The organism is Psychrobacter cibarius (assembly GCF_016107535.1).
Lineage (GTDB): Bacteria > Pseudomonadota > Gammaproteobacteria > Pseudomonadales > Moraxellaceae > Psychrobacter > Psychrobacter cibarius.
This window is the reverse complement of record NZ_JABASQ010000023.1, coordinates 1-47,789: the sequence shown is the minus strand read 5'-3', so window position 1 is coordinate 47,789 and position 47,789 is coordinate 1. Positions and strand designations below refer to the sequence as shown.

The 47,789-nt window shown below is 42.6% G+C and carries 36 protein-coding genes; 20 read left to right on the top strand and 16 right to left on the bottom strand.

Annotated features, from left to right (window positions below):
* The first annotated feature begins 163 nt into the window (after nucleotides 1-163).
* The 4 genes from JFC08_RS11565 (at nucleotide 164) to JFC08_RS11550 (ending at nucleotide 9,140) form a co-directional block, all read left to right on the top strand.
* Nucleotides 164-628 carry a hypothetical protein gene (locus tag JFC08_RS11565; protein ID WP_198330797.1) on the top strand — a complete coding sequence of 155 codons (465 nt, stop codon included), beginning with the start codon at nucleotides 164-166 and terminating at the stop codon, nucleotides 626-628.
* 24 nt (nucleotides 629-652) lie between these two features.
* The gene (locus tag JFC08_RS11560) at nucleotides 653-2,716 is read left to right on the top strand and encodes a DUF11 domain-containing protein (protein ID WP_198330796.1); all 2,064 of its coding nucleotides are present in this window, start codon (nucleotides 653-655) and stop codon (nucleotides 2,714-2,716) included.
* Nucleotides 2,717-2,866: 150 nt separating this feature from the next.
* On the top strand, nucleotides 2,867-8,200 hold the full coding sequence (locus JFC08_RS11555) for an SdrD B-like domain-containing protein (protein ID WP_198330795.1): 5,334 nt from the start codon (nucleotides 2,867-2,869) through the stop codon (nucleotides 8,198-8,200).
* Between the two features lie 166 nt (nucleotides 8,201-8,366).
* Entirely contained in the window at nucleotides 8,367-9,140 is a 774-nt protein-coding gene (locus JFC08_RS11550; RefSeq protein WP_198330794.1) for a hypothetical protein, read from the top strand.
* Nucleotides 9,141-9,282: 142 nt separating this feature from the next.
* On the opposite strand, the gene JFC08_RS11545 is transcribed toward JFC08_RS11550, so the two are convergent.
* From JFC08_RS11545 to glpK, 4 genes are all read right to left on the bottom strand, one after another.
* Entirely contained in the window at nucleotides 9,283-9,975 is a 693-nt protein-coding gene (locus JFC08_RS11545) for a TetR/AcrR family transcriptional regulator (RefSeq protein WP_055124242.1), read from the bottom strand.
* Between the two features lie 238 nt (nucleotides 9,976-10,213).
* On the bottom strand, nucleotides 10,214-11,242 hold the full coding sequence (locus JFC08_RS11540) for an endonuclease/exonuclease/phosphatase family protein (RefSeq protein WP_198330793.1): 1,029 nt from the start codon (nucleotides 11,240-11,242) through the stop codon (nucleotides 10,214-10,216).
* Between the two features lie 248 nt (nucleotides 11,243-11,490).
* Nucleotides 11,491-12,003 carry a hypothetical protein gene (locus JFC08_RS11535; protein WP_045446919.1) on the bottom strand — a complete coding sequence of 171 codons (513 nt, stop codon included), beginning with the start codon at nucleotides 12,001-12,003 and terminating at the stop codon, nucleotides 11,491-11,493.
* 266 nt (nucleotides 12,004-12,269) lie between these two features.
* On the bottom strand, nucleotides 12,270-13,862 hold the full coding sequence (gene glpK, locus JFC08_RS11530) for a glycerol kinase GlpK (RefSeq protein ID WP_198330792.1): 1,593 nt from the start codon (nucleotides 13,860-13,862) through the stop codon (nucleotides 12,270-12,272).
* A 613-nt stretch (nucleotides 13,863-14,475) separates the two neighbouring features.
* Here glpK and JFC08_RS11525 point away from each other — a divergent pair.
* From JFC08_RS11525 to JFC08_RS11505, 5 genes are all read left to right on the top strand, one after another.
* Complete coding sequence (locus tag JFC08_RS11525; protein ID WP_198330791.1) at nucleotides 14,476-16,185, top strand: TolC family protein; 1,710 nt, start codon at nucleotides 14,476-14,478, stop codon at nucleotides 16,183-16,185.
* 210 nt (nucleotides 16,186-16,395) lie between these two features.
* Nucleotides 16,396-17,262, top strand: a complete 867-nt coding sequence (locus JFC08_RS11520) for a YihY/virulence factor BrkB family protein (protein ID WP_198330790.1) — start codon at nucleotides 16,396-16,398, stop codon at nucleotides 17,260-17,262.
* Between the two features lie 48 nt (nucleotides 17,263-17,310).
* On the top strand, nucleotides 17,311-18,495 hold the full coding sequence (locus JFC08_RS11515; RefSeq protein ID WP_198330789.1) for an HlyD family secretion protein: 1,185 nt from the start codon (nucleotides 17,311-17,313) through the stop codon (nucleotides 18,493-18,495).
* 3 nt (nucleotides 18,496-18,498) lie between these two features.
* Nucleotides 18,499-19,836 (top strand): ABC transporter permease, encoded by a 1,338-nt coding sequence (locus JFC08_RS11510; protein WP_198330788.1) that lies wholly within the window; start codon nucleotides 18,499-18,501, stop codon nucleotides 19,834-19,836.
* Complete coding sequence (locus JFC08_RS11505; protein ID WP_198330787.1) at nucleotides 19,836-21,038, top strand: ABC transporter permease; 1,203 nt, start codon at nucleotides 19,836-19,838, stop codon at nucleotides 21,036-21,038. The genes JFC08_RS11510 and JFC08_RS11505 overlap by 1 nt, the downstream gene beginning before the upstream one ends.
* A gap of 129 nt (nucleotides 21,039-21,167) precedes the next feature.
* On the opposite strand, the gene sthA is transcribed toward JFC08_RS11505, so the two are convergent.
* The 5 genes from sthA to JFC08_RS11480 form a co-directional block, all read right to left on the bottom strand.
* Nucleotides 21,168-22,817: a Si-specific NAD(P)(+) transhydrogenase gene (gene sthA, locus JFC08_RS11500; protein ID WP_045452107.1), complete on the bottom strand. Its 1,650-nt coding sequence runs from the start codon at nucleotides 22,815-22,817 to the stop codon at nucleotides 21,168-21,170.
* 81 nt (nucleotides 22,818-22,898) lie between these two features.
* On the bottom strand, nucleotides 22,899-23,303 hold the full coding sequence (locus JFC08_RS11495) for a DUF4377 domain-containing protein (protein ID WP_045446913.1): 405 nt from the start codon (nucleotides 23,301-23,303) through the stop codon (nucleotides 22,899-22,901).
* Between the two features lie 139 nt (nucleotides 23,304-23,442).
* Nucleotides 23,443-24,339 carry a posphoenolpyruvate synthetase regulatory kinase/phosphorylase PpsR gene (gene ppsR / locus JFC08_RS11490; RefSeq protein ID WP_045446910.1) on the bottom strand — a complete coding sequence of 299 codons (897 nt, stop codon included), beginning with the start codon at nucleotides 24,337-24,339 and terminating at the stop codon, nucleotides 23,443-23,445.
* A gap of 306 nt (nucleotides 24,340-24,645) precedes the next feature.
* Entirely contained in the window at nucleotides 24,646-25,191 is a 546-nt protein-coding gene (locus JFC08_RS11485; RefSeq protein ID WP_198330786.1) for a transposase, read from the bottom strand.
* Nucleotides 25,192-25,204: 13 nt separating this feature from the next.
* Nucleotides 25,205-25,543 (bottom strand): IS630 transposase-related protein, encoded by a 339-nt coding sequence (locus JFC08_RS11480; RefSeq protein ID WP_198330785.1) that lies wholly within the window; start codon nucleotides 25,541-25,543, stop codon nucleotides 25,205-25,207.
* A gap of 354 nt (nucleotides 25,544-25,897) precedes the next feature.
* Between JFC08_RS11480 and ppsA the strand changes: the two genes are divergently transcribed.
* The 6 genes from ppsA to JFC08_RS11450 all read left to right on the top strand — a co-directional run bounded on the left by ppsA (nucleotide 25,898) and on the right by JFC08_RS11450 (nucleotide 31,392).
* Nucleotides 25,898-28,282, top strand: a complete 2,385-nt coding sequence (ppsA, locus tag JFC08_RS11475; RefSeq protein WP_109590182.1) for a phosphoenolpyruvate synthase — start codon at nucleotides 25,898-25,900, stop codon at nucleotides 28,280-28,282.
* 129 nt (nucleotides 28,283-28,411) lie between these two features.
* Nucleotides 28,412-29,407, top strand: a complete 996-nt coding sequence (locus tag JFC08_RS11470; protein WP_198330784.1) for an RDD family protein — start codon at nucleotides 28,412-28,414, stop codon at nucleotides 29,405-29,407.
* 278 nt (nucleotides 29,408-29,685) lie between these two features.
* The gene (rpsF, locus tag JFC08_RS11465) at nucleotides 29,686-30,090 is read left to right on the top strand and encodes a 30S ribosomal protein S6 (RefSeq protein WP_045446907.1); all 405 of its coding nucleotides are present in this window, start codon (nucleotides 29,686-29,688) and stop codon (nucleotides 30,088-30,090) included.
* Nucleotides 30,091-30,106: 16 nt separating this feature from the next.
* A complete protein-coding gene (gene rpsR / locus JFC08_RS11460; protein ID WP_010198808.1) occupies nucleotides 30,107-30,337 on the top strand; it encodes a 30S ribosomal protein S18 in 231 nt (76 codons plus the stop codon).
* Nucleotides 30,338-30,363: 26 nt separating this feature from the next.
* On the top strand, nucleotides 30,364-30,873 hold the full coding sequence (rplI, locus tag JFC08_RS11455) for a 50S ribosomal protein L9 (protein WP_045446903.1): 510 nt from the start codon (nucleotides 30,364-30,366) through the stop codon (nucleotides 30,871-30,873).
* Nucleotides 30,874-31,143: 270 nt separating this feature from the next.
* Nucleotides 31,144-31,392 (top strand): hypothetical protein, encoded by a 249-nt coding sequence (locus JFC08_RS11450; RefSeq protein WP_198330783.1) that lies wholly within the window; start codon nucleotides 31,144-31,146, stop codon nucleotides 31,390-31,392.
* A 77-nt stretch (nucleotides 31,393-31,469) separates the two neighbouring features.
* Here JFC08_RS11450 and JFC08_RS11445 read toward each other — a convergent pair whose 3' ends face one another.
* From JFC08_RS11445 to cobT, 3 genes are read right to left on the bottom strand one after another with little or no spacing between them, the layout of a single operon-like run.
* Nucleotides 31,470-32,021, bottom strand: coding sequence for a histidine phosphatase family protein (locus JFC08_RS11445; RefSeq protein WP_198330782.1), 552 nt, complete (start codon nucleotides 32,019-32,021; stop codon nucleotides 31,470-31,472).
* A 31-nt stretch (nucleotides 32,022-32,052) separates the two neighbouring features.
* A complete protein-coding gene (gene cobS / locus JFC08_RS11440) occupies nucleotides 32,053-32,925 on the bottom strand; it encodes an adenosylcobinamide-GDP ribazoletransferase (RefSeq protein WP_198330781.1) in 873 nt (290 codons plus the stop codon).
* Nucleotides 32,925-33,977 carry a nicotinate-nucleotide--dimethylbenzimidazole phosphoribosyltransferase gene (gene cobT / locus JFC08_RS11435; RefSeq protein ID WP_227697749.1) on the bottom strand — a complete coding sequence of 351 codons (1,053 nt, stop codon included), beginning with the start codon at nucleotides 33,975-33,977 and terminating at the stop codon, nucleotides 32,925-32,927. Before cobT ends, cobS begins: the two co-directional genes overlap by 1 nt.
* Before the next feature lie 226 nt (nucleotides 33,978-34,203).
* Between cobT and JFC08_RS11430 the strand changes: the two genes are divergently transcribed.
* Both JFC08_RS11430 and JFC08_RS11425 read left to right on the top strand, forming a co-directional pair.
* Nucleotides 34,204-35,562 carry a GntP family permease gene (locus tag JFC08_RS11430; RefSeq protein WP_198330779.1) on the top strand — a complete coding sequence of 453 codons (1,359 nt, stop codon included), beginning with the start codon at nucleotides 34,204-34,206 and terminating at the stop codon, nucleotides 35,560-35,562.
* Between the two features lie 20 nt (nucleotides 35,563-35,582).
* Nucleotides 35,583-36,719, top strand: coding sequence for a glycerate kinase (locus JFC08_RS11425; RefSeq protein WP_198330778.1), 1,137 nt, complete (start codon nucleotides 35,583-35,585; stop codon nucleotides 36,717-36,719).
* Between the two features lie 39 nt (nucleotides 36,720-36,758).
* Here the strand turns inward: JFC08_RS11425 and JFC08_RS11420 are convergent, their stop codons facing one another.
* Both JFC08_RS11420 and JFC08_RS11415 read right to left on the bottom strand, forming a co-directional pair.
* Nucleotides 36,759-37,655: a tetratricopeptide repeat protein gene (locus JFC08_RS11420; protein ID WP_198330777.1), complete on the bottom strand. Its 897-nt coding sequence runs from the start codon at nucleotides 37,653-37,655 to the stop codon at nucleotides 36,759-36,761.
* Nucleotides 37,656-37,843: 188 nt separating this feature from the next.
* A complete protein-coding gene (locus JFC08_RS11415; RefSeq protein WP_087815007.1) occupies nucleotides 37,844-38,713 on the bottom strand; it encodes a LysR family transcriptional regulator in 870 nt (289 codons plus the stop codon).
* A 107-nt stretch (nucleotides 38,714-38,820) separates the two neighbouring features.
* On the opposite strand from JFC08_RS11415, the gene JFC08_RS11410 reads away from it, so the two are divergent.
* Entirely contained in the window at nucleotides 38,821-39,321 is a 501-nt protein-coding gene (locus JFC08_RS11410; protein ID WP_055124259.1) for a lactoylglutathione lyase family protein, read from the top strand.
* Between the two features lie 202 nt (nucleotides 39,322-39,523).
* Nucleotides 39,524-40,336, top strand: coding sequence for an enoyl-CoA hydratase (locus JFC08_RS11405; protein WP_198330776.1), 813 nt, complete (start codon nucleotides 39,524-39,526; stop codon nucleotides 40,334-40,336).
* Nucleotides 40,337-40,959: 623 nt separating this feature from the next.
* Here the strand turns inward: JFC08_RS11405 and JFC08_RS11400 are convergent.
* Both JFC08_RS11400 and JFC08_RS11395 read right to left on the bottom strand, forming a co-directional pair.
* The gene (locus tag JFC08_RS11400; RefSeq protein ID WP_055124581.1) at nucleotides 40,960-41,298 is read right to left on the bottom strand and encodes a RidA family protein; all 339 of its coding nucleotides are present in this window, start codon (nucleotides 41,296-41,298) and stop codon (nucleotides 40,960-40,962) included.
* 59 nt (nucleotides 41,299-41,357) lie between these two features.
* Entirely contained in the window at nucleotides 41,358-42,605 is a 1,248-nt protein-coding gene (locus JFC08_RS11395; RefSeq protein WP_198330775.1) for an NAD(P)/FAD-dependent oxidoreductase, read from the bottom strand.
* 392 nt (nucleotides 42,606-42,997) lie between these two features.
* Here JFC08_RS11395 and JFC08_RS11390 point away from each other — a divergent pair, with 392 nt between their 5' ends.
* Nucleotides 42,998-47,635: an AAA domain-containing protein gene (locus JFC08_RS11390; protein ID WP_198330774.1), complete on the top strand. Its 4,638-nt coding sequence runs from the start codon at nucleotides 42,998-43,000 to the stop codon at nucleotides 47,633-47,635.
* The last annotated feature ends 154 nt before the right edge of the window (nucleotides 47,636-47,789 follow it).

Below are 47,789 nucleotides of genomic sequence, written 5' to 3'. Positions count from 1 at the left end.
TTCATTGTCGTATTCTCTCAGAATATTAGGTCTCCGACAATCCCGGGGCGGTTCAATTCTAACTTTATCAGCATCTCTTATTCATAGTTGATTGCAGTTTTTATATTGCATGGGACGAAGTCAAGATTGACTTGATAATAATGGTTTAAGCAAGGAATACGATATGAAAGGTTTTAATTTTTTACGCAGTGCCATATTAGCAAGCTTAGCGTCGGTAATAGCACTAAGTGCTGCTCACGCCAATGATGCCTTAAAAATGGATTTAACAGCCAATCAAGTCATCAAAAACGCCGAAGGTAAGGTCTCTTATCTACCAGTTCGTAATGCTCCAGCAGGTACGGTCATTCAATACAAAGCAACCTATAGCAATATTATTAACAAAGATATCCAAGATCTGGCGGTCGTATTGCCTATCCCTGCCAATATGGCTTTCACTGGTGACGCTAATCCTACCAGTGCTCAAGCCAGTATCGATGGCAAGAACTATGCCGATATGCCACTGATGCGTAAAGTCAATGGCAAAATGGTCAAAATTCCGTTTTCTGAGTACCGTACCCTGCGCTGGAATATCAAGTTATTACCAGCACAGAAGTCTGCCGCCGTGGCGCTTAATACAATCGTAGAATAATCACCCTTTTAGGAGAATGACCGTATGAAACCAAATTTATTTAATTACTCAGTATTAACCGTTGGAATTATAGCTGCTATGGGCGTGACTACTGCTACTAACGCTGCTACACCGACTGGTACTGGCAGTGATATTACAGTTGATGTTACTAACCAAGCAACAGCTACTTATTTTGTTGGTACTAATACGGCTGATAAGCAGAGTGCAACATCGAATACCGTTACTGTTAAAGTAAATGAGCTAAGTTCATTTGAACTATTAACTGATAACACAAATAAGATTATCAATCCACAAGCTAACCAAAATGTAAAGTTCAATCATACGCTACAGAACAAAGGTAATGTCACTGATGAATACACCATTGATATCGCTAACGTGACTAACGGGGCTGGTACAGGACAAGACGATTTTGATTATAGCGGTTACGTTATAACCTATACTACAAATTTAAACGCTACCTCTAAGACAATTGCTAATGGCGGTAAAATCACTTTAGCGCCTAATGAAATTGCTACTATCAACATAGTTGCAACTTCTAACAGCAAACGTAAAGTTGGTGATGATGGCATCCTAACAGTTACTGCATCTAGTGCTTATTTGAAAACTAAGAATCCAGGTACTGGTACTGAAGCGACTTATACGGCTATAAATACTGACAACGCCATTACCAAGACACCTATCTACGCCATTACTAAGTCTGCAAATACTAATCTCGACAATAATATCTTCGATACTGCCAATACAAGCGCTTATATCGACTATACCATTATTGTCAAAAACGAAGGTAATGCTGATGCCAAAGCCTTTAATATCGTAGACGCGTTACCTACTGGATTGATAGTCCTTACTACAACTGCACCTACTTCCGTTGTCACTGGCTCTACTTCTGGTACTGCCTCTACTGCTGTTACGCCTACTTTCACCGGCAGCAATAACAACAAGATAGTTAATGTTATCGGTCAAAACTTGAAGCAAGGTGAGACGATCACAATTACTTTCCGTGCTATCAAAGATTCTAGTGTTACAACAGCTAGTGGTGCAGATTTAGTCAATTACGCTCAAGTAAATGACGACACTCTTAACGATACTGGGATAACTAATGCTGATTTAGTAGATAGATCAGATGACAAAGGTACTGAAAATAATTACGAAGATACGAAGTTACCTGTAGATAAAGATGGTAAGGATGATAACACTGACGCTACTGTTTCTACCCGTAACCAAGTACGTAATATCACCATTTCTGATGATCTTAAAAAAGAAGTAGCGTTAGTTAGTACTGGTAATATATATCAATACACCATTAAAAACGAAGGTACTGATGTTACAGAAGCAGATGCCCTTGGTGAAGTACTATTTTCAGTTAACCCAACCACCCCTATTGCTGCAGTCGATATCGTTCGAGTATTCGTAGATGGTGGCAAGAGCGGCACCAAAGACGGTGTATACAATGTAGACGATGATATTTTATTAGATCCTACAGTATCTAACGGAAATCAATATGATCTGAACAAGGCAGTGATTGTTGGGCTAGCACCTAATGCAGAAGTTATCATTAGTGTAGAAGTTAGCAGTAACGGTGTAAGTAGTAATGTTAATGGCGCGACTACTAACATTGATACTTCTGAAGTGATGACTATCACTGTATTACCACAAACCACTGTAGACGGAACAGCAGCCCCTTCTAATAAAAACACTACCTCTACTACGACATTAAGAGGCCTAAACCTACTTAAGTCTCAAGTTATTGCTGCTTGTACAGGCGTTACGGCAAATTCACTTACCTATATAAGCACTGAGCTTAGTGGTAAGCCTGGACAATGTATCTACTACAAAATCACTGCTAAAAATACTTTTACTGAGACCAACAAAACGCTAAATACTGTTGTTGTGACCGATATCTTTGATACCAAAAAAGTTGCGTACAACACCACTAGCTTTTCGTCTGTAACAGATAATGGCTCAGCTGTTGCTAATGGCAATTATGCATCACCAACGCTCACTGGTACATTTAGTAGTCTAAAGCCTTCAGAAACAGGAACGGTTTATTTCTCAACTAAAGTTCTTGAAACTGGTGCGGCTAAATAACCTCAATATTTACATGATATATCTCGTGTCAATTTCTATAAGAGTCAAATACTTATAGATCTCCTCTAGCTTGAATTAATCACTTTTCATTATTCAAGCTAGAGAATCTCTACACTTACCCTCACTGATATTTTATTGGATAAGCGACATATGACTCTATCTACCATGACACCGTCTAATCGTACTGCATTGTGTTCAGCAAAGATCTCTGCGCTGTCATTGGCAATGTTGCTTATGCAATCAAATATCGCGATTGCAGCTGATGCAGCAAACCCTAATCTGCAAATCATCAACAATATTGCAAATGCTAGCTATAACGTCAATAACCAGACTGACGTCACAATATCTAGCACCTCAAACCAAGTACAAGTCAAAGCCTCAGACCTTCCTGAATACGGTATTGAACTCACTCAACAGCCGTTACTCACCGTTATGCCTAACGCCTTGGTTAACTGGGTAAACGTCCTAAGCAATACCAGCTATAGCAACCAGACTGTTGAGCTAACATTAGCTGTATCTCCAACGCTCTCAAACTTAAAAGTCTATCAAGATCTAAATAAAAACGGCGTCGTTGATAATGGTGATACTGAAGTTATTTTCGATAATTTAAGCGCACAAATCAAACTTGGACACAGTGAAAGTATCCAGTTTATCGTGCAAGCTTTATCAGATGCTAACGGCAAAAGTGGCGATACTGCAGATATTAAAATTGGCGCTGTCGTTTTAGAGGACCCATCCGTATCGAGTGTCAACGCGATTGATAGACTGATCATCGTTGAGCCTGAAATCAAATTTACAACGCCTAAGTTTGACGAAAACAAAACCACCTCGCAAATCGATGACAACGTCTATATCGATGCCAGCTATGCGCAGTGTAACGTTCAACTAGATAAGCCAGATCAAGTATGGGTCACGATTACCTCTTTGTTGACGGGTGACAAATACGCATTGAAAGCGATTGAGACGGGCAATAGTACTGGTAAATATCAGCTATCAGCACCAACACAAAACAATGCCAATGCTATCAATGACAAATTTATTCAGACTCTAGCAAATGACACGTTGACTGCGAGTCTAGACGCCTGTATCGCGCCTTCTGTCGGCACTGGCGCTGAGCAGCTACCAAGCGAAGGTGACTTCACCGTACGTATAGATGACTTAAATACACAAATCAATATCGTCGATGATAGCCCAAGCTTAGTCGTCACCAAAGAAAGCGACGTTAAAAGCGCTGAATTTGGTGATTATGTTAGTTACACCATCAATATCACCAATAGTGGCAACTCTACCGCTTACGATGTACAACTAAAAGACGCCCTACCACGTGGTTTTGCTTATGTAGATGGTAGTGTACGTATCAACCAAACTGCTGATATCAATATCGACCAAGCGCAAACCACTGAGTTTAAAGCTGATGGTAAATATCAGGTGCTAAATTTAGGTAATATGGCAAATGGCGACAGTAAAAAAATTACTTACCGTGTCTTAATCGGTTCCTCATCATTGGGCGGTGATGGCATCAACCGCGCGACTGCCGTTGCTAGCAATGAGCAAGGTAAAAGCTTAGTTTCAAGAGAAGCACAGTGGAAGATTGAAGTAGAGCGCGGCGTCATGAATACTGATGGCATCATCATCGGTAAGGTCTACCACGATATCAACCGTGATGGCATTCAACAAAAAGAAGATGGCGAACTTGGCGTTGCAGGCGTGCGTATCTACATGGAAAACGGTAACTTTGTCGTGACTGATCCTGAAGGTAAATATAACTTTTATGGTGTCAGTGCCAAAACTCACGTCTTAAAAGTTGACCGCACCACCATCCCTCACTCAACCGAGATGGTCACCCAAAGTAATCGCAATGCGGGCGATGCTGGCAGCCGTTTCGTTGATTTAAAATATGGCGAATTACATCGTGCCGATTTCGGTATCGTGGTCGGTATGGGCGATAGCACTGAGCGTTTGAATACAGAGCTTGTCGCTCGTAGCAAATCAGTAAGCGCTAAGAATGATAGCCTTGAGCAAGCAGTAAAAACCGAGCTAACCCTAGATCCTGACTACAATCGTGACTACGATGATAATGTAGACGCCAGTGGCTGCAACATCAATGGCGACTTAGATCTGGGCAGCAACTGTGACTCTGCTATCGTCAATGAGATGATCAATCCAGCCGCCAATCGTGTTGATATGACCGTCACTACGGTAGCACCGCCAGTAGAAAAAGAGCTGGAAGAATATCTCAAAGAAGTGGCTAACAATGACGTGGCTTTTATCAATTTAAACGAAGGTCAACAGCTCAGCACTTATAAACAAATGGTACAGGTGCAAGCGCCACTAGGTTCAATATTTACACTATATGCCAATGGAAAAGCAGTATCAGAACAACAAATCGGCAAAACAGCTGAGCAAGAAAAACAGAATGTGACTGCCTTTGATTACTATGCCGTCGACTTAAAGCGTGGCAACAATATCTTGCGCGGTGTCGCTACTGACGTGAATGGCAAAATTATCTCTGAGCAAACCATTAAAGTATCAACGCCAGACAACTTACAAGCCATTGACTATCGCACTCAAGCGCAGCTAGTACCGGCAGATGGCGTTAGCGATTATCAAGTCGTTATTAGCCTAAAAGACCGTGATGGCCGTCCTTATATCGCCTCAACACCTATCACTATCGATACCAATATCGGCCGTATCAATCTTAATGACAGCAGTAAAGATCAAGCTGGTACGCAAGTTATTGTCTCAGGTGGTGAGCTACTCATACCCGTGACTGCACCGAGTGTACCGGGTAAAGGTGAGTTGGTCATCGACACTGGTAGCAGTAAACAGATTATCCCGTTACAATTTACCGCGCAATTACGTCCTCTCATTGCCGTCGGCATCGTCGAAGGCGCGATCTCACTTAAAGACTTTGATGGCAGCAGCATTACTGACGCCCAAGGCGCTTTTGAGCAAGAGCTCAATGATTTCGCTGGTAACGATGACTATACCGCTTCTGGTCGCGCCGCGATGTTTCTTAAAGGCAAAGTACGTGGCGATTATCTGCTCACTTTGGCTTATGACAGCGACAAAAAAGGCGAGCGTCTGTTCCGTGATATCGAGCCTGGTGAATACTATCCTGTCTATGGTGATTCATCAGCCAAGGGCTTTGATGCGCAATCTACCAGCAAACTCTATGTGCGCTTGGACAAGGGCCGCTCATTTGCTATGTATGGCGACTTAAAAACTCAAATCGATAACGATGAAGGTATTAAATTAGGTCAATATAACCGTACGTTGACTGGCCTAAAAGCCCAGTATGAAGATAGCAATACTCGCATTACCGCCTTTGTCGCGGAGACGAGTACCAGCCAGCGCGTCAATGAGACTCGTGGTCTTGGTATCTCAGGCCCTTATCCATTGGCTGAAAACTTTGATGCCGTATTAGAAAACTCAGAAACTGTCGAAGTGATCACTCGTGACGCCAACAATCCAGGCTTGATCATTAGCCGTGAGACCCTTACCCGCTTTGCTGATTATGAAATTGACCCTATCAGTCGCAGCTTATTTTTAAAAGCCCCTATCGCTAGCCAAGACATCGATGGCAACCCTATTTATCTACGAGTCACTGTAGAAGTAGATGAAGGCGGCGAAAAATACTTGGTCGGTGGCATTGCTGCCAAGCAGCAGTTGACTGATAAAGTCGCCATCGGTGGTAGCTATGTCAACAGTGCTGATCCTCTTAACAAAGAAGAGCTGGCTAGCGTCAACAGCGTTATCAAGTTTAACGATAAGCTAAAACTGGTCGCTGAATACGCGATGAATAAAGCTGAGAATCCAAATTTTCAGCCAAGCAATCAAATCAATGCGACAGAATTAGACGGTCAGGACGCAGAAGGTAATGCCTTGCGTATCGAGCTTGACTTTGATAACAAGAAAAACACTCGTGCCAAAGCTTATTATAACGATACTGACGAAGGTTTCGTGACTGGTGCCTCGCCGCAGACTGCTGGGCGCGCTGAATCGGGCGTCGAAGTCACTCATTTAATTAATGATAAAAAGACCGCGCTAAAACTAGAAGGCGTGCGCACTAAAGATCATACCACTGATGCTAGCCGCCAAGGTGTCTTAGCCAGTATTGAACAGCGTTTGAGCACCAACATCGTTGGCGAGATTGGCTTACGTTATTATAAGCAAGATGCGACAGCGGCTTCACGCAATATCCAAGCGGTAACAGACGTCGTAGATGTGACTGATAACACTATCTTTAATGACGATATTATCAATCAATCAGCGCTAAATAATGTCAGTGATTCTGAAAAAGATATTGAAGGTACTACCGCCCGCGCTCGTATCACGGCACGGTTACCCAAGCTCAATGACTCTTTAGTATTTGCAGAATATGAGCAAGATATTGATAACAGTAATCGTAATGCCACCTCCATCGGAGGCGAGACGCCGCTAGGTGGTTTAGGTCGCCTATACGCCCGTCATGACTTGATCAACAGTCTATCTGGTAGCTATGGTCTTGATGATACTGAAGAACGCCAGCGTACCGTATTTGGTTTTGACGCCAACTACATGACAGACGGCAAAGTCTATAGCGAATACCGCATGCGCGATGCTATCAGTGCCCGCGAAGCTGAAGCGGCCATTGGGCTTAAGAACAAATGGTATGTCCAGCAAGGTTTAACCATCAATACTTTATTTGAGCGTGTTGAATCATTAGAGGGCGATACCGAGAACACCGCAACGGCAGCTGGCATTGGTGTAGAGTATCTTGCGAAAGAAGATTATAAAGCCTCGGCGCGTTTTGAGAAGCGTTGGGGTGAGACCAGTGACACATTGCTAGGTAGCGCTGGTATTGCTTATCGCTATACTGATGATGTGACTCTGTTGGCCAAAGACATCTACTCACGCGTCGATTATGACGATGGCAATCGCACGATTAATCGTTTCCAGCTAGGAGCTGCCTATCGTGATTATGATAGCAATCAGTTAGACATGTTAGCCAAGCTTGAGTATCGCTTAGATGATAACAGTACGGGCGATGACGCCTATCAAAAAGACGCCGTTATTTGGTCATTGAGTGGTAACTATCATCCAACGCGTCCGTTGACGTTATCAGGCCGTTACGCGGGTAAATATACTCAGTTTGATGCTGATAATATCAGTAGCGACAATACAGCCCATGCGCTTTATGCTCGTGGTCTATATGACATCAGTGAGCGCTGGGATGTGGGCTTGCAAGCAGGCACTTATTGGAACAAACAAGCAGATGATATGTCTTATATGCTGGGTGCGGAAGTAGGCTATAGCCCGATGACCAATCTTTGGTTGTCACTAGGTTATAACTTCATGGGCTTTGAGGATGAAGACATCGCTTATGACGATAGCACTATGGAAGGCGCTTACTTTAGATTACGTTTCAAGTTTGACGAAGACCTATTCAAACGTGATGATCCACGTAAGAACCAGCGTTTGACGACTCACTCTACATTGTAATTTATCCCCATTGTCGTGTTATCATCTGACGACAATGCGGGCGTTATCGCGCTGTTCATCATATTATATGACAGATATATTTTAATAAGCGATGAGATCAGCGCCAAAAACCGCAAGTACCAACACCAATATTGATACTGCTCCGCTTAATATGAGGTTTTGCATCATGCCTAATCCTGCCGACAAAGCAGCCCATTATAAACAGCCTATAAAGGCTTTATTATCAACCGTTTTCTTCCTAACAATGACCTCGGTTGCATCGGCGAGTCATCATACTCCTGAAGTGGCAGTAACCCATGACGCTACTCACTGTGCCAATGATGTCCAAACTCAGTCTCACCACCCAAAATACCAAAGTACGCGCCAACGTGCTATGAACTGTATGTTGACAGAGTTACAACCATATCAACAAAAAAATATGAGCGCACGTCAACAATACTTTGCCTATAAAGCTCAGGCCTGGCTTAACTACGCTATCCATCAAGATAGCATGAATAGTCGTTCACCTGCTGGACAGCAAGCAGCACAGGCAGCAGAGACGATTTTGACTACCTTAAAAAATGGCAAGGAACAAGATCTCAACCTTATTCAAGACATACCATCAAACTCTGCTCTCATGCGCCCCGATCTATGGGCAACCTTAAGCGCGCTAAAAGATAGCGGTGGTATCGAGTCAGCACCACGAGAGATAGCTTTCAGCGAGGTCGCTTTAATTTGGGCTGATACGAACCAATGCGAGCGCGGCTGGCGGGAATCAGGCATCCATTTTCGCATGGCAGATCGTTGGCTTGAACAAGCCCGCGAAGCATACGTCAATACCCATGATTCACAGACCAACGTCGCTTTGGAAGAGCTGATCGTCAGCTATTATAAGCAATATGAGACATTAGATGCGAGTGCTGATAGTTGCCGTGGGCAAGTATTGACGCCTATCCGTTAAGTCCATTATTATCACTGCTCAGCAAGGCAGTAAATACAAAAAAGCCGACATATTATGTCGGCTTTTTTTGTATTTACTTAGCAGACATTAGAGCATGTTAATCACACTCTAATGTCTATGCATCATCTAAATAGCGAAAAAACTAGCGATTCTTACGCGGTAGCTTTTCTGGTAGATAGCAACGCAAATAAGCGATAAATGCAGTGTTTGCTTCTTGGATATATTCATTGGTAATGCTTTGATGACGACGATAAGACAATGTGAATATCGCATTAATAATGCTATAAGCAATCAATAGCGTGTCTTGAATATCGTGGAAACTCGGCATCTCATAGCGCTCTGATAAACGCTTATAAACCAAATCGACGATTTGATGATCGATATCTTCACCAAAACTATCACCTTCAAAATCAGGCGTGTTCGTGTCATAAATGAGCTTGGCTTTGGTTTCGTCGTTATGGAATATCGTCACACAATTATCAATAAGCGCCGTCAAATAGCCCTGCCATCTGTCATAATTACCAATATCGACTGTTTCTACTATTTCTAATATTTCGATAGCATTCAAAAAACGCAATGCTAAAAATATTGCTTCTATGTTAGGAAAAAAGTGATAAGCAGAAGCTCTTGGAATGCCTGCTTCTTCACATACAGCTGCCAAAGTAATGTCATTGATAGGTTGTGTTTCACTTAACTTCTTGGCACCAGCCAAAAGTTTTTGACGGCGCGCACGGCCTTGTTGGCTGGTAAACTTAAACTTATTCGGGACCAGTTTTTTTGCCAGTTCCGAATCTACCAACACATCTTCAATCTTTTCGTCTTTATTTTCGCTCATCATAAGTCTCTTAATGTTACACCCTATTTTATAAATATAATCTTCAATAGATAGTATTCGCCCTAAATTGAAGAATTACATCCTATTAGCTAATAATGTAGCACTGATATTAGCGCTACTATGTCTAATGGAGAGGCATCATAAACGCTTGTACACTATCAAGCAAGGGAGATAAATGGGTTAAAAATTAATGTATAGGTCAATCATTTAATAGCGTTAACCACGTAATGTAAAAAATTTAATCATTGAGTTTAATTTTCGCTCTTATAATACCATGATCGATGACCCTATCTGCATAGTCCCACTTTAAATGGTCATTGAAATAGTCTACTCTTTCAACCTGACCCAGTGAAAACTTGCTATCAGGAAGAAACTCTTCTGAAACAAATAATTGATCAATCACTTCTGGCATACCTTGATATATATGGGTATATGCCACATCTTTCATCCAACCATAGCGTGCTTGGATACGGGCAGCATCGAATAATGCAACATCGCGCATGCCTTTGTCATAATTAACTTCACCAGTCTCAGCCATCAATTGGGTGGTGACGCTACCGGTGACATCATTCATATCGCCTAACAAAATCAATGGCTCACGAGTATGACGTAAGCGCTCTATAATAGACATGCGAATAGAAGCTGCTTCTGCGGCGCGCATACATAAGCTACGGAGCTTGGCACGGACTCGAATATTTGGATCGTCCATGTCTTCTAACAAATTGCCACTTTCATCACGCAAGAAAAATGCCCGTTTGCTTTTTAGATGCGCCGTAATAATCGTTATCGGTTGACCAAAGGCATCGACCCGCACTACCAATGGTGGACGATTAAAGCGCTGGTAAGGACCAATATCAGGGATATCAATCACCGCTTTTGGTGCAATATCTTCAAGCAAGCGGCTTTCTAATTGCTCAAAACGGCTAATAATACCAACGGCAGGAGTGTTTTGTGCCCCTTTGCCATGGGTATAAGGGCTTGAACGGTCGTTACTTGCCAACGGAACAACAACATGCTCGGGCTTAAATCCCAACGACACCGCCAACGCTTCAAGCGCATTACTATCCCAGACTTCTTGTACCGCAATAATATCAGCATGTGCTTTTGCTAATAAATCGGTGATGCCGCTTAGCTTGTGCTCGTATTCATCGTTACTGTAAGCTGGCGCATTGTCATAATAAATTCGGTTAGGGTTGGCAAAATTGAGCAAGTTGGCAGTGGCAATATAAAATTGTCTGGCGCTTTTAGCTTCCGCATTATTGTTCATAGATTACCTATTATTTTTATTCTAGAATATTGCTTCCAAAGATGATTGGCTGTTTAATATATTCATACTTAGTAATATACAGCAAAAAAGCCTCCAAAGAAATCTTTGAAGACTTTAAAATAGCATAAATTGAAAGTATTTAGTCTATTAGCAGACCCAAGTCTACAATCAGACTAAGCCCAGTGATAAGGTAGTAAGCTTATATACTGTCTACTTACTTAAATCAAATGTGCTGTTAGTTTCGCTTATTACGATACACGATTCCATGCGTCATACGATGCTTTGCGTGCTTCTTCCCACTCCATGCGTGATTCACCTTTTACTTCATGCCATGAGCGCTCTAATTCAGCTTCATGGTCTTCAAAACGTGCATCCGCAGGATAACGAGCACGGTTGGCGTACCCTACTGCATAAGCTGGATGTAGATCACGGTCGAAGTCATAACCTTCTTTGTAATAATCAACATTTGCATATTCTGCACGCCAGTAAGCTTCTTCACGTGTTGGATCAATCGCTTCTGCTGCTGCATGTCCTGCACCGCCACCAACGATAGCACCAATCGCACCGCCAATGAGTGTGCCAAGTGGTCCTGCCATTGTACCGATTGCTGCACCCGCTGCTGCGCCGCCAAGACCACCAATAGCTGTGCCTACTGGATGCGAACCTGGCTCACCTGTGATGATATCAGCATTCAGATCCTGCTTAGCTTCTTTTGACATATGCTTTACTTCACTGCGATCAATACCGTCATAGTTACTCATAATTTTATCCTTAAATTAATTTGTTATATTTTAGATTTATTAAGTGCTAAAAATTAGCAGTCTTGTTTGATTCATGTGTTACTTGAGTCGCCTAAAGTATAGAAATTTATGGATAACAACAGATAGATAGGTTGTGTAAATTGTGTCCAGATTGCGATTGCCTTGCGTTACAGCCTGTATCTTTATAATGATTTTGTAGGACAGTGAAGCGTTTTAAGTAATTTTTCATTGAGTTGTTACAATATTTTAATGTGTCTGTTCAATACTTATAAGGATGTCAGTGCTCTATCGATGGCTCGTTGCCACTTATTAAGATGTTGTTGACGGATATCACTGGACATTTGGGGTTCAAAAACACGATCGACTTGCCATGATGCTTGCATCGTCCCTTCATCATATAGCCCCGTTTTTAAACCTGCGAGCAATGCTGCACCTTTGGCAGTAATTTCTGTATCTCTCGGACGCAGGACAGGCACATCGAGTAAATCAGCTTGAAACTGCATCAATAAGTCATTATTGGCCGCGCCGCCATCTACTCTTAGCTCAGTTAATGGATGAGGGCTGTCTTTTTGCATGGCAATGAGCACATCATAAGTTTGATAGGCAACCGCCTCTAACGCAGCACGAGCAATATGGGCTTTAGTTGTGCCGCGGCTCATACCAGTAATACTGGCGCTGATATCGGAGCGCCAATAGGGTGCTCCTAGCCCTGTGAATGCAGGCAGTAACACCACCTCTTCACTACTATCAACTTGGCGGGCTAAATCTTCGACTTCACTGCTTTGTTGAATCATACCCAGATTGTCCCGTAGCCATTGGACAATAGCACCTGCCATAAACACACTACCCTCCAAGGCATAAGTGACTTCCTTTCTGGGTGGCTGCAACATGCGTTTGCCTGACTGTACAATTTGATCGAACGATAAATTGTCTGGACGAGTCGGTGTGGATTTTCGTTGCCAAGCGATTGTCGTTAGTAGTTTATGCTCGCTCAGTTTGGGTTTTTGACCAATATTCATCAGCATAAAACACCCAGTACCATAAGTATTTTTAGCCATGCCAGCATCGAGGCAGCCTTGTCCAAAAAGTGCCGCTTGCTGATCGCCCAATACCGCTTGAATAGGAATTTGTTTGGCAAATAGTCCTTTTTTGGTTTTACCAAAGTCACCATCAGATGGTAGGACTTTAGGCAAAATACTCATAGGTATCGCAAAACGGGCGCACAGCTCTTCTGACCACTCAAGCTTGTGGATATCATATAATAAAGTACGGGAAGCATTGGTCACATCAATGACATGCTCGCCACCGGTTAGCTTATATATGAGCCAACTGTCTATAGTACCAACCGCTATTTCTCCTCTACTGGCTCGTACGCTCAATTTCGGATTGTGCTCTAATAACCAAGCGATTTTGCTGGCGCTAAAATATGGATCTAAACGTAGCCCTGTAATGCGTTGCACTTCGCTTGTCACATCATCATCGCTGCCATTCATCATGCTACTGGCACTCTCAGCTGCGAGTGTTTTACAGTAGCTCGCCGTACGGCGATCTTGCCAAATGATGGCAGGGGCTAAAGGTTTACCCGTTTGCTTATCCCACATGACAATAGATTCACGCTGATTGGTGATCGCGATACTGGTGACGTCGGTAGCAAGTAGCCCTGCTTGATTAATCACATCATGGGCACAGCTAATCTGCGTTTGCCAAATTTGTTGCGCGTCTTGCTCGACAAAGCCCGCTTTTGGGGTTTGTAAAGTGGTGGGCTGCTGTGCCATTTTTATCGGACGCGCACGATCATCGTACAATATCGCTCGACTCGATGTCGTCCCTTGATCCAAAGCCAAAATATATCCTGCCATTACTCACATCCTATTTTGTCGCATTCATTTTTTACAATTATATTTTATAGCCGAGTCTTTATTGATAGCACATACTTTTTGTGAGTAACGCTTATCACAATAGCCAGTTTTATTTACATTAGCACTGCGCCAATGAGCAATTGCTGACAGTTAAAATAAATGCTGTTCATTTTAATCTTACTCAATGCTATAAGGTGCTGAAATATAGCACACACCACTATTATGTATAGTTTATAAACTGCTTTGTAGTACAACAATCATCACTAACCATCATTATCGCTGACAGCTTTTAAAAGTGATCTAAAATCGATTTAAATGCTAATGACTTGATAAACCTTTTATTATTAATTAACAAATGATGTTATTATTTGTCTTAACACCCGACCTCTAACATAAAACCATGGCTTATTCAACGCACAGTAAGCAAATACTGAGCATTGACCCGTCACTATTGTGCCACTACAGTGTAGCGCTTGTTATCCATAACAAAATATTGACTTCTGTTAATGGTTGACCATATTGAACTGTTTGGACAGGGTTTGACCACAACAGTTGATACTTTTTTGCCTGACTCTAAAATACTTTGCATTCTAATTAATGGCTTATGTGACTTATGAAATTTGCTTTATCGACTCTGTCTACTGCGGTGATGACGATTACGTTCATGGGTTTAGCGGCGCCTGCTTTGGCAAGCGCTACTGATCATAATATCGAGTCACCGAATGAGGTCACAGCCGTTGCAGTGACGCAAATTATCGACGCTGACACTCAATACAGTACTCAAAGCAGCATTCAAGACAGCGCTCAAAACAACGCTCATAAAAATGAGATTCAAAATAAAAGGTCAACGATAGATACAGATATGGGTCAAGCCGAGCAAAAAACTGGCTTAACAACGCTTATCGATCCCATTACCCATAAAAGTATTGATAATAGCTATCCATTAGCAGTATCTAGCCTGTTAAGCCTTGAGCAAGCTCAAAATATTTTATTGCAAGTGTCACCGAAACTGGCCGCCAATCAAGCGGCGATTGCTGCTAGTGAATACCAAACAGATGCGCTCAAAACCTTAGACAATCCATTGGTGTTTGCCCAATTATCAGCCAACGCTTACAACTTAGACGCGGATCTTGACTTATCATCATTGAAAAACGGTATTGTTAATGACGTTAATAATGGTATCGATAATGTGATTCCGCCTATTCCACCGCTACCAGATTTGCCAAATTTTGGTGAATTGGTCGGTGAGCGTATCCCAGACTCTTATGAGTTAAAGCGCTCAGGCTCAACGGCTGGTGCAGGTCTGGGCGTGGTTTGGCCCATCTATACTGCTGGACGTACCAACGCTTTGACAGGTGCTTCCAATGCCCGTACCCAAGAAGCCGTCGCAGACAGTCTATTGGATAAAAACGAGCTTTATAACACCCTGATTGAGCGTTACTTTAAGGCACAGCTGGCCATCATTGCCGCTTATTTACGCGAAGATGCTTATGATACCTTGCAGCAGACTGACCATATGGCGCAGCGGCTTTTTGAAGAAGGTTTTATCTCGCGTGTTGATCGCTTAGAAGCACAATCTGCGCTTGCCGATGCAAAAAGTGAGTCCGTCAATGCCAATAACGATGCTCGTCTTGCGATGATGGCTTTACAGCGGCTATTGCGCACCGACTATCGTATCAAACCCACGACACCGTTATTTGTCTCTAGCCGTCCTTTACCCGATGTAAACTATTTTCAAAATTTATCACTCACCAATCACCCAGGTCTACAAAAAGTCGCCGCCAAACGCGCACAAGCTGAGCAGCTACATGCGCTATCAGATACTGGTCACAAGCCTACCGTTATGCTCTATGGCTACGGGCAAATTGAAAAAGACCCCAGTTGGGTAGCCGGTATATCAGCCAGCTGGAAGCTGTGGGGTGGTCTTGATAAAAATGCGTCACTCGCGTCGAGCAATGCCAAAATACGCCAAGCGGATCTGTCTGAAATCGAAGTCAGTGACAATTTATTATTACTGGTCGAAAAAAACTGGCACGATGTTAACAATGCCCAATCTCGTTATCAGGCATTACAAAGTAACGTAGATCTAGCCGCAGAAGTCTTACGTTTGCGCCAGTTGGGGCTACAAGAAGGTGTAAATACACCGATTGAGGTAGTCCAAGCACAAACGCAGTCGCTTAAAGCACGTACTGAACAAGCGCAAGCGGCAAACAGCTATGTACAATCGCTGGCCGCACTCATGCAAAGCTGTGGTACGCCTCTTGCCTTTAATGCCTATCTTAATGCTGCTGATATTCGATTACCGACTTTGTATACTGAGTAATGATTTAATTTGAAAATGATAGATAGTGTGGATAAGCGTTTATATAGTTGATTCGATTTGAAAGTATGACAAGGCAGCTGAGCGAAGAGGTATATTTGATACCTCAAGCGAGGTTAACGCCGCAATACTATTACAGTAGCCTGACCATACTAATTATCATGAAGCTGCCATTAACCATACTATTGCTAACTCTATTGCGAATACTGTTTTATGAAAAACCCGACTTCTAAATTAATAAGTAACTGGCTGCAGCCTTCATTAAAGACGTGGCGTATTGCGAACAACTCTAATGTTTGGGCACATTGCGCGAGCGTGGGATTTTTTGGTTTCTTATCAATTTTTCCAGTAATGGCGGTGTTTGTGCTGCTTTATGGTCTCGCGTTTTCACCAGCTGAGATGCAAGAGCAAATCTCGATTTTGCGTCCATTTATACCCGATACGGTGTATGAAGTCCTCAACTCACGCCTAAGCGCATTGGTCTCTAATACCACATCCACGCTCACGTTCAGTCTTGTCTTATCGACCCTACTCGCCCTTTATGCTGGCTCTAAAGGTGTTAAATCTTTAATTATTCTTATCAATCTTGCCTTTCATATCACTCAAGAGCGAAGCTTCATACAAGGTAACATTTTAGCAGTCAGCTTAACCTTTGGCGCGGTAGTAATCTTGATTATAGCGGTCTCTTCTATTGCTATTATTCCTGTAGGGGCAGCCTATTTCCCCTTCCCGCAAATAGCTAAAACGATTGCGCTTTGGAGCAGGTGGCCTATATTGGCTGGTATCATATTTTTGAGCTTTTTAAGCCTCTATCGCCTAGCCCCAAACCGTGACACCGTCGCGCTAAAAAAACTGGTGCCAGGAGCAGCTCTGGCGACCATTCTTTGGATTGTATTGTCTGTGCTATTTTCGATTTATGTGCAAAACTTTAATAACTATAGCGCTGAGTTTGGCGCGCTTTCAGCTGCCGTGGTCATTATGCTTTGGCTTTATTATTCAGCATTTATCGTCGCTTTTGGTGCGATTTTTAATTCTGAAGCCTTAGAAAGCGCCAAACCTTATGCTGTCAGAATGTACTAATAACATACCCTTTATCCTCAATTTTGCTGCTTTAGGAATCTCACTGTCATGACTGAATCTACCAACGAATCAGACGACTCGCGCAAGTTAAACGACTCAGAGCAATCTACCGACTCAGTCAATAACCATAACGATCAAGCAACTGATGCTGAAAATGAGCAAGAAGTACCTACTTATAAGCGCCATGCAGAAAAAGTGGATAAATCTGCCATGATAAAAAAGGCACTTCTGGCGCTATTGGTTCTGATTGTATTAGGTGTTATTGCCTATGGTCTATATAAAAGCAATCAGCATAGCGAACCTGAAGTCGTGACTTTGCAAGGGCAGATGCAGATGCAGCAAACCTCCATCGCTGCAAAAGTGCCGGGACGTATTGCCAAAATTCTGGTCACAGAAGGTGATGCAGTGACAGTCGGGCAACAGCTGATTGAAATGGACTCGCCTGAGATTAACGCAAAGATCAATCAGGCGCTGGCTGGCAAGCAAATGGCACAAAGTCAGTTAGATAAAGCCGAAAATGGCGCCCGTCCACAAGAGATTGCTCAAGCAAAAGCGGCGTGGCAAGCCAACAAAGCTGCTTCTGATTTGGCAGAGAACACTTACCAGCGTGTCAACCGCCTTTATGAAGAAGGTCTTATGGCACGGCAAAAACGCGATGAGGCATATGCGCAATATCTGGCCACTCAAGATCAAACTGAAGCGGCGCGCTTACAATACGACTTGGCAAAAGAAGGCGCACGCAGTGAAGATAAATCAGCGGCGACAGCACAAGTAGCACAAGTCGATGCCCAACTAGAAGAAGCACTGGTGGCAAAAGAAGAAGCCAATTTAAAAAGCCCTATTGCAGGCATTGTGGACAATGTCATTGTCAGCGCGGGTGAAGTCATCGGACAAGGCGTGCCTATCTTGACGTTGGTCAATACCGATGAGCAATGGGTCGTACTCAATGTCACCGAATCCTACTTAAACCAGTTTGCGATTGGTCAGCAATTTACTGGTACGATTCCTGCGCTGTCATCAGCAAATAAGCCTTATACCAAACAGTTCACCGTTTATGCTACGTCAACATTGTCTGACTTTGCCACTTGGCGGCCGACCAATAATGATGACGGCTTCGATGTACGTACCTTTGAAGTAAAGGCACGTCCGACGACTCCTGATGCACGTATTCGTTCAGGTATGAGCGTTATTGTACGCGTCAATCCAGCACTTACTAATGCAAGCCAAGAGTAAGCCATGCACCTGATGAAGTTAAGTAAGGCTTTTTTACGTAGTGCTGCCTATGAGCGACGGTTTTTGACCAAAAACCCGTGGGACTTTAGTATGGTGGTATGGATACCACTGGCAACCGTTTTACTGATTTGGTGGATATTTTCACAAACGCAGATTACGGATTTGCCCATTGGGGTGATAGACCAAGACAATAGCCCGATTGCCAATACCGCGGTACGCTATTTGGAAGCCAGCCCTACTCTAACGGTTAGACAGCTTTATTACTCAGAGGCTGAGGCAAAAGCGGCTATTTTGCAGCGTGATATTTACGCTATTGTCATTATCCCTGAAGATTTTTCTCGGCATATTTTATCTGGTAAGCCTGCTCCATTGATTTTACAAGTAAATGCTCAGTACGGCACACATTCGGGCATTATCCAGACCAGCGTTCAAGCAGTCGCTGGAACGTTATCGGCAGGCGTTGAGATACAGCGTTTAGTCAAACAAGGCATGGCACCGTCGCAAGCTGCGATTGCTTACTCGCCGATTGGTATACAGCGCATCAGCCTATTTAACGCAGCCACCGATTATCAGCAGTTTTTGGCTTCAACCGTCATACCCGCGCTGCTGCATATTTTAGCGATGGTGATCGGTGCAACGACGATTGGTCGCGAGCTGCGGGATAAACGACTCGGCCACTGGTATCGCTTTATCAGTACAGGTCATCCTGATTTGACGCGAATCACAAAAAACGAGTCAACATCAGGGCAAATATTAAATGCCGTAGAAAACAACCAATACTTGAGCAAAAACGATCAAATCTCTGTCTCTAGCCTTGCCAATGAAAATATGATGGAGAGTGCAAACGTTTTAGTATTATTGTTTGGTCTGTTAGGCAAATACTTTTGGCCGACATTGGCCTTTAGCATGTGGGCGATGTTGGCTCTATGGCTTGCCACGCCGCAAGAATCCATTGCCATGAGCTCAGTGCTTGCAACTTATGCTGGTTTGATATTATTAATAATGCTATCGTTTTGGCTGGGTGCTATCTTTACCTTAGGCTCATTTTCATTACGCATGGGCTTGTCTGCTACTGGTTTTATTTCAGCACCTTCTTATGCCTTTGCTGGTGTGACCTTCCCTTATATTGCTATCAGTGACAGTGCTCGGCATTGGTCAGATGCACTGCCACTCACTCACTATCTAAAACTACACATTGCACAATTACAGATGCAAGCGCCTGTTGCTGTGTCATTGCCGATCGTCTATGGTCTGGCTATTGCCACGACGATTGCGATGAGCTTGACTACTTTATTAACCAAACGCGCGCTGGCGCATCCTGAACGTTGGGGGGCGCGCTAATGTCATTACCACCAAAAGACCATTTATCTTCGACAACGTCAGATTCAACCAAGCAGTCTTCAACACCTAGTTTCTTCGGTAGTTTTTTACAGACCATTAAGGACATCTTTTCTGATAAAGGTGTGCTATTACTCTTACTGATTGCCCCTATTATTTATGGCTTTTTTTATCCTTGGCCGTATTCGACAGAAGTGGTCAACCATGTACCTGTTGGTATCATTGATAACGACAATAGTAATCTATCACGAACCATCGTTCGCTATGCGAGTGCCAGTCCGCAGTTAGACACACAGCTTTTTCTCAACGAGCAGCAGGCTAAAGAGGCCATGTGGTCAGATGAAATCGCTGGGTACATGGTCATTCCAAGTGGGCTTGAGCAGCAAGTACTATCAGGAAAAGCGGCAAGCGTCAGCGTATTGGGTAATGGCGGCTACTTTCTGTTAAATAAAAACGTACAGATGGGGTTTTTAAAAGCAGTCAGTACGGTATCAGCAGGGATTGAAGTCAAAAAAAATGTGGCACAAGGTGCTTATTCAGCAACAGCGGCTTCTAATACTCAAGCGGTGCCATTAGTAATTGTTCCTTTATACAATCAAACGGAAGGTTATGGCGCTTACGTGGTGCCAGCGGTCTCTATTCTAATTTTGCAACAAACCTTATTAATCGCCACAGCGATGCTGATTGGTACGTGGTATGAGCAGCGGCGATATGCGACGAGTATCCGTGGTTGGCTTGGGCGAATTGCTGCGCTCAGTATGTTTAGCTTCATTATTGGCTGCTTTTATTATGGCTGGACATTTGAGCTACACCACTATCCGCGTGGGCAAAACATGCTTGGTAGTTTACTGTTCCTTTTGTTATTTTGTCCAACCGTGGCGACACTTGGCTGTGTGCTTGGACTCTGGTTTCGCCAGCGCGAACGTAGTATGCAAATCCTAATTTTTAGCTCACTACCGATGTTTTTTGTCAGTGGTTATCCGTGGCCAGCAGATCAGCTGCCCACAGTTTTACAAATCATACGTTGGTTCGTACCCACGACACCGGGTATCAACACCTCCGTTCAGCTTAATCAAATGGGGGCTAGTATTTCCCAAGTTTCTACTGGGTTTTATGCACTAGCCGCCTTATGGGTGTTTTACTTTGCGCTACTTATGTGGGTGCGCTGGCATGACGCGAATAAAGCACTTAAAACAGTGTCCTAAAGCAAAAAACGATTGCATGTCATTAACGCCTGCCATCAATAAAAGCCAAATCGATGATCTTGAATCAAAAAAAGCGCCTGCTAACATAGCAGACGCTTTTTTATTTATAACGTTTTAAGATTCTATCACTTAAAAAACACGATTAAGACCATTTAGTGCCGCCACGCGATAGGCTTCTGCCATCGTTGGATAGTTAAAAGTAGTATTCACAAAGTACTCAAGTGTATTATTACTCTTACACTTCATCACGGCTTGTCCAATATGGATAATCTCTGATGCATGGTTACCGTAGCAATGGATTCCTAAAATCTCCAACGTATCACGATGGAACAAAATCTTTAGGACACCTGAGCGTTCACCAATGATTTGTGCTCGTGCCAAATGCTTAAAGAATGCTTGACCCACTTCGTATGGGACTTTTTCGTCGGTTAGCTCTTGCTCAGTTTTACCAATACAAGAAATCTCAGGAATCGTATAGATACCAGTTGGCACGCTTGACACTGGTTCCGCATCGCTATCACCAACCATAAAGGCCGCCGCACAGCGTCCTTGGTCATAAGCGGCAGAAGCCAAAGATGGCCAGCCAATCACATCGCCTGCCGCATAGATATTTTCGATTTCAGTACAATAGGTATCATCAACTTTTAATTGACCACGGCTGTTTGCTTTTAGACCAATCGCTTCTAAGTTTAAGCCTTCTGTGTTACCTGAGCGACCATTTGACCAAAGAATGGCATCAGATTTGATGCGCTTACCACTCTTTAGATGTAAGACGACATAATCGTCATGCGTTTCAAGATGATCAATCTCTTCGTTACTACGAATCAGTACGCCAAATTGTCTAAAGTCATGCGCGATAGCATCGCTAATCTCGCTATCGAGATAACTGAGCAATTGATTTTGGTTATTAATCAAATCAACCTTATAACCAAGACCCGTAAAGATAGAGGCATATTCACAACCAATCACGCCCGCACCATAGATGATAATTTTTTTGACCACATAATCCATTTGCAAAATTTTATCAGAATCAAAAACGCGCGGATGGTTAAAGTCTAAAATTTCAGGGCGATAAGGACGACTACCAACCGTTACGATGGCTTTATTAAAGGTAATGGTTTCAAAGACATTGTCATCGGTTTCAACACGCAAAGTATGAGCATCAATAAAACTTGCCCAACCTTGAATCACTTCAATGCGATTGCGTTCATAGAATCGTGTGTGCGTACTAACCTGATTGCGAATGACTTTTCGAGCATTGGCAAGCACTCTATTTAGAGGAACTTGCTTGTACTCCATCGCCTTGGTAAACATAGGATCACGGCGAAAGTTAATGAGGTTAAATACCGATTGGCGCAGTGCTTTACTTGGAATCGTACCCACATGAGTAGAGTTACCACCCACCTGATCACGTGGATCAATGACCACCACTTTTTTGCCAGATTTAGTCAGTTTCATAGCCGCCGCTTCGCCAGCAGGACCTGCTCCTAAAACGACCGCATCATATTCATACTCGTGGTTATCGCCTTTTAAGCGACGTGAATCTTTTGTATAACCAGACTTGATATCGATTCGCGTATCATCGAGCGGATTAATAAGATCAGGATGGTGCATGACATCATCAGTGACCTGCTCATGGGTTTGTTCAATATTTTGTTTTTTATTTTTGCCTTCAGTATGCTCAGGATTCGGTACGCGACCGCTTTCTTTATTCGATACTTCGGTATGAATGTCCTTACCAATATCATTGGTCGCGTCGCTTGGTTTTTTAGTTCCCATCGTGTCCTCTTTACATTTACTTATTTATTTGATTTTCAGACTGTGTATGAATCAATAATTGCTTGAGTCAAAACCACACGACTAAGGCGTGCCCACCATACGTTGTGACACAATATTTTGCAATGTCCAATGCCCAGTCGCACTTTTCTGGCCCTCATCAATCTGCGGACGCGCACTAATCACATATTCTGTGCCAAGGCTTGGTTTAAAGTCATCAATCCAATCATAAGGTACCTGAAACACACTGCCATCTTTGCTTGATTTGGCCAGTAAACATTGCATCGGTAATGCTGAGGCGCAGGCCACACGATTAGGCATAATTGTTAGCGTTTGCGCTTCACCCAATACAATGGTTGGGATATAACGTGGCTCAGGCACTGGCTCACGTGAAAAAGGTGACGTTTGGCAAGCACTCAGTAAACTGACCGCACTCAGCAAGCTGGCCAATAATAAAGGGGTCTTGCTAGACTTATAAGATGAACTCATAATATTCTCTATGTGATAATGAGATGGTATTAAATGATGGTTATTAATAGTGATGCTTTAAATACTGGTTCTTTTTGGAGCAATCGTTATTGCTAAATCGTTAACTGATTCAAGCAATTCATTGATAGCTTATACTTTATTAGCCGATACGGCGTTTGAGACCCGTCATCTGCAAGATGCGCGTAGCGATTTCTTCAACAGACATCTCAGAGACATCAAGGCTTGGAATACCATGCGTGATATAAATCCCTTGTATTGCCCGCTGCTCTTGCTGACATTGCTGATAGCTCGAATAACGACTGCCCGCACGGCGCTCTTGACGGATTTTCACCAAGCGATCGGTATCGATCAATAGACCAAACAGCTTGTCTTTGTGCTCGCGCAATGCTTTTGGTAATTGATTATCGTACAAGTCATCTTCGGTCAAAGGATAATTTGCTGCTCGAATACCGAACTGTAAGGCTAAGTATAAAGAAGTCGGTGTTTTGCCTGAACGCGATACGCCCACCAAAATAATATCGGCCGCATCGTAATGACGCGTACGCGCACCATCATCATTGTCTAAAGCGAAATGCACCGCGTCGATACGTTCTTTATAAGTCTCAGAATCCACATCGTCGTGTGCATGACCCGAATGTCCGTCAGGCTCCACACCCGTTTCTTCAGCGACGCGACCTATCAAACCCTCATACATATCCAAGTTACAGCTTTGGGCAGAATTTATCTTTTCACGAATATCAGGGTTAACAATCGTATCAAAGACCAATGGCAACAAACCATCTCGTTGATACGCCATGTTGATTTGCTCAACGGCGTCTTCTGCACGCTCTAAGCTATCGACATATGGCAACACTCGTGTTTCAAAAGGTACTGAAGCAAACTGACTCAAGATAGCGCGGCCAAGCGTCTCCGCCGTAATCGCTGTGCCATCTGAGATAAAAAACGCGGTTCGAACGGCTTGAGAGCTGTCTAAGTTTAATGCGTTGCGATTTTGAATAGTGGGATTCAGTTGTTCAGCTGGATTACTTGAGTACATAACGTTGGCACCTCGATTAAAAACACAATGGTAATCTTCATTTGGCTTTTATTTTTGATCGGCTTTAGACTTGATTTTCAGACGTAATTTTCGTTTTGTATAAGCGCTAATATTGCACATTTATATCAGGATAAACCGCTACTATTTGTGCTCTACATTATACGCATAATAGCGACCTAATAGAAATCAATGTTACAGGCGTACACTTAGAAAGCCACAGTGCCCTTAATCTTATCATGCCGATTAATAACCATCATTGTGCTGACTAGTTACTCATACTAGCGCAGCATTACCTGCTATATATAGTCAGTTTAATATAAAATCGATACAGCCCATATCATGAAACAGTTTAGGCAGATTATTCTCCATCCACCCTTGTCGTAGAAACTTCACCTGTGCCCATTTTTTCTCAATAGGGTTCAGATCAGGGCTGTACGGTGGTAAAAATAACAGGCGATGGCCGTGTCTATTAAGTAGCTTTTGCACGCGTTTATGAAAGCTTGTCACTCGAGCACAGCTCTCGCCTTGCGCTCGGGCAAAGCAGTGCTTTGCTTTCTCCTCGCTCATATCCATTACGATTACGCACTTGGTTTTCAGGCTCGGTATTAGCGTGTACTTGCACCAGTTATAGAATACATCTCCATTGATGTTTTTCTCGAAGTAATCAAGTGCAAATAGTAGGCTTTCGTACAGGGCACCAATGACGTTGGTACGTTTTTTACCTTGCCAGTTATAGCGATCGATACAAGGTCTACCTATCGGTGCGTAGCCATAAGGCCTGATTGTCTCATGCTCAAAGCCACTTTCATCCATATAAACAATGGGATAGCCTTGAATCATATAATCACTCAAATGATTGAGATACTTAGCTCTTTTTATCGGACAGACCTTTGGATGTTCTAGTGTCTTTTTTTTGACTGATGTTTAATCGTTTTAAGGCATGATGAATGCCGGTTTTACTACAGCCAAGACGATTTGCGCGCTCATATTGATAGTCATCAGGATACGCTTTAACATCATGAAGCAAAGCGTTATCAGGTATTTTAGTCGGGGCTTTATCTCGCCCTTTCTTAGGCTCTAAGCTCTGTCTCCAGCTATGTATAGTACTGGTGCTAAGCGTGTAAAAAGCAGCAGCTTCTCTAACAGTCAGACCATTATCGATGCTAGAAAGAACCTGTTTACGATAGTCGATTGAATAAGTCATGGTTTATCTAAATAGTTGATTAGTTTTTATGTGTTGTATCGGTTTTATCTGAAATTTACTATATAAAGGCAAATATTATAAGAATATCCTAAAGCTCTTCTGTTATTTATTTTAAACCCTCTATTTATCAACCGATTTATAAACATATCTTGATAATTAGAGTGGTCTTTACTCGCATCTTTACGTCATCTCAAAAATAGAAAAATGAATAACCTTCTACTAATTATGTAGCAAAGCCCACAATTTGTATCTTTTTGACAAAAATATTGGTTCAACCCCTCGAAATTCTCCAAATATAGCGGTATAATTCACCGTTATAATCTTTACTAAATAACCTTATTTTCTGGAGTTATCATGGCAGCGCAATCTACAGCACTTGTAATCAATCTTGATCAGCTAGGAAAAGACGACATTGAAATGGTCGGCGGCAAGAACGCCTCATTAGGTGAAATGATCAGCCATTTGTCTGATTTGGGTGTTAGTGTTCCAGGCGGATTTGCCACCACGTCAAATGCATTTAACCGTTTTTTGAACGAAACTGGCTTGCTTGACAAAATCAACAACGAACTAAAAACATTAGATGTTGATGATGTCAAAAAACTTGCAGAAACGGGTAAAAAGATTCGTACTTGGATTATTGAGCAAGAGCTGCCAAGTGATCTTGAGCAAGAAGTACGTCAATCGTTTGAAACGATGAGCGGCGGCGAAGACATCGCGGTTGCTGTCCGTTCTTCTGCGACTGCCGAAGATTTGCCAGATGCCTCGTTTGCGGGTCAGCAAGAGACTTTCTTGAACATTCGCGGCATTGATAACGTCCTAATTGCGATTAAAGAAGTATTTGCGTCTCTTTATAACGACCGTGCCATCTCTTATCGTGTCCATAAAGGTTTTGAGCATGAAGGCGTTGCCTTATCTGCTGCTGTACAACGTATGGTTCGCTCAGAAACTGGCGCAGCGGGTGTGATGTTCACGCTAGATACCGAAAGCGGTTTTGATCAAGTGGTCTTTATCACGTCAAGCTACGGCCTAGGCGAAATGGTCGTACAGGGCGCGGTTAACCCAGATGAATTCTATATTTCTAAGCAATTGCTAGCCAATGGTAAACCATCGGTGATTCGCCGTAACCTAGGCAGCAAGCATAAGAAAATGATTTACGGTGATGAAGGTAGCACCACTAAATCAGTGAAAACTGTCGATGTTGAAAAACAAGATCGTATGCAATTCTCATTATCGACTGAAGAGCTAACCTCACTTGCCAAGCAAGCCGTGACGATCGAAAAGCATTATGGTCAAGCGATGGATATCGAATGGGCAAAAGACGGCGATACCAACGAAATCTTTATCGTTCAGGCACGTCCTGAAACCGTTAAGAGCCGCCAAGACAGCAATGTCATGGAACGTTATATCATCGACACCACCAACGCTAAAGTATTGTGTGAAGGCCGCTCAATCGGTCAGCGTATCGGTTCAGGTAAAGTCCGTATCGTTAGCAACTTAAATGAGATGGACAAAGTACAGGAAGGCGATGTATTAGTATCAGACATGACGGATCCGGATTGGGAACCAGTCATGAAGCGTGCTTCTGCTATCATCACTAACCGTGGTGGTCGTACGTGTCACGCAGCGATTATTGCTCGTGAGCTAGGTGTTCCAGCCATCGTTGGTTGTGGTAATGCAACTGAGCTATTGGTTGATGGTCAAGACGTCACTGCTTCTTGTGCCGAAGGTGATACTGGCTTCATTTATGAAAGCCAAATTGATTTTGAAGTGCAGACCAACTCTGTTGAGTCTATGCCAGAGCTTGCCTTCAAAGTAATGATGAACGTTGGTAATCCAGATCGTGCCTTCTCATTCACGCAAATGCCAAATGAAGGTATTGGTCTTGCGCGTTTAGAATTCATCATCAACCGTATGATTGGCGTGCATCCAAAAGCACTACTGAACATGAACAGCTTACCACGCGAAATTGCCCAAGCCATCCAAGAGCGTATTGCTGGTTATGCGTCACCGGTAGATTTCTACGTGGATAAGTTGGTCGAAGGTATCTCAACGCTAGCCGTTGCCTTTATGGATCAGCCAGTTATCGTTCGTATGTCAGATTTTAAATCAAACGAATATGCTAACTTGCTTGGTGGTAAATTATACGAGCCATCAGAAGAAAACCCAATGCTTGGTTTCCGCGGTGCCAGTCGTTATGTGTCTGACAACTTCCGTGACTGCTTTGAGCTTGAGTGTAAAGCACTAAAACGCGTACGTGATGAGATGGGCTTGACCAACGTCGAGATTATGATTCCATTCGTTCGTACCGTTGGCGAAGCCAAAGAAGTCATCGAATTACTTGAGAAAAACGGTCTAAAACGTGGCGAAAACGGTTTACGCGTTATCATGATGTGTGAGCTACCAACCAACGCCCTATTGGCAGATGAATTTCTAGAACACTTCGATGGTTTCTCAATCGGCTCTAACGACTTGACTCAGTTGACACTTGGTCTTGACCGTGACTCAGGTATCGTCTCACATCTATTTGATGAGCGTGATCCTGCGGTTAAGAAACTATTGACCATGGCGATTGATGCGTGCCGTAAAGCAAACAAATATGTCGGCATCTGTGGTCAGGGTCCATCAGACCATCCAGATCTTGCGTTCTGGCTGATGGAACAAGGTATCAGCTCAGTGTCGTTGAACCCTGATTCTGTACTAGATACTTGGTTCTTCTTAGCTGGTGAAGAAGCGAAGTAAGCCCTAACGTTCAGTCACAGCAGTAATTCACACAGTCATTAAAGAAACAATGATTAGGGTCTATGTGAAAAATATTAAATAGACCCTAATATTATGTATCATATATAGTGACTTAAGATATGACTAACTATGCAGGCAATTATGCAGATTTTCCTTGCTCGAAATAACGTACAAGCTGGTCCTTACAATTTGGAGCAGCTGAATATCATGTTGGCATCTGGTGAAGTACTGCTGGATGATTTGATGTGGCATGAAGGCTTAGACCAATGGCAGCGTGTCGGTAACTTGACCAATAATCAAACGGTTTATCGACCTACCAACTTTGGCAAGCCTCAGGTTAATGACTCTATTATCAATAATGTAACTGTTTTTCCTGAAGACAACGCTAGCAATAGCTCGGATAGCAAATCAGTTTCATTAGATAGATTGTATGGCAAGCCTGAACGTCCAAAAGACACGGATAAAAATGTGAAAGCTGACATGACCACCAATCGTCAGCAAACACCGCACAATAATGTGTCACTAAACAAGGCTAATAGCAATAAGACTGCGTCTAGCAAAGACAAAGTCGTCGGCAATGTGGTACTTGCACCGATTATGTCGCGAGTATTAGCAACAGCCATCAATGGACTACTCTATCTACTGGCTATTTTTCCGCTAGTGATGGCATTGACCAAAATGGATGTGGATTATACCAAATTCCAAAATATCCAAGATATGGATGCGGCTTATCAGTATTCAATGACACTGATGGAGAGTCTTCCTAGTAGCACATTGATGATGTCGCAAGTGATGGTATTTGGCTTATTTGCGCTGCAATTGGTATTTATCACACTGCGTGGTCAGTCACTCGGTAAGCTGATTACGGGTATTCGCGTGGTGGATCAAACCACCCATCGGTTGCCCTCTTTTACCAAGCTTATTGGTGTGCGTACTTTGTTATTGTTTATAATCTATAACTTATTGTTCTCGTTTACCAGCTTCTTAGGGTTCGTGATTATTGCTATTCACTATTACATGGCATCAAAAAGCCCTGAAAATATCGGCTGGCATGACAAATTGGCCAAAACTTTGGTGGTAAAAGCAGATAGCAGTCAGTTAGTGAAAGAACCAAAAATAAAATAGCTTGTTTATTAACAATCCATCTTATTATTTTGATAAAAAAGTAGCGTGATATCGTTGCTTTTTTATGAACCGAGCATTTCTAATTATTGTTATAATTTATTAACGGTGGCTTAGTGATTAACCTTTGTGTTAGTTGCTAAGTACTGTTATAATATGGCGCTTTATAAACTAAGCTTATTTCTTATTATTTATTCATAATAATAAGAAATCGGGCTTACCTTATAAATCTCCTTGCTATTAACATAGGGTTAATAGCTACTAATCCGTAAGGAGTCATAATGCGACATTACGAACTGGTGTTACTTGTACACCCAGACCAAAGCGACCAAGTGGTCGGCATGGTTGAACGCTATATCAAGTTGGTTCAAGACAACAACGGTGTTATCCATCGTTTAGAAGATTGGGGCCGCCGTCAATTGGCATATCCAATCAACAAGATTCACAAAGCTCATTACGTTCTTTTCAACATTGAAACTGACGGTGAAACTTTAGCTGAACTTGAAGAATTATTCCGTTATAACGACGCGATCATTCGTAGTCTAGTTATGCGCCGTGACGACGCTGTCACTGAAGAGTCGCAGTTAGCCAAGAATGCCGATGAAAAACGCGCACGCAAAGCAACTACTCGTCGTCCAGACAGTCGTGAAAACGATAATGACGACAACGACAACAGTGAAGACTAATTAAAGGAGAATACTCATGGCACGTTTCTATCGCCGTCGCAAATTCTGCCGTTTCACTGCTGAAGGCATCACTCACATCGATTATAAAGATGTTGAATTGCTAAAACAGTACATCAGTGATAATGGTAAAATCGTACCAAGCCGCATTACCGGTACATCTACTAAATATCAGCGTCAACTAGCTACTGCTATCAAGCAAGCTCGTTATTTATCGCTACTTCCATACACTGATAACCATCAGGGTTAACCGTTAATTTTAACTAGGAATGACTCATGCAAATTATTTTGTTACAGCGTATCGTCAACCTTGGTAAACTCGGTGAAACTGTCGATGTGAAACCAGGTTACGGACGTAACTTTCTTATCCCTTTGGGTAAAGCACTACCTGCTACTGCAGCTAACATTGAAAAGTTCGAAGCACGTCGTGCCGAGCTTGAAGCTGAAGAAGCGAAAGAAGTAGCTGTTGCTCAAGAACGTGCTGATGCGCTAACTGACGTTAATGTCATCATGCGTGCTAAATCAGGCGACGAAGGCAAACTATTCGGCTCTATCGGTACTCGCGATATTGCTGAAGCATTGACTAACTCAGGTCTAGAAGTAGACCGTGCTGAAATCAAGCTTCCTGAAGGCACTTTACGTCAAGTTGGCGAATACAATGTTGATATTCAGCTACATCATGACGTTACCGCTACTATTCTAGTTACCATTCTTTCTGAAGATGGCGACAACGAAGAGTCAGCAACAGAAGTTGAAGACGAGAACGAAGATTATTCAGAAGAGTAATTTTTTGAATATCTAGATCTAGTCTAAAAAAGCCAGTAACGTCATGTTGCTGGCTTTTTTGCGTTTTGCTATCGCGCTTAATTGATGATTTTATCAGGTATCTTGAACAGTGATATATTCTAGCAACTATTTGTAATAAATAGCTTGGAAAGCCTATACTTAACAATAAGATACTACCTATAAAGTCATCTTTATTATTGTCACTTGAGTTGATATCCTCGTTGTATTTGATTGATAGATTTTATTTAGATAACGATAGGCTGCAATGACATGATAAATACTGACGACAAATTACGCTGCACCCAAGGCAATCATTTTTATAGCGAAGGTGAAATTTATAAGGTGGGTAGAATCGTTAATAATAAATACTTTCAAATCCTAACCGATAATTATGCAGACCACTGGTATGCAACACTGGATGATAGAGGCATTTATGTGAGCTTTGATTCGAACCTAGGCTTAGCAGAAAACGAGAGAGCTTACTTTGAAAAGATCGATGAGCTACAAGCTGAAAGCTAGCAGCCTCCTGAACTATTCAAAAGCACTCAAAAGCATTCAAAATTTAAGAACGGTCAACATAATGGCCGTTTTTTTAATTAAATATCAATACGATTACAGGACAGATATGCGACAGAGCGCGGCCACTCAGCGGCTGTTTTCGGCACTTCTTGGTCAGCAGCTATTATCTTGGCTGCATTTATCCAGCCTGCATGACCGATGACTAATACTGGGCCATCTTTTTGTTCAGCTGAAACCTTAACCAACCAACCTTCAACACGCTCAAATAGCTGCTGCAAGCTCTCTCCATGACTGGGTGCAAAATGGGCAAAATTATGACACCACTCATCAATCTCTTGCTTGGTGATTTTCGCCCACCGACATCCATCCCATTCGCCAAAATGAATCTCAGCCAATTCAGGCGCGACGCGACACTCAAAACCACGTTGCGCTAATATTTGCCCGACTTTTAGTGAACGTTGTAAGGGGCTGATCCAAATTATTTTTGGTAATTGATGCAAACGCACAAAGCGCTCGATTTTATTGGCAAGACGTTTCAACTTACGTTTATCGACGCCGATATCAGTTTGTCCAATACAAATTCCTTCAGTATTCATCGGTTTGGGATGACGCCAAATATAGAGAATCATGAATGAGTATTGTCCTTGTTGACGATTTGATTTAAATAAAGGGTATAGAAGCAGCCAGTCCGATATAAATAGCAATTTCACTAAGCTGCTGCGTCGCGCCGAGCCCATCGCCCGTGTAACCATCCAAGCGCCTGCGCAATAAACGTCGCATGTAGTCAGTGGCTATCAGCGCCAGTATCATGGCTAACAACCATTGAGCAAGCCCAATCTGCTGCATCATATTGGGAAATATAAGGGCGACTAAAATAATAGCCAATATTAGCCAGCCACTGCTATATAGCCCTTGTATTGGCGTCAACTGCTGCGCCATCGGTTTGGCTTTTGCGTGTTCTATCTCTCCACCATAAGGCAGTAAAGACAGCAGGCTAATGCAAAGTAAACGCGACGCGGTATGTCCTATGATAAGCGCGATGACAGCCATCGGTATGGGCATCGAGGTAAGTAAGCTGATTTTGAGTAATAGCGCCGACACCAAACCTAATACACCATAAGTACCTAGGCGTGAGTCTTTCATAATAGTCAGTGTGCGCTCGCGAGTCAGACCACCGCCGAGACCGTCACAGCTATCCGCAAGACCATCTTCATGAAAAGCGCCAGTGAGCTTAATTCCAAAAGCTGTGCTCAGCACTGCAGCAACTAGCGGCGTAAATAACAGACTGCTAAGCCAAAACACGCCAGCACAGAGTAAGCCCACCAGTAAACCGACTGCGGGGAAATGGCGACTGCTCTGATGCAACCATTGCGGATTATAATGTTTAAATGGCGGTACTGATAATCTCGTTAAAAATTGAATGGCGACCAGTAACAATATCCATTCATGCTTCATAAATTGAGTAAGATTTCGTCTAGGCGAGGATGGCTGATTTGATGGCTGATTTGATGGTTTGTTTAATGATTGTAACATCAGTTGTTTTGCTCACTGATACCAGCGTCACTAAAGCTTGCCATCTCATTAATAATGGCGCAAGCGGATTGCAACAATGGATACGCGAGCGCAGCCCCGCTACCCTCGCCTAAGCGCATGCCCATATTAAGTAAAGGCTCAGCATTTAGTGATTTCAATAAATGCGCGTGCCCCGGCTCAACAGAATGATGAGCAAAAATCGCGTATTGAGCAACACCGGGCGCTAGGCGTTCAGCCACCAATAATGCGCTACTGGCAATAAAACCGTCAATCAGGAGAATACGCCGTTCACTAGCAGCCTGAATCAGCGCACCCGCCATCATCGCAATCTCAAGCCCGCCCAATGCAGCGAGTACATCAAACGGTGCTTGTGCCTGTTGATGACACTCTAATACTTGCGTCAAAATATCCGTCTTATGCTCTAATCCTGCATCATCAAGTCCTGTACCGCGACCGATACAATCAGCAAGTGGTACATCACCCAATCTCGCCAGCAGTAGACTCGCCGCTGAGGTATTACCAATGCCCATTTCACCAACAATCAGCAGATTGCCTGCCATGCTCTTAACTACGTTCATACCGCTTTCTAACGCAGCTAAGCATTCAGCCTCTGTCATAGCAGGTTCTGTTAGCGCATCGCGGCTACCATGACGAACCTTGTAATCGAGTAATTTTGGATGAGGAGCAAAGTCGGCATCCACCCCAGCGTCAACAACCTTTAACTCAATATTATGCTGGCGTGCCAGTACGTTGATGGCGGCACCGCCTTGCAAAAAGTTATGAACCATTTGCGCAGTGACAGCACTAGGAAACGCTGATGTACCATGCTTAGTTAAACCATGGTCTGCCGCAAACACTCGTATTTGAGCTTGCTCAATATGCGGTGTGATCGTTCCTTGAATCATGCCCAACTGCACAGCGAGTGCCTCTATTCGCCCAAGCGCGCCCAGCGGCTTGGTTTTTAGGTCTATAATCTGCTGTAGCTGCAGACGTAATTCATCATTTTCTATATTGGCTATAGTAGGCGCAGTAAATATGGTCAAGGTAGGCATCCTGATAATGGTACGTGTGAAGCAAAAAGCACATACTAGCAGAGTATCTAAGCTTTACCATGAATAAAATCAAATATGAGCCGAATAGATTCCCTAGCAGCTTGGATTTACTATAAAATATGCCCCTTTAAAAATCCATATACCTATTGATGCTGCTATTAATGAAATAATAGCTCAGTAGCAGCATCCACAATTATCGCTATCAACCCTACATGTAGAGACAGTAATGATCGTATTTTGGCTTGTGCTGACCATTCTTTTTATTATTTTTGCCACAGCAAAGTTAAAGTGGCATCCTTTTTTAGTATTGATATTATCAGCCTTTTTAGTAGCACTATTTTACCAAGTGCCGCTTAATACTGTTGCTAAAACCATCTCGGATGGCTTTGGCGGTATTTTAGGTTACATCGGTCTGGTTATTGTCTTCGGTACTATCATCGGGCTAATCCTTGAAAAAACAGGTGCCGCCATTGTAATGGCAGAAACGGTCATCAAAGTTTTGGGGCCCCGCTTCCCTACTTTGACCATGTCTATCGTTGGTGCTGTAGTTTCAGTACCAGTATTCTGTGACTCTGGCTATATTATTTTAAACTCATTGAAAGAAACATTGGCCGAGCGTTTACATGTATCCAGTGTGGCGATGAGCATAGCCTTAGCGACAGGCTTATACGCAACCCATACCTTTGTACCACCAACCCCAGGTCCAATTGCCGCAGCAGGTAACTTAGGGCTAGAATCCAATTTAGGCTTGGTTATTATGGTCGGTGTGGTGGTGACAGCGGTTGCTGTACTGGCTGGCTGGTGGTGGTCTAATCGCTTCTTAAATGTCGCTCCCGACAATATAGATGCACTGGACGCGCCAGCAGCGACTTTGCCTGAAAACATGAAGACACGTGACGACTATAGCAGCATGCCGTCAGCAACAATGGCGTTTTTGCCTATTATTATCCCTATCGTATTGATTTGCTTATCGTCTGTTGCGAACTTCCCAAGTGCACCATTTGGCAGTGGCACGTTGACAGATATTTTAGTGTTTATCGGCAATCCACTCACGGCATTACTGATTGGTTTATTCTTGTCTTTCTTACTAATTAACACTGAGCAAAAAACACAGCAAATTAGCGACAGCATCTCTCAAGGTTTGGTTGTGGCAGCCCCTATCCTATTGATTACTGGCGCAGGCGGTGCATTTGGTGCCATGCTAAAGGTCACACCGATTGGCGACTATTTAGGTACGACATTGTCCGCATTAGGGCTTGGTATTTTTATGCCATTCATTGTCTCTGCTGCGTTAAAAACTGCACAAGGTTCGACCACAGTCGCCTTGGTCACCACCTCTGCGATGATCGCGCCGTTATTGGATCAAATTGGTCTCGACAGTGAGCTTGGTCGCGTATTTTGTGTGATGGCCATTGGTGCAGGTGCCATGACTATCTCGCACGCCAATGACAGCTTTTTTTGGATTGTCAGTCAGTTTAGTCGTATGAGTGTGGCGCAGGCTTACAAAGCCCATTCTATGGCAACGGGCATTCAAGGCGTGACCAGCATCGTCTTTATCTGGTTATTAACCTTGGTATTTATTTAAAGAGATTCAAAGAGACATTCATGAAAATTTTAATTGCTCCCGACTCATTTAAAGAAAGCTTAGACGCACTGGATGTTTGCCGCGCCATTCAATCTGGCTTCAGTCAAGTGTTTCCAGAGGCTGATTATAAGCTATTGCCGATGGCAGATGGCGGTGAAGGCACCTCTGCGGTATTGTCTTATGTATTAGGCGGACGCTGGAAAGAAGTGGTGGTACACGACCCACTCATGAGATCGATAACGGCAAAGTATTTGTTATTGCCCGACGCTACGGCTGTCATCGAAGTTGCTCAAGCGTGCGGATTACATCTACTGACAAGCGATGAACGCAATCCTGTCATTGCTAGCAGTTACGGTGTCGGCGAGCTGATTGCTGATGCGTTAGAAGAAGGGGCTAAACGTATCGTGATTGGTCTAGGTGGTAGCGCAACCAATGATGCAGGTCTTGGCATGCTAATGGCATTAGGCATCACCTTTCACGATATCAATGACACTCTACTCACTCATGGTGGTGGCGCACTTGCCAGCCTACATAGGCTTGATAATATAAATCTTCATGCAAAGGTATTAGACACAGTATTTGAAGTCGCTTGTGATGTGACCAATCCATTATGTGGTCTTTTGGGTGCGAGCGCAGTATTTGGTCCACAAAAAGGCGCTTGTCCAGAGCAAGTAAAAGCCTTAGACAAAGCACTCAGTCACTTTGCCACCATGTGCGGTCATCACGGTTATGAGGACTGCCAACATGTCGAAGGCGCTGGAGCAGCTGGTGGTCTTGGCTACGCGATGATGACATTCTTTCAAGCTAAGCTAAAATCAGGTTTTGACACAGTTGCTGAGGTGGCTCATTTGTCGCAGCATATTGCAGAGGCTGATCTCGTTATCACTGGCGAAGGTAAGCTCGATGCGCAAACAGCCATGGGTAAAGTGGCAGGTGGCATCAGTCAGCTTGCCAAAGCCAGCCATACGCCGGTCATTGCTATTTGTGGTAGTGTTGACGGACTCAAACCTGCGCAAACTAGCCAGTTCGAGGTCATCATGCCCAGTATTCAAAAAGTAGATACCATCGAAAACGTACTGAGTCAGGCTTATGACAATATTGAAACCACGGCTGTAAATATTGCTGCTGCTATGCGCTTAGGTATTAAGATGAGATAGATGTTTTTATCATTTCAAAGCAGAACAGAGCCAAACCATTTAATCTGTTTTTTGGCTCCATTCTGTATACATATCACAATATTTCTGGATGCCAGTGTCACAGATACGCTTTAACCCTGCTAACCCACCTACTCTATTGCCATGGACACCATCACTTAGAATATAAATTTTTGCTAATTCGTTTTGCACGTCTTGATATCCTAGCTGACTATAGCTTTCAAACCAATGCGCTGCTTTGCTATAGTCTAATTTTACACCCTCGCCTTTATAATACATAAAACCAAGGTTAAACTGAGCTTCTGCCATGCCTTGCTTAGCTGCTTTTTCGAACCATTCAGCCGCTTTTACGTTATTTTTAGAAACCCCTTGACCCTGCTGATACAGAACACCTAAATTAAATTGAGCACCAGCAACGCCTTGTTCAGCAGATTTTTTGTACCATTTAAACGCTGTTATATTATCTTTAGGGACACCTTTAGCATCGGCATAAGCAATGCCTAAATTAAACTGTGCTAACTTGTTATTTTGCGCAGCTGCCTGTTGCCAATGTTCAAGGGCGCTGATATCGTTTTGAACGACACCTTCACCTTTAGAGTAAAGATTACCAAGATTATATTGGGCTCTGCTATAGCCTTGTTTAGCAGAATGGCTATAGTAGGTAAAGGCTTTTTCATGGCTTTGTGGTACAGCTATACCTTGATCGTACATAACACCGATATTATATTGCGCTTCAGCTAATCCTTGACTGGCAGATTTATTCAACCACTCAAAAGCTTTGACATTATCTTGCTCGACATCTGAACCTGCTGCATACATAACACCCAAATTATACTGAGCAATAGCATTTCCTTGCCGTGCAAGCGACTCAATAGTAGCCAAATCACTTATCAACACTGAATCTTCGGCAATAGCAGGTATTGGTAGTCCAGCTATCATATAAGTCATTACAATATTAAAGTATGTCTTTTTTAATAGCTGTATATTCATTATTAGTCCATAGATGTAGCATAAATCGAAAATATATCTAAATAAATTATGGCGTGTTTCACGTTCATATATAGATACTGTTGCTAGCCAAACTGTATTACAAACAAAATGTAAGGCTAATTATTCATGTATTAATGCTATAGCCATTTCGTTACTTCATCAATGACCGTGTGCATTCTATTAGAGAGTGCATGCCGTCGTCTTACCGCAAGATATAGCGTCTCGCTAACGGCAACAGGCAGATAATGGCTTTTAATAAGCTCAGGCTTTGGATAAGCAGCCACTGCATGTGCAGGTAGCACGGTAAAGCCTATACCCCTACTCACTGGCTCTAAGATTAAACCAATCTGATTAGAAAAGCCTTTTTTCTCAAAATCATTGATGTGTTGAAATTGCTCATAATTGGCAGTCAGTAGCATACCTGCATGATGTGCACCATCTGGATGATCAATAAAACCAAGCTCGGTGAGATACTCCCAGCTCGGCTTTACCGTAGTTGCAGGCGTCACTAATATTAGCGCTTCTTGAGCCATAGACTTACAACTGACTGTCTCCTCATCTGAGACATCCGTCATAAAACCAATGTCAATCTCATGATTGGCAAGTGCCCGCTCAATATCAGAATTTGGAGCAAAGCGATAATCAATCACTAGCTTTGGATGCTGCTGTTGTAAGGTCAAAAGCTGCGGATATAGCTTGAGTCCCACACTACCAGGCGACATCAAACGTACCAACCCTTCATAATGAGGATCTTCACCGATGCGCTGCTCCAGATTTGATAAGCGCTGCAATATCTCCCCTGCTTCTTTATAGAGCTGTTCACCTGCATTGGTCAGTGAAAACTGCTTTCCTTGACGAATCAGTAAGTCTGTATCCAATTGATCTTCTAGCTTACGTATATGCTGACTCACGCCAGATTGGGTCATGCGTAAGCGTTCAGCCGTACGAGTAAAGTGCCCGAACTCGGCAAGCGCACAAAAAGTGCGCAACCATGTGATATTTATCATTACGATACATAATTATTTATATAATATTTGATAATTTTACATAATAATCGTATGTTTGTATACTGGCCTCACGTTAAATAAGAGTACAACTAACAGGAGCAAAAGCTATGAACAACGTTTATCCAAGGAGTTTTTCGCACATCGGCCTTTCAGTTCCCGACCTAGAAGCCGCCGTAAAATTTTATACTGAAGTAATGGGTTGGTACACCATCATGGAGCCAACAGAGATTGTTGAAGATAATAGCCCGATTGGTGAGATGTGTACTGAAGTATTCGGTTCAGGTTGGGGCAGCTTCCGTATTGCTCACCTATCTACTGGTGACCGTATCGGTGTTGAGATTTTTGAATTTAAAAATCAAGAAAACCCTGAAAATAACTTTGAATATTGGAAAACAGGTATCTTTCACTTTTGTGTTCAAGATCCAAATGTTGAAGAGTTGGCTGAGCGCATCGTTGCAGCAGGTGGTAAAAAGCGTATGGAAAAACCACGCTATTATTACCCTGGTGAAAAACCTTACCGCATGATTTATATGGAAGACCCGTTTGGCAATATCGTCGAGATATACAGCCACAGCTACGAGCTTATTTATAGCGAAGGCGCATACTAAGCTCAGTGTAAAGACAGCTTAATACAGCCTTGCCTTGTATCTGACTGATAAACAAATAGCGACCCCAGAATATGAGATCGCTATTTTTATTTGTCTGCTTTCTACATGAGCAACCTATTATATAAGAGGTAAGCCATGCTACTATTTAGGTAGCTATACATAGCATCTACCAAATGAAACAACCCATTATCAAGGATGATAAATGACAAACTCTGACGTTGCCTTAGACATGGACGACTTTCTCGTTATTAGAAAAGACGATAGAAAAAGTGGCGTGGTCACTCTCACCTTAAACCGTCCAAAACAATTCAACGCCTTATCCGTTGAGCTACTCTCTGCGCTACAAGCGGAACTGGACAGTATCGCTCAAGATGACAATATCCGTGTAGTCGTCATTGCAGCAAATGGTAAAGCGTTTTGTGCCGGTCATAATCTAAAAGAGATGCGCGCACATTCAGATGAAGCCTTTCAGCGCGCCCTATTCCAACAATGCAGTCACATGATGCTCACTATTAATCGTATGCCGCAAGTCGTGATTGCAAAAGTGCAAGGCATCGCGACAGCAGCAGGGTGCCAACTGGTCGCCGCCTGTGATTTAGCCGTTGCCGCTGATGAAGCCAAATTTGCCAATTCAGGGATAAACGTTGGGCTTTTTTGCTCCACACCTGCTGTAGCCGTCAGTCGCAATCTACCTCGTAAGCAAGCGTTTGAGATGTTAATCACTGGTGAATTTATCGATGCACATACTGCTTTACGATATGGATTGATCAATCGAGTTTCACCAGCGGAACAATTAGAGCAAGTCTTGCAATCGTTGATAACGGCAATCACCGTCAAATCTCCAGTAGCGGTAAGAACTGGCAAAGATATGTTTTATAAGCAATTGAATATGAGCGTCGAAGATGCTTATGACTATGCCAGTGAAGTGATGACTTGTAATATGATGGCAGACGATGTGAGTGAAGGTATTGACGCCTTTATTGAAAAGCGTCAAGCCGTATGGAAAGGATGCTAACTGTTTGACGAAAATACTCTGACTAAAGAAAGATGACGTTGCTATTATTATGAAGCCATCAAAGCGCCCACAATCATAAATGCAACGGCTATGAGTGATCTCAAAAATGGTGAACTGCACTCTGCCCAGCGAGTGATAATAAAGTATAAATTGGCAAATGGAAGAAATAGATATAACAGCCCCCAGAGTACCGACTCTTGGAAGGCTATAATAATTAACTTAATGCTATAAATAATGCACATGATGCTTGCGATGACAAGTAAAATAACACCTATGAATTCCACGTGAATTTCCTCAAAATGTTCAATAAGAAACAAACTATTATTAATTTAAAAAGACATTGAAAATATAACTACCAGCAGTTTGCTTAGCCATCAATGCTAAAAAATGATGGTTTTGAGAGGCTGTTTATTATCTCAGAACTGTTGCTGGCGTATAATAACAGGTAACGTGAGAAACACATAATATTATAAAACATAAGTTGAATAAATATAGCTTAATCTACTTTGATAGCTTATAAAAATATACTCACAACCAATCTATGAGAAAACAGGAAAACAAAAAAAGGCCATGATAGCGATATCATGGCCTTTTTTAAACAACTACTACAATCAATCTGTTACTTACTCAGCGGCGATGGCAATCATCTCGACCAACAGCTCAGGACGTGCCAATGCAGACTCGCCACAAGCACGAGCTGGCGGCTGAATGCCTTCAAACCACTGGTCATAGACTTCATTCATAGCAGCAAAGTCTGCCATGTCTTTTATCCAAACCGTTACTGACAGTAGTTTTGATTTATCGCTACCCACTTCTTCTAATAACGTTTGGATTTTCTCCAAACAAGTCAATGTTTGCGCTTTGATATCGTCTTCTGCATTACCTACCTGACCACACAAATAGATAGTCTGGTTATGGATTACGGTTTTACTCATACGTTGATTGCTATGTAGCTTCTTAATCATCTTATATACCTTCAATTTATTAATTTAAGTCTGTGCTAAATCTGTCAAATGCGCTGTTAATTAGAAAAACGTTGAGCACTGAATGGCGCAACATCTACTAATAATGGCTTGTCATGAATCATTTCTTCAACCAGACGCCCTGTCATAGGCCCTAAAGTAAAGCCTTGATGACTGTGACCAAAGGCAAACCATAGTTTTTCATGCTTGTCTGCAGGACCAATAACTGGCTTCATATCAGGCATACAAGGACGCGATCCTGCCCATGCTTCGCTCTCAACCGCATCTTCTAATGGTAAGATTTTGCGAGCCAGCTTCAGAACCGTTTTTAATTGACCAAAGTTCTTTGGTGCATCCATCGTGGTCATCTCAGCACCGGTCGTGATACGGATACCCTGCTGCATTGGCCCCATCACAAAGCCTTTGTCCATATCAAACATACTATGATTGATGGTATTTTTTTCTGTCACTTTGAAATGCTGATGATAGCCACGCATTGGGAACAATGGCAGATTATAGCCAAGTGGCTTGATCAAATCATTAGACCATGGACCTGCTGCGATAACCAACTTATCACTATAATAAGTGTCATTATCAGTAATGATTTTCCAACCTTCACCGTCTTGTACGATTTCTTTTACATCGCTCTCTTTAATTGTACCGCCCATCTCTTGGAAATTTTTCGCATAGGCTTTTACTAGCGAGCTTGGGTTCGATACTTGCCAAGAGTTTTTCCAATGAATCGCACCAACGAAACCTTCAAAATTAGCGCTAGGCTCCATGGCTTTTAGCGCTTCAAGGTTTAGTACGTTATGCTCAACGCCTTGATTGCGCGCATCAATGGCTGATGCTTGTGCTTCTTTAAACGTTTCTTCCGAGCGATGCAATTGCAACCAGCCGTCACGAGTGATTAGTTCGTCAGCACCAGATGCTGAAATCATTGTCTGATGCTCACTGGTACAATGCGCGATCAGTGTCTGCCATTCTGATTCTATTTTTTTGACCGAAGCGGGCGTAGAGTATTTCCAGTACTGTAGCAGCGCTTGGTGATAACGCAAAATTGCTGGAATACGATAGCGAATATCGGTACCTTGGTTCGGCAATACTCGGATCATCTCAGTCAGTTTACGAGGAAAAGGATGGGTATGAATGGCTTCGCGCTGAATCAATCCTGCATTGCCATACGAGGTCTCTGACCCTGGCAACTTCTTGTCTAACATCAGTACTTTTGAATTATTTTTTTGTAAATGCCACGCGACTGACGTGCCAACCATACCTGCACCGATAACGATCACTTCATAGCGCATAACCTATCCTTTTCTTATGGTGTTAATACAAAGTATCAAATATGAGGGTCTAACGGAATAAGGTGGTAATAGTAACGCATTGAGCTGAATATTAAACCCCAATCTCATAAATATTTTTGCTATTAAATACTTTTGGTTATAGGGTTTTAAAGAAAGTATTTTTGATAGGAATAATGAGAGTTTGGTTTATAAAATAGTAATGATTAGCCATCATTTTTAAAAATACTAGATGCGACTTAGTGCTATCAATTTCTGTGCTATAGTTTGGTCTTTTTTTTAATTTAGAAATGATCAGCCGCCTAAGCATTTTAATTATAAAATCTGATAAACAGTATTTATGATGTGCCAGTGAGGTCAGGGCTAATATTTTGATGATTTGGAAGGTTTAACAAATGAGTATTTACGCACAAAGACTGGCCTCTCAAATTGAGTTCATCAAGCAGTGTGCTTTGATGAAAAAAGCGCCTACTCAAGATTTTGCTAAACACAGTGATTTCACTTGTACTGAGGAGCAATTATTAGGCTTGCCGGGTATCAACCTTAACATCACCGACGATACCCCAGAGGACGTTTGGCTTCGTTTAGAGCGATTGCGTGAAAACTCAGCACCTAAATCCAACAGCGCACTGTTAGCACATTGGTTAAAGTTTCCAGTTAAGTTTAGCGATCAACCGTCATTAAAAGAAAAAACATCTGTGCAACCATTCATCGATGATGGTCTGTTGTCCTCGGGCGCTACAGAGGTATTTACTCCGTTTGAAGTTGACAATAATTATACAAATGAATCATTAGAGGTAGAGGAGCCATTACAAGCAGAGGTTTACTTAAAAGACTTTCCTGCGAAAGACACTGTACGAGATGAATTCAATACATATCTCAAAGACGTTTGGAAACCTTGGCTAGCAGAAGAGAAACTCGTTCGCCAAAGCATTGCTTTGTATTCCAGTCTATTCATGCTTAACCAACAGCTTCAGGGCAATCTCGCTGATGCACAGTTAGAGTTGGTGTGGGGTGTGGGTATTGCCACACGAAAAAGCACGGACGATGAGCAGAGTAGCAAGCAGATAAAGTATCCACTATTGACGCAATCTGTTGAAATCACCTTAGATCAAAAGACAATGGCATTACTCATCAAGCCTACCCTATCCGCTCCCACGCTTGAAACGGAGCCTTTTTCTATAGAAGAAAATCAGGGTTTAGCGAAGTTATTAAAGAACAGCAAAGATTTTTATGATTCAGAAGATGTGTCCTTAAGTCCTTTTTTGCCAAGTAGCTATGAGCCTATCTTAAAGTCAGCCGTTACTTTGCTTGATTCCTCTGGCGTTTATCAACCAGATCATACCATTGCAGATGATCGAAAAATCCCTAAAGCGCAAAAAAACCTGATTGTTACTGACACATGGGTCATTATGGCTCGTCCTAGAAGTAACAATATCTTTTTGCAAGACTTAAACAACTTATCCATTCAGCTAGAATCGGTCACTGACATTGATTTACCGAGCGCCCTTAAGGCAATGCTGACAGAACCTGCTACAGAAAACAAAGAAAATATACTGCCTGCTTATCGTGGTTTGTCTATGGTGAGTGGCAGTGATAGCTATATCGGCACGCCAGCCGAGCTATATTTCCCCAAAGCGTTCAACGATGAACAAGTACAAATCATACAGCAGTTAGATGTCCACGATGGAGTCGTCGTTCAAGGCCCGCCCGGCACAGGTAAGACCCATACTATTGCCAATGTTATTTGTCATTACTTAGCACTTGGCAAGCGAGTACTGGTCACATCGATGAAAGACCCTGCGCTAAAAGTACTGCAAGGACAACTGCCTGAATCTATTCGTCCCCTCGCCGTTAGTCTACTAACCAGTGAAAACGAAGGGTTAAAACAGTTTGAACATACCATCAAAAAAATATCGAGCGAAGTATCTAGTATCAATCGTGAGGCCTACAAAAAAGACATTCTCATGTTTGACAATCAAATTGATACCATCCATGCACAGCTCGCAAGCACTGACCATAAAATTACGGCTTGGGCAAGATTAAATCTTGATGACATCACTATCGATAATGAAACGATCAAGCCCATAGATGCCGCGACTGAGGTTGCTCAAAACCAGCAGCTTATCGAAAGCTTTCCCGATAAATTGGGCATAGAAGAGATGTTTAAGCCTCGATTTACTCATGCTGATATCACAGCGCTAAAAGACGCAAGAGTAAACCTCGGCCATGATTTGAGTTATCTTAATAAAAAAATTCCTGCTGTTGTAGATATGCCGCCCACCAATGCTATCAAGCAACTTCATAAGGATTTGAGTTACCTCAATGAGTCGCAAGCAGCTGAGCAGCAAGGAGAATTACCAAGCTTAATAAATGACAGTGCTAGCACAATAAACATTGCTCAGGAAATCACTGCCAGTACATCTCGTTTGACTGACCTGATACAAAAGATTGTAGCGGCTGGCCAGAATTGGACGACGGATATTCAGCAGCATTTGGCTAATGAAACTAAGCAAGACATTATCGCTCATCTCACTATATTGAACGATGAGATCAAAGCCATTTTTGATGAGAGAACCATTTATTTAACCAAACCTATTACGATGACTGATGATTTTGATAAAAATCCAGAGCTCGTTGACGCGGTTAAAAACTTATCTGAAGGCAAAAAGCCATTTGGTCTCGCTGGTATTTTTGGCAAGTCTGCTGAAAAGAGAAGCCTTGAGTCTATTACGATAGTCTCATCAGCACCATCAAGTACGGCAGATTGGCAGTATATATCCAGCTTTATAACGTTTAGAAAAAAATCTCAAGCGCTTATCCTTCGCTGGAACGCCTTATCAAATGAGCTGTCCTTACCGATATTTGAGGTATCGCCCAATAATCTGTCTGCGTTACATTCAGCCGTTCATCTATACGATGAAATCGTTGCTAGTCACAACTTGCAGCACAGTATCAAGCAGGCGTTAAGCACTATATTTATAGATTGGGGTGTTATCTCTACAGCACCTTATAACAAAGATATTTTGACTGAGATTGAAAGTGTTCTTAAACAACATTTAAAGAGACATAATCTGGCTGAAAGTCTCACGTTAAAAGAGTCCTTACTGACTAATCTTGCCGACTGTAAAGGCTCTATTAGTGAAAAAATGACGGCATTTGTCACTCAAAAGATTGGTGACCCAAATCTATCTGATGAACAATTACAAACAGACTATCAAGAACTGTTAAATGAGTTGCAACGCGTGAATAACCTTGCAACAGATTTACAGACAGTCGCTGACGTTACCCAACTCATTGAAGATAACGGCGCACCACTTTGGGCAAAGAAATTGCGTTATGAACCTCATAATAATTCTCAAGACACCTTGGCATCAGATAACTGGCAGCAGATTTGGCGAATTGCTAGATTGACTAGCTTTATAGACAGCATCGATGGTCGCAAGGAATTGGTTCAACTGGCCAAAACTCGTGGCAATTTAGAAGTAAGCTTAGCCAGACTCTATCAAGAAGCCATCACCAAAAGAGCATGGCTAAAAGTTGCAGAAAATGCGACACCAAACGTGAGAGCCTCTTTAGAAAAATACCGCTCTGCCATTATGCGTATCGGTAAGGGAACAGGCAAAGGCGCGCATTATTATCGCCGTGAAGCGCGCGAAGCTTCTGCGGGAGCAAGTGCTGCTATTCCGTGTTGGATTATGCCGCATTATCGTATTTCTGAGTCCTTGCCAGCAGAATTTGGCAGTTTTGACTTGGTTATCATCGATGAAGCGTCTCAATCTGACTTAACGGCATTGCCAGCCATTATGAGAGCCAAAAAAGTGTTAATCGTTGGTGACGATAAGCAAGTGTCACCAGAAGGCGTCGGTCTCGATATCGAGAAAATCCGTAACCTGATGGCACAGTATTTGAGCAATCAAGTCCCTGTTTATCGCTCACAGATGTCACCTGATCGTTCAATCTACGATTTATTCAAAGTCGTTTTTGCAGATAGCAGTGTGATGCTAAAAGAACATTTTCGCAGTGTGGCACCTATTATTGAGTTCTCAAAACGTGAGTTTTACAATCATGAGCTGATACCTTTGCGTAAAGCAAAACCCTCAGAGCGCTTAGACCCACCATTGATTGATGTTTATGTCACCGATGGCTATCGTCTTAAAGGCTCTGATATTAATCCTTCAGAAGTCAGATTTATCGTCGATGAAATCAAGTTCATCGTTTCTGATCCAGCTTACAAAGGTAAAACCATCGGTGTTGTCTCGTTGCTAGGCAATAAGCAAGCACATAATATTATGGAAATACTCAACAAAGAACTAGATGAAGCGGTAATGACTGCTTTTGACATCGCTTGCGGTGATGCCAGAACCTTTCAAGGTAAAGAGCGCGATATCATGTTTTTGTCATTGGTAGTGGTACCCGGAGCGGCCCATGCACAAACGAGAGACACTTTCGCCCAGCGGATGAATGTCGCTGCTTCAAGAGCGCGCGATAGAATGTATTTAGTACGTAGTATTGAACTGGATGAACTAAGCCAAGCCGATTACTACCGAGCAGAGCTTATTAAACACTTTCAAGCACCATTCATGCAAGATGAGGAAGAAGTCTCTGATTCGCGTCAAAAATGTGAGTCTCCCTTTGAAACGGAAGTCTTTGATCTTCTGGTGGAGAGAGGCTATCGAGTGGTTCCACAGGTTAAAGCAGGTGCCTACCGAATCGATATGGTAGTCGAAGGTGAAAACGACAACAGCCTAGCCATTGAATGTGATGGCGATAGATATCATGGTCCTGACAAATGGGACAGCGATATGCAACGTCAGCGTATTTTGGAGCGTGCTGGCTGGAAATTTTGGCGCTGCTTTGCGTCCACTTTTGTCACTCGTAAAAAAGAAGTCATCCAAGATTTATTAGCAGAATTGGAACGCTTAGAGATTTATCCAATCACTACCGACACGGCACATAGCAGCTCGTATGTTGAATCTAGAGTCGTCACTACGGTTGAAGAACCCATACTCGATATTGAAGCTGAGACCTAGACATTTATAGCCTGCTAGATACTCAGTTCATAGCGACTATCATAATTATCTTAAGAAAAATCCGTCTTTTATCAAAGCACGGATTTTTCTGTTCTTAACTAGACCTCTTGCAAAAGTAGCAAAGAGATTTAATATAAGAAACACATCCACAACT

What these genes read in the sequence shown, in the direction of transcription:
- rpsR (WP_010198808.1), top strand. Translation starts at nt 30,107, where the DNA reads ATGGCACGTTTCTATCGCCGTCGCAAATTCTGCCGTTTCACTGCTGAA.
- ppsR (WP_045446910.1), bottom strand. Translation starts at nt 24,339, where the DNA reads ATGTACTCAAGTAATCCAGCTGAACAACTGAATCCCACTATTCAAAAT.
- JFC08_RS11540 (WP_198330793.1), bottom strand. Translation starts at nt 11,242, where the DNA reads ATGAACAATAATGCGGAAGCTAAAAGCGCCAGACAATTTTATATTGCC.
- JFC08_RS11470 (WP_198330784.1), top strand. Translation starts at nt 28,412, where the DNA reads ATGCAGGCAATTATGCAGATTTTCCTTGCTCGAAATAACGTACAAGCT.
- JFC08_RS11405 (WP_198330776.1), top strand. Translation starts at nt 39,524, where the DNA reads ATGACAAACTCTGACGTTGCCTTAGACATGGACGACTTTCTCGTTATT.
- JFC08_RS11515 (WP_198330789.1), top strand. Translation starts at nt 17,311, where the DNA reads ATGACTGAATCTACCAACGAATCAGACGACTCGCGCAAGTTAAACGAC.
- JFC08_RS11525 (WP_198330791.1), top strand. Translation starts at nt 14,476, where the DNA reads ATGAAATTTGCTTTATCGACTCTGTCTACTGCGGTGATGACGATTACG.
- JFC08_RS11510 (WP_198330788.1), top strand. Translation starts at nt 18,499, where the DNA reads ATGCACCTGATGAAGTTAAGTAAGGCTTTTTTACGTAGTGCTGCCTAT.
- JFC08_RS11545 (WP_055124242.1), bottom strand. Translation starts at nt 9,975, where the DNA reads ATGAGCGAAAATAAAGACGAAAAGATTGAAGATGTGTTGGTAGATTCG.
- JFC08_RS11560 (WP_198330796.1), top strand. Translation starts at nt 653, where the DNA reads ATGAAACCAAATTTATTTAATTACTCAGTATTAACCGTTGGAATTATA.
- JFC08_RS11535 (WP_045446919.1), bottom strand. Translation starts at nt 12,003, where the DNA reads ATGAGTAACTATGACGGTATTGATCGCAGTGAAGTAAAGCATATGTCA.
- rpsF (WP_045446907.1), top strand. Translation starts at nt 29,686, where the DNA reads ATGCGACATTACGAACTGGTGTTACTTGTACACCCAGACCAAAGCGAC.
- glpK (WP_198330792.1), bottom strand. Translation starts at nt 13,862, where the DNA reads ATGGCAGGATATATTTTGGCTTTGGATCAAGGGACGACATCGAGTCGA.
- cobT (WP_227697749.1), bottom strand. Translation starts at nt 33,977, where the DNA reads ATGCCTACCTTGACCATATTTACTGCGCCTACTATAGCCAATATAGAA.
- JFC08_RS11415 (WP_087815007.1), bottom strand. Translation starts at nt 38,713, where the DNA reads ATGATAAATATCACATGGTTGCGCACTTTTTGTGCGCTTGCCGAGTTC.
- JFC08_RS11410 (WP_055124259.1), top strand. Translation starts at nt 38,821, where the DNA reads ATGAACAACGTTTATCCAAGGAGTTTTTCGCACATCGGCCTTTCAGTT.
- JFC08_RS11550 (WP_198330794.1), top strand. Translation starts at nt 8,367, where the DNA reads ATGCCTAATCCTGCCGACAAAGCAGCCCATTATAAACAGCCTATAAAG.
- sthA (WP_045452107.1), bottom strand. Translation starts at nt 22,817, where the DNA reads ATGGGAACTAAAAAACCAAGCGACGCGACCAATGATATTGGTAAGGAC.
- JFC08_RS11520 (WP_198330790.1), top strand. Translation starts at nt 16,396, where the DNA reads ATGAAAAACCCGACTTCTAAATTAATAAGTAACTGGCTGCAGCCTTCA.
- JFC08_RS11420 (WP_198330777.1), bottom strand. Translation starts at nt 37,655, where the DNA reads ATGATAGCTGGACTACCAATACCTGCTATTGCCGAAGATTCAGTGTTG.
- JFC08_RS11495 (WP_045446913.1), bottom strand. Translation starts at nt 23,303, where the DNA reads ATGAGTTCATCTTATAAGTCTAGCAAGACCCCTTTATTATTGGCCAGC.
- JFC08_RS11505 (WP_198330787.1), top strand. Translation starts at nt 19,836, where the DNA reads ATGTCATTACCACCAAAAGACCATTTATCTTCGACAACGTCAGATTCA.
- JFC08_RS11390 (WP_198330774.1), top strand. Translation starts at nt 42,998, where the DNA reads ATGAGTATTTACGCACAAAGACTGGCCTCTCAAATTGAGTTCATCAAG.
- rplI (WP_045446903.1), top strand. Translation starts at nt 30,364, where the DNA reads ATGCAAATTATTTTGTTACAGCGTATCGTCAACCTTGGTAAACTCGGT.
- JFC08_RS11425 (WP_198330778.1), top strand. Translation starts at nt 35,583, where the DNA reads ATGAAAATTTTAATTGCTCCCGACTCATTTAAAGAAAGCTTAGACGCA.
- JFC08_RS11450 (WP_198330783.1), top strand. Translation starts at nt 31,144, where the DNA reads ATGATAAATACTGACGACAAATTACGCTGCACCCAAGGCAATCATTTT.
- cobS (WP_198330781.1), bottom strand. Translation starts at nt 32,925, where the DNA reads ATGTTACAATCATTAAACAAACCATCAAATCAGCCATCAAATCAGCCA.
- JFC08_RS11555 (WP_198330795.1), top strand. Translation starts at nt 2,867, where the DNA reads ATGACTCTATCTACCATGACACCGTCTAATCGTACTGCATTGTGTTCA.
- JFC08_RS11480 (WP_198330785.1), bottom strand. Translation starts at nt 25,543, where the DNA reads ATGACTTATTCAATCGACTATCGTAAACAGGTTCTTTCTAGCATCGAT.
- JFC08_RS11395 (WP_198330775.1), bottom strand. Translation starts at nt 42,605, where the DNA reads ATGCGCTATGAAGTGATCGTTATCGGTGCAGGTATGGTTGGCACGTCA.
- JFC08_RS11430 (WP_198330779.1), top strand. Translation starts at nt 34,204, where the DNA reads ATGATCGTATTTTGGCTTGTGCTGACCATTCTTTTTATTATTTTTGCC.
- JFC08_RS11445 (WP_198330782.1), bottom strand. Translation starts at nt 32,021, where the DNA reads ATGATTCTCTATATTTGGCGTCATCCCAAACCGATGAATACTGAAGGA.
- JFC08_RS11565 (WP_198330797.1), top strand. Translation starts at nt 164, where the DNA reads ATGAAAGGTTTTAATTTTTTACGCAGTGCCATATTAGCAAGCTTAGCG.
- ppsA (WP_109590182.1), top strand. Translation starts at nt 25,898, where the DNA reads ATGGCAGCGCAATCTACAGCACTTGTAATCAATCTTGATCAGCTAGGA.